The sequence below is a fragment of the Streptomyces sp. NPDC030838 genome (assembly GCF_055572035.1).
Genome location: NZ_JBVIED010000014.1, coordinates 234476 through 290058 on the forward strand (window position 1 = coordinate 234476; position 55583 = coordinate 290058).

At 72.2% G+C, this 55583-nt stretch carries 53 protein-coding genes (2 of these 53 running past the window's edge); 12 read left to right on the forward strand and 41 right to left on the reverse strand.

Features of this window, described 5'->3' with window-relative positions:
- Positions 1-1072: the 5' portion of an aminotransferase-like domain-containing protein gene (locus ACZ42A_RS30720; RefSeq protein WP_468530548.1), read on the reverse strand. It extends 371 nt beyond the left edge of the window; 1072 of the gene's 1443 nt are visible here — the first part of the coding sequence; its start codon is at positions 1070-1072; its stop codon lies off the left edge, out of view.
- Between ACZ42A_RS30720 and ACZ42A_RS30725 the strand changes: the two genes are divergently transcribed.
- Together ACZ42A_RS30725 and ACZ42A_RS30730 are read left to right on the forward strand one after the other, a co-directional pair.
- Entirely contained in the window at positions 1071-1997 is a 927-nt protein-coding gene (locus tag ACZ42A_RS30725; RefSeq protein WP_468530549.1) for a DMT family transporter, read from the forward strand. The genes ACZ42A_RS30720 and ACZ42A_RS30725 overlap by 2 nt on opposite strands.
- An 87-nt stretch (positions 1998-2084) precedes the next feature.
- Positions 2085-2294: a DUF1918 domain-containing protein gene (locus ACZ42A_RS30730; RefSeq protein ID WP_468530550.1), complete on the forward strand. Its 210-nt coding sequence runs from the start codon at positions 2085-2087 to the stop codon at positions 2292-2294.
- Between the two features lies 1 nt (position 2295).
- Here ACZ42A_RS30730 and ACZ42A_RS30735 read toward each other — a convergent pair whose 3' ends face one another.
- Positions 2296-3609: a glycoside hydrolase family 10-like protein gene (locus ACZ42A_RS30735; protein WP_468530551.1), complete on the reverse strand. Its 1314-nt coding sequence runs from the start codon at positions 3607-3609 to the stop codon at positions 2296-2298.
- Between the two features lie 182 nt (positions 3610-3791).
- Between ACZ42A_RS30735 and ACZ42A_RS30740 the strand changes: the two genes are divergently transcribed.
- On the forward strand, positions 3792-4652 hold the full coding sequence (locus ACZ42A_RS30740; protein WP_468530552.1) for a 3-hydroxybutyryl-CoA dehydrogenase: 861 nt from the start codon (positions 3792-3794) through the stop codon (positions 4650-4652).
- A gap of 207 nt (positions 4653-4859) precedes the next feature.
- A complete protein-coding gene (locus tag ACZ42A_RS30745) occupies positions 4860-5117 on the forward strand; it encodes a hypothetical protein (RefSeq protein WP_468530553.1) in 258 nt (85 codons plus the stop codon).
- Here ACZ42A_RS30745 and ACZ42A_RS30750 read toward each other — a convergent pair.
- From ACZ42A_RS30750 to infC, 10 genes are all read right to left on the reverse strand, one after another.
- Positions 5114-5659 carry an NUDIX domain-containing protein gene (locus ACZ42A_RS30750; RefSeq protein WP_468530554.1) on the reverse strand — a complete coding sequence of 182 codons (546 nt, stop codon included), beginning with the start codon at positions 5657-5659 and terminating at the stop codon, positions 5114-5116. The two genes, ACZ42A_RS30745 and ACZ42A_RS30750, sit on opposite strands and share 4 nt — an antisense overlap.
- Positions 5660-5832: 173 nt before the next feature.
- Positions 5833-7173 carry a transcriptional regulator gene (locus tag ACZ42A_RS30755; protein ID WP_468530555.1) on the reverse strand — a complete coding sequence of 447 codons (1341 nt, stop codon included), beginning with the start codon at positions 7171-7173 and terminating at the stop codon, positions 5833-5835.
- A 265-nt stretch (positions 7174-7438) separates the two neighbouring features.
- Positions 7439-8491, reverse strand: a complete 1053-nt coding sequence (locus ACZ42A_RS30760) for a PP2C family protein-serine/threonine phosphatase (RefSeq protein WP_468530556.1) — start codon at positions 8489-8491, stop codon at positions 7439-7441.
- A 225-nt stretch (positions 8492-8716) separates the two neighbouring features.
- Positions 8717-11230 carry a phenylalanine--tRNA ligase subunit beta gene (pheT, locus tag ACZ42A_RS30765; RefSeq protein ID WP_468530557.1) on the reverse strand — a complete coding sequence of 838 codons (2514 nt, stop codon included), beginning with the start codon at positions 11228-11230 and terminating at the stop codon, positions 8717-8719.
- Complete coding sequence (pheS, locus tag ACZ42A_RS30770; protein WP_468530558.1) at positions 11230-12351, reverse strand: phenylalanine--tRNA ligase subunit alpha; 1122 nt, start codon at positions 12349-12351, stop codon at positions 11230-11232. Before pheS ends, pheT begins: the two co-directional genes overlap by 1 nt.
- Positions 12352-12489: 138 nt before the next feature.
- Positions 12490-13632, reverse strand: coding sequence for a sensor histidine kinase (locus ACZ42A_RS30775; RefSeq protein ID WP_468530559.1), 1143 nt, complete (start codon positions 13630-13632; stop codon positions 12490-12492).
- A 53-nt stretch (positions 13633-13685) separates the two neighbouring features.
- Positions 13686-14534 (reverse strand): TrmH family RNA methyltransferase, encoded by an 849-nt coding sequence (locus ACZ42A_RS30780; RefSeq protein ID WP_468530560.1) that lies wholly within the window; start codon positions 14532-14534, stop codon positions 13686-13688.
- A gap of 166 nt (positions 14535-14700) precedes the next feature.
- Complete coding sequence (gene rplT / locus ACZ42A_RS30785; RefSeq protein WP_016642495.1) at positions 14701-15084, reverse strand: 50S ribosomal protein L20; 384 nt, start codon at positions 15082-15084, stop codon at positions 14701-14703.
- Positions 15085-15182: 98 nt separating this feature from the next.
- Positions 15183-15377, reverse strand: coding sequence for a 50S ribosomal protein L35 (rpmI, locus tag ACZ42A_RS30790; protein WP_004933563.1), 195 nt, complete (start codon positions 15375-15377; stop codon positions 15183-15185).
- A 133-nt stretch (positions 15378-15510) separates the two neighbouring features.
- Positions 15511-16149: a translation initiation factor IF-3 gene (gene infC, locus ACZ42A_RS30795; protein ID WP_289936013.1), complete on the reverse strand. Its 639-nt coding sequence runs from the start codon at positions 16147-16149 to the stop codon at positions 15511-15513.
- Positions 16150-16533: 384 nt separating this feature from the next.
- Between infC and ACZ42A_RS30800 the strand changes: the two genes are divergently transcribed.
- Positions 16534-16881, forward strand: coding sequence for a DUF1844 domain-containing protein (locus tag ACZ42A_RS30800; RefSeq protein ID WP_073942415.1), 348 nt, complete (start codon positions 16534-16536; stop codon positions 16879-16881).
- 18 nt (positions 16882-16899) lie between these two features.
- Here the strand turns inward: ACZ42A_RS30800 and ACZ42A_RS30805 are convergent, their stop codons facing one another.
- The 3 genes from ACZ42A_RS30805 to ACZ42A_RS30815 all read right to left on the reverse strand — a co-directional run bounded on the left by ACZ42A_RS30805 (position 16900) and on the right by ACZ42A_RS30815 (position 20627).
- Entirely contained in the window at positions 16900-17631 is a 732-nt protein-coding gene (locus ACZ42A_RS30805; protein WP_468530561.1) for an SseB family protein, read from the reverse strand.
- A gap of 102 nt (positions 17632-17733) precedes the next feature.
- Positions 17734-18906 (reverse strand): type VII secretion-associated serine protease mycosin, encoded by a 1173-nt coding sequence (gene mycP, locus ACZ42A_RS30810; RefSeq protein WP_468530562.1) that lies wholly within the window; start codon positions 18904-18906, stop codon positions 17734-17736.
- Positions 18903-20627, reverse strand: a complete 1725-nt coding sequence (locus ACZ42A_RS30815; protein WP_468530563.1) for a hypothetical protein — start codon at positions 20625-20627, stop codon at positions 18903-18905. The genes mycP and ACZ42A_RS30815 overlap by 4 nt, the downstream gene beginning before the upstream one ends.
- A gap of 268 nt (positions 20628-20895) precedes the next feature.
- Here ACZ42A_RS30815 and ACZ42A_RS30820 point away from each other — a divergent pair, with 268 nt between their 5' ends.
- Positions 20896-22098, forward strand: coding sequence for an amino acid deaminase/aldolase (locus ACZ42A_RS30820; RefSeq protein ID WP_468530564.1), 1203 nt, complete (start codon positions 20896-20898; stop codon positions 22096-22098).
- Positions 22099-22102: 4 nt separating this feature from the next.
- Here the strand turns inward: ACZ42A_RS30820 and ACZ42A_RS30825 are convergent, their stop codons facing one another.
- From ACZ42A_RS30825 to ACZ42A_RS30840, 4 genes are read right to left on the reverse strand one after another with little or no spacing between them, the layout of a single operon-like run.
- Positions 22103-23050, reverse strand: coding sequence for a DUF2510 domain-containing protein (locus ACZ42A_RS30825; RefSeq protein ID WP_468530608.1), 948 nt, complete (start codon positions 23048-23050; stop codon positions 22103-22105).
- Between the two features lie 29 nt (positions 23051-23079).
- Positions 23080-23862, reverse strand: coding sequence for a 3-oxoacyl-ACP reductase (locus ACZ42A_RS30830; protein ID WP_468530565.1), 783 nt, complete (start codon positions 23860-23862; stop codon positions 23080-23082).
- Complete coding sequence (locus ACZ42A_RS30835; RefSeq protein ID WP_468530566.1) at positions 23859-25241, reverse strand: aldehyde dehydrogenase family protein; 1383 nt, start codon at positions 25239-25241, stop codon at positions 23859-23861. The genes ACZ42A_RS30830 and ACZ42A_RS30835 overlap by 4 nt, the downstream gene beginning before the upstream one ends.
- A gap of 8 nt (positions 25242-25249) precedes the next feature.
- Positions 25250-26614 (reverse strand): glutamine synthetase family protein, encoded by a 1365-nt coding sequence (locus tag ACZ42A_RS30840; protein WP_468530567.1) that lies wholly within the window; start codon positions 26612-26614, stop codon positions 25250-25252.
- A gap of 76 nt (positions 26615-26690) precedes the next feature.
- Here ACZ42A_RS30840 and ACZ42A_RS30845 point away from each other — a divergent pair, with 76 nt between their 5' ends.
- Both ACZ42A_RS30845 and ACZ42A_RS30850 read left to right on the forward strand, forming a co-directional pair.
- A complete protein-coding gene (locus ACZ42A_RS30845) occupies positions 26691-27449 on the forward strand; it encodes a FadR/GntR family transcriptional regulator (RefSeq protein ID WP_468530568.1) in 759 nt (252 codons plus the stop codon).
- Positions 27450-27572: 123 nt separating this feature from the next.
- On the forward strand, positions 27573-28280 hold the full coding sequence (locus ACZ42A_RS30850; RefSeq protein ID WP_468530569.1) for a gamma-glutamyl-gamma-aminobutyrate hydrolase family protein: 708 nt from the start codon (positions 27573-27575) through the stop codon (positions 28278-28280).
- Positions 28281-28346: 66 nt separating this feature from the next.
- Here ACZ42A_RS30850 and ACZ42A_RS30855 read toward each other — a convergent pair whose 3' ends face one another.
- Positions 28347-29294: a LysR family transcriptional regulator gene (locus tag ACZ42A_RS30855; protein ID WP_468530570.1), complete on the reverse strand. Its 948-nt coding sequence runs from the start codon at positions 29292-29294 to the stop codon at positions 28347-28349.
- A 70-nt stretch (positions 29295-29364) separates the two neighbouring features.
- Here ACZ42A_RS30855 and ACZ42A_RS30860 point away from each other — a divergent pair, with 70 nt between their 5' ends.
- Positions 29365-30489, forward strand: a complete 1125-nt coding sequence (locus ACZ42A_RS30860; RefSeq protein WP_468530571.1) for a TDT family transporter — start codon at positions 29365-29367, stop codon at positions 30487-30489.
- Here ACZ42A_RS30860 and ACZ42A_RS30865 read toward each other — a convergent pair.
- The 4 genes from ACZ42A_RS30865 to ACZ42A_RS30880 form a co-directional block, all read right to left on the reverse strand.
- Positions 30401-31120 (reverse strand): helical backbone metal receptor, encoded by a 720-nt coding sequence (locus ACZ42A_RS30865; protein ID WP_468530572.1) that lies wholly within the window; start codon positions 31118-31120, stop codon positions 30401-30403. The genes ACZ42A_RS30860 and ACZ42A_RS30865 overlap by 89 nt on opposite strands.
- Positions 31117-31686 (reverse strand): helix-turn-helix domain-containing protein, encoded by a 570-nt coding sequence (locus tag ACZ42A_RS30870; RefSeq protein ID WP_468530573.1) that lies wholly within the window; start codon positions 31684-31686, stop codon positions 31117-31119. Before ACZ42A_RS30870 ends, ACZ42A_RS30865 begins: the two co-directional genes overlap by 4 nt.
- A gap of 398 nt (positions 31687-32084) precedes the next feature.
- Positions 32085-33914 (reverse strand): ABC transporter permease/substrate binding protein, encoded by a 1830-nt coding sequence (locus ACZ42A_RS30875; RefSeq protein ID WP_468530574.1) that lies wholly within the window; start codon positions 33912-33914, stop codon positions 32085-32087.
- Positions 33914-34987, reverse strand: a complete 1074-nt coding sequence (locus ACZ42A_RS30880) for a quaternary amine ABC transporter ATP-binding protein (RefSeq protein WP_468530575.1) — start codon at positions 34985-34987, stop codon at positions 33914-33916. Before ACZ42A_RS30880 ends, ACZ42A_RS30875 begins: the two co-directional genes overlap by 1 nt.
- A 200-nt stretch (positions 34988-35187) precedes the next feature.
- Here ACZ42A_RS30880 and ACZ42A_RS30885 point away from each other — a divergent pair, with 200 nt between their 5' ends.
- The 3 genes from ACZ42A_RS30885 to ACZ42A_RS30895 all read left to right on the forward strand — a co-directional run bounded on the left by ACZ42A_RS30885 (position 35188) and on the right by ACZ42A_RS30895 (position 38212).
- Complete coding sequence (locus ACZ42A_RS30885; protein WP_468530609.1) at positions 35188-36117, forward strand: 5'-3' exonuclease; 930 nt, start codon at positions 35188-35190, stop codon at positions 36115-36117.
- A gap of 197 nt (positions 36118-36314) precedes the next feature.
- The gene (locus tag ACZ42A_RS30890) at positions 36315-37166 is read left to right on the forward strand and encodes a siderophore-interacting protein (protein ID WP_468530576.1); all 852 of its coding nucleotides are present in this window, start codon (positions 36315-36317) and stop codon (positions 37164-37166) included.
- 116 nt (positions 37167-37282) lie between these two features.
- Positions 37283-38212 carry an RluA family pseudouridine synthase gene (locus ACZ42A_RS30895; protein ID WP_468530577.1) on the forward strand — a complete coding sequence of 310 codons (930 nt, stop codon included), beginning with the start codon at positions 37283-37285 and terminating at the stop codon, positions 38210-38212.
- Here ACZ42A_RS30895 and ACZ42A_RS30900 read toward each other — a convergent pair.
- The 17 genes from ACZ42A_RS30900 to ACZ42A_RS30980 form a co-directional block, all read right to left on the reverse strand.
- A complete protein-coding gene (locus ACZ42A_RS30900; protein WP_468530578.1) occupies positions 38206-39666 on the reverse strand; it encodes a cytochrome P450 in 1461 nt (486 codons plus the stop codon). The two genes, ACZ42A_RS30895 and ACZ42A_RS30900, sit on opposite strands and share 7 nt — an antisense overlap.
- Positions 39667-39700: 34 nt before the next feature.
- Positions 39701-40321 (reverse strand): GTP-binding protein, encoded by a 621-nt coding sequence (locus ACZ42A_RS30905; protein ID WP_468530579.1) that lies wholly within the window; start codon positions 40319-40321, stop codon positions 39701-39703.
- Positions 40302-40697, reverse strand: coding sequence for a DUF742 domain-containing protein (locus ACZ42A_RS30910; protein WP_468530580.1), 396 nt, complete (start codon positions 40695-40697; stop codon positions 40302-40304). The genes ACZ42A_RS30905 and ACZ42A_RS30910 overlap by 20 nt, the downstream gene beginning before the upstream one ends.
- The gene (locus ACZ42A_RS30915) at positions 40694-41104 is read right to left on the reverse strand and encodes a roadblock/LC7 domain-containing protein (RefSeq protein WP_468530581.1); all 411 of its coding nucleotides are present in this window, start codon (positions 41102-41104) and stop codon (positions 40694-40696) included. The genes ACZ42A_RS30910 and ACZ42A_RS30915 overlap by 4 nt, the downstream gene beginning before the upstream one ends.
- On the reverse strand, positions 41101-42786 hold the full coding sequence (locus tag ACZ42A_RS30920) for an ATP-binding protein (protein ID WP_468530582.1): 1686 nt from the start codon (positions 42784-42786) through the stop codon (positions 41101-41103). The genes ACZ42A_RS30915 and ACZ42A_RS30920 overlap by 4 nt, the downstream gene beginning before the upstream one ends.
- A gap of 321 nt (positions 42787-43107) precedes the next feature.
- Entirely contained in the window at positions 43108-45960 is a 2853-nt protein-coding gene (locus ACZ42A_RS30925) for a DEAD/DEAH box helicase (protein ID WP_468530583.1), read from the reverse strand.
- Positions 45961-46000: 40 nt separating this feature from the next.
- The gene (locus tag ACZ42A_RS30930; RefSeq protein ID WP_468530584.1) at positions 46001-46891 is read right to left on the reverse strand and encodes a diacylglycerol kinase; all 891 of its coding nucleotides are present in this window, start codon (positions 46889-46891) and stop codon (positions 46001-46003) included.
- A gap of 31 nt (positions 46892-46922) precedes the next feature.
- Positions 46923-47876: a twin-arginine translocase subunit TatC gene (tatC, locus tag ACZ42A_RS30935; RefSeq protein WP_468530585.1), complete on the reverse strand. Its 954-nt coding sequence runs from the start codon at positions 47874-47876 to the stop codon at positions 46923-46925.
- 47 nt (positions 47877-47923) lie between these two features.
- Entirely contained in the window at positions 47924-48208 is a 285-nt protein-coding gene (gene tatA, locus ACZ42A_RS30940) for a Sec-independent protein translocase subunit TatA (protein ID WP_468530586.1), read from the reverse strand.
- 261 nt (positions 48209-48469) lie between these two features.
- Positions 48470-48664 (reverse strand): hypothetical protein, encoded by a 195-nt coding sequence (locus tag ACZ42A_RS30945; protein ID WP_468530587.1) that lies wholly within the window; start codon positions 48662-48664, stop codon positions 48470-48472.
- Positions 48665-48870: 206 nt separating this feature from the next.
- Positions 48871-49161, reverse strand: coding sequence for a hypothetical protein (locus ACZ42A_RS30950; protein ID WP_324935761.1), 291 nt, complete (start codon positions 49159-49161; stop codon positions 48871-48873).
- Positions 49158-50186 carry a helix-turn-helix transcriptional regulator gene (locus tag ACZ42A_RS30955; protein WP_468530588.1) on the reverse strand — a complete coding sequence of 343 codons (1029 nt, stop codon included), beginning with the start codon at positions 50184-50186 and terminating at the stop codon, positions 49158-49160. The genes ACZ42A_RS30950 and ACZ42A_RS30955 overlap by 4 nt, the downstream gene beginning before the upstream one ends.
- A gap of 18 nt (positions 50187-50204) precedes the next feature.
- Entirely contained in the window at positions 50205-51158 is a 954-nt protein-coding gene (locus tag ACZ42A_RS30960) for a helix-turn-helix transcriptional regulator (RefSeq protein WP_468530589.1), read from the reverse strand.
- A 187-nt stretch (positions 51159-51345) separates the two neighbouring features.
- Positions 51346-51717 carry an FKBP-type peptidyl-prolyl cis-trans isomerase gene (locus ACZ42A_RS30965; RefSeq protein ID WP_468530590.1) on the reverse strand — a complete coding sequence of 124 codons (372 nt, stop codon included), beginning with the start codon at positions 51715-51717 and terminating at the stop codon, positions 51346-51348.
- A 108-nt stretch (positions 51718-51825) separates the two neighbouring features.
- A complete protein-coding gene (locus ACZ42A_RS30970) occupies positions 51826-52827 on the reverse strand; it encodes an FKBP-type peptidyl-prolyl cis-trans isomerase (protein WP_468530591.1) in 1002 nt (333 codons plus the stop codon).
- A 131-nt stretch (positions 52828-52958) separates the two neighbouring features.
- Positions 52959-54320 (reverse strand): Pup--protein ligase, encoded by a 1362-nt coding sequence (gene pafA / locus ACZ42A_RS30975; RefSeq protein WP_468530592.1) that lies wholly within the window; start codon positions 54318-54320, stop codon positions 52959-52961.
- 9 nt (positions 54321-54329) lie between these two features.
- Positions 54330-55583: the 3' portion of an MFS transporter gene (locus tag ACZ42A_RS30980; RefSeq protein WP_468530593.1), read on the reverse strand. 6 nt of this gene lie beyond the right edge of the window; the window shows 1254 of its 1260 coding nt (coding positions 7-1260); the start codon falls outside the window, past its right edge; it ends in the stop codon at positions 54330-54332.

Here is a 55583-nt window from a genome sequence, read left to right on the forward strand (position 1 = left end):
GCGGCCGGGGGACGAAGAAGGTGTCGACGACCTGGATGGCGCGCAGCCGCTCCAGCACCGGGCCGCGGGCGGCCAGCGCGCACACCCGGAAGCTCGGCGAGGTGGCCTTGGTGAGCGAGCAGACGTGGACGACGACGCCGTCCGGGTCCTCGGCGGCCAGCGGGCGCGGCAGCGGCGGCGCGTCCTCGTGCACCAGCCGCCGGACGAAGTCGTCCTCCACGACGAACGCCCCGGCCTCGCGGGCGATCCGCAGCACCTCACCCCGCCGCTCGGGGGCGAGGACGGCACCGGTGGGGTTCTGGAACAGCGGCTGGCAGACGAAGACCCGGGCGCCGGTGGCGCGGAACGCGTCGGCGAGCAGCGCCGGGCGGACCCCGTCCGAGTCCACGGGGACCGGCACCGGCCGCAGGCCCGCCGCCCGGGCGATCGCCAGCATGCCGGGGTAGGTCGGCGACTCCACGAGCACCGGCGCTCCGGGCGGGGCGAGCGCGCGCAGGGCGGTGGTCAGCGCGGACTGGCCACCTGAGGTGATCAGCACCTCGGCCGCGGTGACGGTCCCGCCCGGGCCGCCGATGCTGCGCGCGAACCACTCCCGCAGCTCGGGAAGGCCCTCCATGGGCGGCCGTCCCCAGGCGCCGGGGCGGCGCCCCGCGCGGGAGAGCGCCGCGGCCATCGCCCGCTCGGGCTGCAGGGAGGGGTGCAGATAGCCGCCGTTGAACTCGATCACGCCGGGCGGTGGCGCGGCGAGCGAGACCAGGACCCCGGAGGCGTCCACCGAGCGCGGGACCGGTTCGGCGGTGCCGTCCGCGCTGAGGGTCAGTTCCTGCCACGAGGTGTCCCCGGCGGGCGCCGCGGCGGCGGGCGGCTCGGCGCGGAAGGCCCCGGCGCCCGGCCGGGTCACCACCAGGCCCTCCGCGGCGAGCTGCGCCAGCGCCCGGGAGACGGTCACGGGGCTCACGCGGAACCGCTCCACCAGCGCACGACTCGATGGCAGCTTTCCGCCCGGAGAGTAGCGGTCGAGCTCTCTCCGCAGCTGTTCCGCCAGTTCACCCACACTGCTACGCTCTTGCATGAGAGCACAGAGTAGCGCTACCACGCCGACCGCGATAGCGGTCGACAGCCCCTCCCCCGCCCGGTCCCGGATCTCCGGCGGCACCCTTCAGGCCGCCCTCGGCGTCATCGCCTTCTCTCTCACCTTCCCGGCCACCGCGTGGGGACTGGAGGGCTTCGGACCCTGGTCGCTGGTGGCCGTGCGCAGTGTGCTGGCGGCGCTGATCGCGGGCGGCTGTCTGCTCGCTCTGCGGATCCCGCTGCCGGACCGCAGGCACCTGCCTGGGCTGGCCGTGGTCGCCGCCGGAGTGGTCTTCGGCTTCCCGATGCTGACCACCCTCGCGCTCCAGACGTCGACCACCTCGCACGCCGCGGTCGTCGTCGGGCTGCTGCCGCTGACCACCGCCGCGCTGTCCGCCCTGCGCGTCGGCAGCCGCCCGTCCCGCACCTTCTGGATCGCGGCGCTCGCGGGCGCGGCCGCCGTGGGCGTGTTCACGGTGCAGCAGAGCGGCGGCGGGCTGAGCACCGCCGACCTGTATCTCTTCGGCGCCCTGCTGGTGTGCGCTGCCGGTTACACCGAGGGCGGCCGGCTGGCCCGGGTGATGCCGGGCTGGCAGGTGATCGGCTGGGCGCTGGTGCTGTGTCTGCCGCTGAGCGTCCCGGCCGCGGCGATCGCGCTGGCGTACGAGCCGGTGACCCTCACCGCGCACGCCGTGGCCGGTCTGCTGTGGGTCGCGGCGGGGTCGCAGTTCCTCGGCCTGGTCGTCTGGTACCGGGGCATGGCGGCCATCGGCATCCCGAAGGCGAGCCAGTTGCAGTTGGCCCAGCCGCTGCTCACACTGGTGTGGTCGGTGCTGCTGCTGGGCGAGCACCTGACAGTGGCCGCCCCGCTGACGGCCGCGGCCGTGCTCGTCTGCATCGCCGTCACCCAACGGGCGCGGGGCTGAGCGGTGGCACCGCGGGGTTCCGCCCGGTGCTCACCGCCGTAGACTCGAGGCCACGGACCGCTGCTCCCGCAATGGAGGAGGCCCCAGATGCGCGCAAGCGTGGGCGACCAGCTTGTCCAGCACGGCAGGGTGGTCGGACAGCACGACAAGGTCGGCGAGATCGTGGAAGTGCTCGGCCAGGAGGGCAACCCCCCGTACCGCGTCAAGTTCGAGGACGGGCACGAGGGTCTGTGCTCCCCGGGCCCCGACACCGAGATCCGGCACCGGAGGACCCAGCCTCCGATGACCGGGACGTGACTCAGAGCGCGGGGTTCGCCGGCTGCCGATAGTGGTCGGCGATCACCCGCGCCATGGCACCGACCGGGTCCGTCGCCACGTCCTTGGCGGCGAAGAAGACATGTCCCTTCACCTGCGGGTGCCGGCGCGCCAAGGTCAGATGGCGGGACAGCTCGGCCGGGTCCTGCCACGGGGCGGGGTGCGCCGGGTTGCCGGCCCGGTACAGGGCCTCCCCGATGTACAGCCGGGTTCCGCTCCCCCGGGCGACCTCGGCCCACCAGGGGACCAGCTTGGCGTAGTCGGCGGCGGCGAGGCCGATGTGCCAATACAGCTGTGGGCAGATGTAGTCCACCCAGTTCTCCCGCACCCACTTCCGGGTGTCCGCGTACAGATCGTCGTACGCCTGGAGGGCCTGGGTGTCCGAGCCGAGCGGGTCGTTGTCCGCGTTGCGCCACACCCCGAACGGGCTGATCCCGAACCGGGTGCCGGGCCGGGCCTTCTTGATCCGGGCCGCCATGTCCCGCACCAGCCGGTCGATGTTGTCGCGCCGCCAGTCGGCCCGGTTGGTGAAGTCCCCGCCGTGCCGGTCGAAGGCCTCGTCGTCGTCGAACCTGTGGCCCGGGACGGGATACGGGTAGAAGTAGTCGTCGAAGTGGACCGCGTCGATCCGGTACTTGGCGACCGCGTCGATCATCGCGTCCTTCACGAAGGAGCGGACCTCGGGCAGCCCGGGGTTGTAGTAGAGCTTCCCGGCGTAGCTCACCACCCACTCCGGATGCCGGCGGGCGGGGTGACTCGGGACCAGCCTGCTCAGGTCCCCGTGGTTCGCCACGCGCAGCGGGTTGAACCAGGCGTGCAGCTCAAGACCGCGCTCATGGGCCTCCGCGACGGCTGTGCCGAGCGGATCCCAGCCGGGGTCCTTGCCCTGGGTGCCGGTGAGGTACTGCGACCACGGCTCGAACGGCGAGGGCCACAGCGCGTCCGCCGTGGGCCGTACCTGGAAGATCACCGTGTTGAGACGGCTGCGCACCGCCTGGTCGAGGTGGGCGAGCAGTTCGGCGCGCTGCCGGGCGGCGGTGAGTCCCGCCTGGGAGGGCCAGTCGCGGTTGTTGACGGTGGCCAGCCACATCCCGCGCATCTCCCCGGCCGCCGCGGCACCGCCCGGCTGCCCGGCCGACGCGGTCAGCTCCCGCTGCACGCACTCGCCGTCGTCCGGAACGGGATCCTCGTCCCGCAGCGGCTTCCCGGCCCGCCCGGGGACCGCCATGGCGTCCCCCACCATCGCCAGGGTCGACACCACCGCCGCCGCGAACGCCCGGCGTGTCACACGTCTCATCAGCAGAACACCCCCTACACCGCGTTTCCACGCGGTCACGGATCGTCTCCGGGCCCAGGATGCCCGACCCCGGCGATCGATCATCGATACTTGGCGGTAACGTGCACGAACGGAGCAGGCACGAGCAGGCCCCGGGACCCGGCGGACCTGTGCGGGGCCCAGAGATCAGCGAAGGGGACGATGTGACCGACATCGAGCGCGTCGGAGTGGTCGGCTGCGGCCAGATGGGCGCCGGTATCGCGGAGGTGTGCGCCCGCGCCGGCCTGGACGTCAAGGTCGCCGAGACCACCGGCGAGGCCCTGGAGATCGGCCGCACCCGGCTGTTCAACTCCCTGGCCAAGGCCGCCGAGCGCGGCAAGATCAGCGAGGCCGAGCGGGACTCGACGCAGGCACGGCTGAGCTTCACCACCGACCTCGGCGAGTTCGCCGACCGCGATCTGGTGATCGAGGCGGTCGTCGAGAACGAGCAGGTCAAGACCGAGATCTTCCAGGTGCTCGACCAGGTGGTGACCCGCCCGGACGCGATCCTGGCCTCCAACACCTCCTCCATCCCGCTGGTGCGGCTGGCCGTCGCGACCTCGCGGCCGGACCACGTCATCGGCATCCACTTCTTCAACCCGGCCCCGGTGCAGCAGCTCGTCGAGCTGATCCCCGCGCTCACCACCTCCGAGGGCACCCTCAGCCGGGCGCAGCTGTTCACCGAGAAGGTGCTCGGCAAGCACGCCATCCGCGCCCAGGACCGCTCCGGGTTCGTGGTCAACGCGCTGCTGATCCCGTACCTGCTCTCCGCGATCCGGATGTTCGAGTCGGGCATCGCCAGCCGCGAGGACATCGACAACGGCATGGAGATGGGCTGCGCCCACCCGATGGGCCCGCTGAAGCTCTCCGACCTCATCGGCCTGGACACGGTGGCCTCCGTGGCGCACTCGATGTACGAGGAGTACAAGGAGCCGCTGTACGCCGCTCCCCCGCTGCTCCAGCGCATGGTCGACGCGGGACGGCTGGGCCGCAAGACCGGTTCCGGCTTTTACACGTACGGCTGATTACGCCTGTTACCCGCACGGCTGATTACGCAGCGCTAGCTGCATGGGCCCGGCACCTGACGGAGGTGCCGGGCCCACGTCATTCACACACCGTGTGCGGGGCGGGTCCGCATATGCCGTGCGCACACACTCCCCATGCGCCCACCAGGCGAGTTGACTCAGCATGCGCATGCAAGGGATGTGAGGACCACGGAAAGGAGCGGTTTCGTGACCGCCGAATCCCAGCAATCCGTCTCCACGGAGGAACTCGCAGAGTTACGCCGCCGGCTCGACGTGGCGTACGCCCGCGTCGAGGGTGGGCTGGCTCTGCTCTCCCACCGCACCGAGGAGACCGCCAAGGAAGTGGACGAGCTGCACACCCGGCTCGTCACCCTGGAGCACGCCCGTTGGCCGCTGCCCTCGATCACGGCCGTCACCGCCGTCGGGGCCCTTATCGTGGCGATCTGGCAGGCCATCGGTCGCTAGCCAACGGGGTCCTGACCGAGCCTGAGATGGTGCAGTAACAGCAGTGCGGCCGCCATGTTGGCGGCCGGGACCTCGCCGCGGGCGACCAGGTCGGGGACGAGCTTGAGGGGGACCCATTCCCGGCGGTCCGATTCGAAGTCGTCCACGGGGTGCCCGACGTACTCTCCCTCGTCGGCCCAGTAGATGTGGTGCCGGGCGTCGGTGAGCCCGTTGGACGGCTCCACGCTCATCAGGTGGCGCAGCGGTCCCGGCCGCCAGCCGGTCTCCTCCTCCAGCTCCCGGGCCGCCGCCGCCGCGATGTCCTCGCCGTCCTCGACGACGCCGGCCGCGAGTTCCCACCCCCAGCTGTCGGTGATGAAGCGGTGGCGCCACAGGAGCAGCACCTCGTTGGCCTCGTTCACCACCGTGGCCACGGCGACGGGCCGCAGCCGTATCAGGAAGTGGTCGAGGTGCCGGCCGTCCGGCAGCTCGACATCTGCGAGATTGACGCTGAACCAGCGGTTTTCATACACAGTTTGTTCGTTCTGTTTCGTCCACTGCATGGTTCTGCCACCTTCCGCCGAGTAAGTGGCAATATCGCAGCAGGAGCGGGCGGACAGCAGGCGCACGGCAGGCCGCTCGCGGGGCGGCGGCAGGCGCAGTGCGTCGCGCGGTGTCGCAGTGGATCGCGGTGAATCGCGGCGAGCGGCCCTGGTACCCGCTCGGCCGGGGCCGTCTACAGCGGTACGCGCAGCGCCCCGTCGATGAGTTCGGCGGCCTCGGCCGTGCCCGCGCCGCCGCTGCGCATCAGATGCTCGCGCACCGCGCGGAGTCTGTCGCGCAGCCGCTGGGACTCCATTCCCCGGGCCTGCTCCGCCATCCGCACCGCAGTGGCCACGGCCTTGTCCGCGTTGCCCTGGCGCAGCTCGATGGTGCTGAGCATGGCCAGCCGGTGCACCCGGCCCCGGTCGTGGGCGGGCGTGTCCACCGCCGCCTCCGCGTGCTCCCGGGCCGCCGCCAGCTCGCCGAGGCTGAGCAGCGCCTCCGCGACCTGGACGTTGACGAGGCCGGGCTGCACATAGCCGGTCTCGTCGGGCTCGTAGCCGCGCCGGATGCGTTCGGCGGCCTGCTCGGCCCGCCGGATGCAGGACAGCGCGCTGCTGCCGTCTCCGAGGTGCGCGTACGCCTTCGCCTGCATCGCGTACAGGTCGGAGGCGAGGGCGGGCGTGATGTGCTTGCCGGCGGCGCGCAGCGCGGCCTCCGCGAAGGCGACGGCCTGCCGGTACTCCTTCATGAACAGCGACTGGTTCACCAGCAGCGCGATCACATAGGCCCCGAGCCCCCTGTCCCCGCTGGCCTTCGCCAGCCGCAGCGCCTGGTGGAAGTAGCGCTGGGCGAGGCCGTGGGCGTCGGAGTCGTACGCGCAGATGCCCGCGATCGCCACCAGTCCGCCGGTGGCGCGGTGGAGCTGACGGCCCGTGGCGTCGGTGTAGCCGCCGCGCAGCAGCGGCGCGGCCTCCGCGTTGAGGAAGCCGACGATCCGGGTGCGCGTCGCCACCCCGCCGGCCTTGCGGTACATCTGCTCGTAGTGGGTGCGGGCGGCGCGCAGCATCTCGATGTCGGCCGGGGTGACCCGGTGCCGCCCGCCGCGGGAGACGTCGACGTCCTCCGGCGGGTTCTCCCACTCCCACACCGGCATCACGGCGGGTGTGCCGGTGACCGCGGGGGCGCCCAGGATGTGCGGGCGCTGCTGCTCGTCGGACCGCCACAGGGCGGTCGCCCGCTCCACGAAACCGGACAGCGAGGTGCCGTGCCCGTTCGGCTCGCCGCCGGGGACGCCGAGACCGATGTCGTCCAGGGTGACCGGCCGGTGCAGCCGGGCGGCGAGCACTTCGCAGATCAGGTCGGGCACCTGGCCGCGCGGGCGCTGTCCCTTCAGCCAGCGGGCCACGGCCGTGTGTTCGTACCGGAGCGCGAGTCCCCGCGCCCGTCCGGCCTGGTTCACATGTGCGGCCAGCCCGGCGTGCGAGATGCCCGCCTCGTCCAGGATCGCGTCGAGCAGAGTGTTGGGCTGCATAGAGAGGCCCCCCGGTGGTGGCTCGGTGCTGACAGCGTAGTGAATCCGGCTTCACACGGGGTGTGAACGGAGTGCCCGAACCCGGGCTGTGCGCGCGCTGTCGCGGAGGGTTTCCAGCCGGTTGACTGAAATGCCTCGAAAGAGGCCCGGCCGGGCCGTCGGCTCCCCCTCGTACAGTGCGGCGGCCCGTGCTCACGCCGTCCGCCCCGCCGCCTGCCCGACACTCCGTGGCGGGACGGACGGCGTGCGCCGGCTGAGCAGCGAGTTACAGGTGCTTCGTCGGCTGCGGGTGCGCCGCGGTTGCTCGCGCGGTTCCCTGCGCCCCTGAAGGGGCGCGTTTCGGCAGCCGCTCATCGCGAAGCACCAGCAGTGCCACGTCATCGGCCGGGGCGCCCTGCGTATGGCGCAGCAACCGCGTGAATACGGCGCCCAGGAGCGCCTGCGGTGTCCTCGCGCCCGTGCTCAGCGCCTCCGCCAGCACCGCGGTCAGCGGAAAGAACCGGCCATGGGCGTCGCGGGCCTCCTCCGCGCCGTCCGTGTGCAGGAACAGGGCCTCACCGGGGCGGAGGGCGTCACAGCGCACGGCGGGCAGTTCGGGCGGGAGCGGGAACGGGCCCAGCGGGGGCAGGGGTTCGGCGCGGGACAGCGGCTCGACCCGCGCTTCGAGGAGCCGGTACGGCCACGGGTGCCCGCAGTTCAGTGCCCGTACCTCGCCGTCGGGGCCGATCTCCAGCAGCAGGACGGTCACGAACTCCTCGGCGACGGGGCCGTCCGCCTCGCCCCGGGCCCGTTCGCGCAGATGGCGGGCGAGGGCACGGTCCAGCCGGCGCAGCACCCGGCCGAGGTCGGGCTCGTCGTGCACGGCCTCGCGAAAGCTGCCGAGCACGGCGGCGACGGTCCCGATGGCGCCGATCCCGTGCCCGCGTACATCGCCCATCACGGCGCGCACCCCGTGATCGGTCGCGACGACCTCGTACAGATCACCGCCCACCCGGGCGGCCCGGTCGGCGGAGAGCTGGACGGCGGCGACATGCAGCCCGCCGACCCGCGGCGGCAGCGGCCGCAACAGCGCCCCCTGCGCGGCACCGGCGACCTCGCGGGCCTCCTTGAGCTCGCGCACGAGAACCCGTCGGACATGGAGCATCAGCCCGGTGCCGACGGCGAAGAAGACGGCGCTGGTGACGATCCGCGCCCCGAGTCCGTTCTCCTGGGCGAGCGGGCAGCCCAGCTTGTAGCCGATGGCCATGGCACCCCAGACCGTGGGAAGCCCCAGCGCGAGCGTCCGACGGGCGGGCGCCCGTGCCCTGATACGGATCATGCCGATGGCCCCCCATATAGGCCCTGACAGCGCAGACCGACCCCGAAAGGCCGGTCCGATTCTGTCGACCGCATGACCCGCAACAACAGATCACCCAGAAACCTCACCCGATCGAGTGAGGTGACTGGAACTCCCCCCAAGGGGCGCGGGGAACTGCGCGATCAACCAATGACGACGGAAAGCCGCCGACGATCGCACAGCACCCCGCTCAGTAGGCGCTGAAACTCAGCCCCGCAGCACCGCCCCGGTCCGCTCAGCGGCCAGCGCAACTGCCGCGTCCCGCGCAGCCGACGCCTCGTCCACCGTCAGCGTCCGGTCACCGGCCCGGAAGCGGAGCGCGTACGCGAGGGACTTCTTCCCGTCGCCCAGCTGCTCCGCGTTCTCGTAGACGTCGAACAGCCGGATGCCCTCCAGCAGCTCACCGGCGCCCTCACGCAGCGCGGCCTCGACCTCCGCGTGCGGCACCGGCTTCTCCACGACGAGCGCGACGTCCTGCGTGGCCACGGGGAACGTGGAGATGCCCGGCGCCTGCGGCGTGCCGTCCCCGACCCGCTCCAGCGCGTCCAGGTTCAGCTCCATCGCGCAGGTCCGCTCGGGCAGCCCGAGCGCCTTCAGCACGCGGGGGTGCAGCTCGCCCGCGTGGCCGACGACCTGCTCGGCGCCGTCGGCGACGACGACCAGCTCGGCGCACCGGCCCGGGTGCCACGGCCCGTACTGGCCCTTGCGGACGACCAGGTCGGCGCCCGCCTCCCCGGCGACGACCCGCGCGGCCTCGACGGCGTCGGCCCAGTCGGCCGTGCGGCCCTTGCCCCACCAGCCGGCCTGCTCGCGGGCGCCCGCGAGGACGACGGCGACGTGGCGCGGCTGCTCGGGCAGCGCGGCGTTCAGCGCGGCGATCTCCTCGTCGGTGGGACGGCGGTCGACCGGCACGTGCCCGGCGACGCTCCGCTCCTCACGCGGGTGGAAGACCAGGCCCGTCTCGAACAGCGCGAGGTCGTGCGAGCCCCGCCCGTCGTTACGCCGCAGGGCACCGAGCAGGCCCGGCAGCAGCGAGGTGCGCAGCGCGGGCTCCTCGTCGCTGAGCGGGTTGACCAGCTTGACCACGCGGCGGGCGGGGTCGGCGGCGTCCAGGCCGAGCTGGTCGAAGACCTGCTCGCTGACGAACGGGTAGTTCGGCGCCTCGACGTAACCGGCGCCGGCCAGCGCCCGGCCGACCCGGCGGTGCAGCCGCTGCCGGTGGGTCAGACCGCGGCCGGACGGCAGCTTGGGCAGGGTGGAGGGCAGGTTCTCGTAGCCCTCGAGGCGGATGACCTCCTCGGCGAGGTCGTTGGCCTCGAGCAGGTCGGGCCGCCAGGACGGGACGGTGACGATCAGCTCGTCCTGCCCGTACACGTCGCAGCCGATCTCCTGGAGCCGCCGTACGACGGTCTCCCGGCCGTAGGTGACGCCCGCGACCTTGTCGGGGTGGTCGGCCGGCACGGTGATGGTGTGCGGCGCGGACGGGGCGATGACCTCGGTGACCCCGGCGTCCGCGGTGCCGCCCGCGAGCAGCACCAGCAGGTCGACGGTGCGCTGGGCGGCGGCGGAGGCGGCCTGCGGGTCGACGCCGCGCTCGAAGCGGCGGGAGGCCTCGGAGGACAGCTTGTGGCGGCGCGCCGTACGGGCGATGGACACCGCGTCGAAGTGCGCGGCCTCGATGACCACGTCGGTCGTGGCGCCCTCGACGTCCTCGTGGTCGGCGATCTCCGTGTTCGCGCCGCCCATGACGCCCGCGAGCCCGATGGGGCCGCGGTCGTCGGTGATCACCAGGTCCTCGGCGTGCAGCTTCCGCTCGACGCCGTCGAGGGTGACGATCTTCTCGCCCTCCTCGGCCCGGCGCACGCCGATCGCGCCCTGGACCAGCTTGCGGTCGTAGGCGTGCAGCGGCTGGCCCAGCTCCATCATCACGTAGTTGGTGACGTCGACGGCGAGCGAGATCGGGCGCATGCCGACCTTCTGCAGCCGGCGCTGGAGCCAGATCGGCGAGCGGGCCTCGGGGCGCAGCCCCGAGACCGTGCGGGCGGTGAAGCGGTCGCAGCCGAGCGGCTCGGAGATCTTCACCGGGTAGCCGAAGGCGTTCGGGGCGGGGACGTCGAGCAGCGCCGGGTCGCGCAGCGGCAGGCCGTAGGCGATGGCGGTCTCGCGGGCCACGCCGCGGATGGACAGGCAGTCCCCGCGGTTGGCGGTGACGGCGATGTCCAGGACCTCGTCGACCAGTTCCAGCAGCTCGATGGCGTCGCGGCCGACCTCGGTCTCCGGCGGCAGCACGATGATGCCCTTGGTGCCGTCGTCGCCCATGCCCAGCTCGTCGCTGGAGCAGATCATGCCGTGCGACGTCTTGCCGTACGTCTTGCGCGCGGAGATCGAGAAGCCGCCCGGCAGGGTGGCGCCGGGGAGGACCACGACGACCTTGTCGCCGACGGAGAAGTTGCGGGCGCCGCAGACGATCTCCTGGGGCTCGCCGGTGCCGTTGGCCTGGCCGACGTCGACGGTGCAGAAGCGGATCGGCTTCTTGAACTCCGTCAGCTCCTCGATGGTCAGCACCTGGCCGACGACCAGGGGGCCCTTGAGGTCGTGGCCGAGCTGCTCGACCGTCTCGACCTCCAGACCGGCCGAAATGAGCTTGGCCTGGACGTCACGGCCGGTCTCGGTGGCCGGCAGGTCGACGTACTCCCGCAGCCAAGAAAGCGGGACCCGCATCAGATCTCCATCCCGAAGGGCCGGGTGAACCGGATGTCACCCTCGACCATGTCTCGCATGTCTTCGACGTTGTGGCGGAACATCAGCATCCGCTCGATGCCGAACCCGAAGGCGAAGCCGCTGTACTTCTCCGGGTCGACGCCGCAGGCGGTGAGCACCCGCGGGTTGACCATGCCGCAGCCGCCGAGCTCGATCCAGCCCTCGGAGGAGCAGGTACGGCAGGGCCGGTCGGGGTTGCCGACGGACTCGCCGCGGCAGACGTAGCACACCATGTCCATCTCGGCGGACGGCTCGGTGAAGGGGAAGAAGTTCGGCCGCAGCCGGGTCTTCATGCCCTCGCCGAACAGCGACTGGACCATGTGGTCCAGGGTGCCCTTGAGGTCCGCCATGGTCAGGCCCTCGTCCACGGCGAGCAGCTCGACCTGGTGGAAGACCGGGGTGTGGGTGGCGTCCAGCTCGTCCGTGCGGTAGACGCGGCCCGGGCAGATCACGTAGACCGGCAGCTCGCGGTCGAGCAGGGAGCGGATCTGCACGGGCGAGGTGTGCGTCCGCAGTACGACACCGCTGTCACTCCCGCCGTCCGGGCCCTCCACGAAGAAGGTGTCGGCCTCGCCGCGGGCCGGGTGGTCCGGGCCGATGTTGAGGGCGTCGAAGTTGAACCACTCGGCCTCGACCTGCGGACCCTCGGCGACCTCGTAGCCCATGGCCACGAAGACGTCCTCGATGCGCTCGGACAGGGTGGTCAGCGGGTGGCGGGCGCCGGCCGGTACGCGGTCGTACGGCAGCGTGACGTCCACGTCCTCCTCGACGAGCACGCGGGCGTCCCGCTCGGCCTCCAGCTCGGTCTGGCGGGCGGCGAGGGCCTTGTTCACGGCGCCGCGGGCCTGGCCGACGCGCTTGCCGGCCTCGGCCTTGGCGTGCGGGGGCAGGGCGCCGATCTCGCGGTTGGCGAGAGCCAGCGGGGAGGTGGGGCCGGTGTGGGCGACCTTCGCCTCGTGGAGCGCGTCGAGGGAGTCCGCGGCGGCGAAGGCGGCGAGCGCCTCGTCCCGCATGCGCTCGATCTCTTCCGGTTTCAACGCCTCGACCTCGACAGGGTCGTACGACTTATTGGGTGCCGACATCTCTTCCCGTGCTTCCGATTGGCTGGCGGATGGTCCCCGTGACCGGCCGGTGAGCTGGCTCGTCTGGGCCGTGTGCAGGACACAAAGGTGCCAAAGGCCGAGTCTAACGGGGTGAGGGTGTACGAATGCGCCCGTGGGTCACTGGGCGAGATACGCCGGTGCCCCCACGGGCAACGTAAATCGGAACTCGGCGCCGCCCTGCTGGGCGCGGCCGACCGTGATGGTGCCGCCGTGGGCCTCGACGATGCCCTTGACGATGTAGAGCCCGAGGCCGGTGCCGCCGCGCTTGCTGCCCCGCCAGAAGCGGGTGAAGACGCGGTTCATGGACTCCTCCGGGATGCCGGGCCCCTCGTCGCTCACCGTGACCGACGTACCGGCGTCCTCGCCTTCGCGGGGCGACGCCGTGGCCGTGATGTCAATCGTGACGGTTCCCTCGCCGTGCCGCACGGCATTTTCGAGCAGGTTGCTGAGCACCTGGTCGATCTTGTCGGGGTCGGCCCACAGGTCGGGCAGCGGCTGCTCGATGCGCAGCAGGAACCGGTCGGCGGCCTGGCCGGCGGCGACGTACGCCTGGATGTGCCGTCCGACGGCGGCGCCGATGTCGACCGGCTGGCGGCGGACCTCCAGGCGCCCGGAGTCGATCCGGGAGATGTCCAGCAGCTCGGCGATCAGCCGGGTGACCCGGTCGGCGTCCGCGTCGACCGTCTCCAGCATCAGCCGCTTCTGGTCGTCGGTGAACCGCTCCCACTTGGCCAGCAGGGTCGCGGTGAAGCCCTTGACCGAGGTCAGCGGCGAGCGCAGTTCGTGGGCGACGGTGGCGATCAGCTCGGCGTGGCTGCGCTCGGTGCGGCGCCGGGCCTCGGTGTCGCGCAGCGAGACCACGACCCGGCGGACGGGCCCGGTGGGCTCGCCGCGCACGTACCGCGCGGAGACCAGCACCTCCCGGCCGCCCGGCAGCAGCAGATTGCGCTCGGGCTGGCGGACCCGGATGGCGAGGCCGCCGTACGGGTCGGTCAGCTGCCACCAGCGCCGGCCCTCCAGATCCTCTAAGGGCAGGGCCTTCTCCAGCCGCTGCCCGAGGGCGTCGGCGGCGCGCACGGCGGTGATGCGCTCGGCGGCGGCGTTGAAGCAGATGACGTGTCCGCGCTCGTCGGCGACGACGAGGCCGTCGGGCAGGTCGTCGGGATCGATGCCGAGCTCGGCCGCCGGGTCACCGGACCGGGGCGCGGGCGGGTGCCGCACGTCCCGTGCTCCCGGTGCGCTGCTCGTGCCGACGCTCATCCCCGTATCCCACCTCTCGGATGGTTGAGTGGGCCCCCGAGCCCGTCACCCTACTAGCTCTCGGTGACGGATCGGCACCCTCCGGAGGCGCGCTGGGCCCGGGCCGAGGCATACAGACATACGGCGGCGGCGGTGGCGAGGTTCAGGCTCTCGGCCTTGCCGTGGATGGGGACGCGGACCACGGCGTCCGCGAGGGCCCGGGTCTCCTCCGGCAGGCCCCAGGCCTCGTTGCCGAAGATCCAGGCGGTGGGGCCGCCCATGGTGCCCTTGTCCAGCTCGTCGTCGAGGTCGTCGGTACCGGCCCCGTCGGCGGCGAGGATCCGCACCCCGGCGTCCTTCAACCCGGCGACGGCCTGCTCGACGGGCACGCCCACCGCGACGGGCAGATGGAAGAGGGACCCCACGGAGGCGCGTACGGCCTTGGGGTTGTACAGGTCGACGGAGGCGTCGGTGAGCACGACCGCCTCGGCGCCGGCCGCGTCGGCGCAGCGCAGCACGGTCCCGGCGTTGCCGGGGTCGCGCACATGCGCCAGGACGGCGACGAGCTTGGGCCGGGCCGTGAGGATCTCCTCGAACGGCGTGTCCACGAACCGGCAGATCCCGACGAGTCCCTGCGGGGTGACGGTGGTGGAGATGTCGGCGATCACCTGCTCGGAGGCGAGGTGCACCCGGGCGCCGGCGCTTCGGGCCTCGCCGACGATGTCGGCGTACCGCTCCGCGGCCTCGACGGTGGCGAAGAGCTCGACCAGGGTGTCCCCATACGCCGCCGCCTCCCGCACGGCCTGCGGCCCCTCCGCGAGAAACAGCCGCTCCTTCCCCCGGAAGTTCCGCTTGGCCAGCCGCCGGGCGGCGGAGACGCGGGGGGAACGGGGGGAGATCAGCTCGGGGCTGGCGGGGGGCATCTTCAGTTCACCTTCATCAACATCAGCAACTTTGTCCGCCGCAACGGCGATCAGCCACGACGGCGCTCGTCGGCGGTGCCGAACCGCCGGCACCACGCAACGCAACGGACCCGCAGGCATAACCCACGGGTCCGTCCAGTCACGTCGGCTCAAAGCCGGCGCAGCGTCACGCGGCCTTCGGCGCGTTGACGTCCGACGGCAGCGCCTTCTGCGCGACCTCGACGAGCGCGGCGAACGCGTTCGCGTCGTTGACCGCCAGCTCGGCCAGGATCTTGCGGTCGACCTCGATGTTCGCGGCCTTCAGACCCTGGATGAAGCGGTTGTACGTGATGCCGTTCGCGCGGGCAGCGGCGTTGATGCGCTGGATCCACAGCTGGCGGAAGTCACCCTTGCGCTTCTTGCGGTCGTTGTAGTTGTAGACCAGCGAGTGGGTGACCTGCTCCTTGGCCTTGCGGTACAGGCGCGAACGCTGACCGCGGTAGCCGGAGGCCTGCTCGAGGATCGCCCGGCGCTTCTTGTGGGCGTTGACTGCCCGCTTGACGCGTGCCACTTGTTAACTCCTTGTAGCGGGGCCGTGGTTGTCCTCACACGGCCCGGAAACGATTGGGTCCCGGTGTCTCGGTGGGATCAGGCGCTGAGCGCCCGACCTCACTTGCCGAGAAGCTTCTTGATCTTCGCGGCGTCGCCCGGGGCCATCTCGGCGTTGCCGGTGAGGCGACGCGTCACGCGGGACGACTTGTGCTCGAGCAGGTGGCGCTTGCCGGCGCGCTCACGGAGCACCTTGCCGGAGCCGGTGACCTTGAAGCGCTTGCTGGCACCGCTGTGCGACTTGTTCTTCGGCATAGCGCCGTTCTCTCCTCGTCGGTGGCGCTCCGGTGCCCGGTCACGAAAACCGGGCACGGTGGAGCGTCGCTCTTGTTTCGGTTACATCCTGGGACTGCGTCCCGGGTGGGTCCCGGGGCGTTCGTCCCCGGGATCACGCCTCGGCGGGTTCCTCGGCGGCAGCCTCGGCGTCGGCAGGGTTCTGCGAACGACCGGGGTTGGCCTTCGCGGAAGCCTTGCGGGCCTCCTGCGCCTGGCGAGCCTCGGCCATCGCCTCGGTCTTCTTCTTGTGCGGACCGAGGACCATGATCATGTTGCGGCCGTCCTGCTTCGGGTTCGACTCCACGAAGCCGAGGTCCTGGACGTCCTCCGCGAGACGCTGCAGCAGTCGGTAGCCCAGCTCGGGCCGGGACTGCTCGCGACCACGGAACATGATCGTGATCTTGACCTTGTCGCCCTGCTTGAGGAACCGGACGACGTGACCCTTCTTGGTGTCATAGTCGTGCGGGTCGATCTTCGGCCGGAGCTTCATCTCCTTGATGACCGTGTGCGCCTGGTTCTTGCGCGCCTCACGGGCCTTCATGGCCGACTCGTACTTGAACTTCCCGTAGTCCATGAGCTTGCACACGGGCGGACGGGCGTTCGCCGCGACCTCGACCAGGTCGAGGTCGTACTCCTGAGCAAGCTCCAGTGCCTTCGCGAGCGGCACGATGCCGACCTGCTCGCCACTGGGACCGACAAGTCGCACCTCGGGAACGCGAATCCGGTCGTTGATGCGGGGCTCGGCGCTGATGGATCCTCCTCGGTAGCACCACGCGACGGTCTGGCGGACAGCCGCGTAACGTCTGTGTTCGTTAGACCTAACCGCGCCGAAGCACAAAAAATGCCCCGGACGATCACAGGCGGGGCTCCTCGAACTACCGGAACACCGCCGCGATCACCGCGGGGCGTGCACTCGGACGATCGCCGTCTCGGGGACGGGACCGTCTGACCGGTGACCCGCCGCCCCGGAGGGCGGTCAGGTGGGAGTTCGAAAGCCTCCACTTGTAGGTCGGACTCGACAGCCGTGAAGCACACGTGTCCGACCGGTCGTTACACAAGGTTAGCAGCTCCGTCCAGGAAGGGCTAACCGAGACCGACTAGGGCCTGCTCCGTTCCTGCCCCTATGGTGAACGCCATGAGTGAAGAGACGCCCGACTTCAACGCCATGACCCGCGACATCGCGGAGGTCCCCGCGGTCGAGGTGATCGTGACGGTCGCCGTCAACCTGATGAGCGCCGCCGCCGTGAAGCTCGGTCTGACCGAGGAGGGCGACAAGTACAAGGACCTGGACGAGGCCCGCAAGCTGATCCACGCCCTCGCCGGCCTGCTGGACGGCAGCGCGACCGAGATCAGCTCGTTCCACGCGGCGCCGCTGCGCGACGGTCTGAAGTCGCTGCAGCTGGCCTTCCGCGAGGCGTCGGTCGTCCCGGACGAGCCGGGCCAGGGACCGGGCGAGAAGTACACCGGCCCGGTCTACGGCTAGGGTCGGCGCTTCACCACTTCATCCGCGTACGTACAAGGGCTCGCCCGGAGGCGTGGTCCCGGCCGGCAGCAGTGCCAGGTCGAGGCCGCGCACCAGGCGGGCCCTCAGTGTCTCGTCGGCGGCGAGGCGCCGGGCGACCGCGCGGGCGGCCTCGGCGGGGGCCGCGCCCGAATCCAGGACGAGGGCGAGCGTGCCGTCGGCCTGACCGGGGCCGAGGTGGGCGCGCACCACGGCGGGCTCGGCGGCGACGGCGGTGCGCACCGCCTCCAGGACGGCCGGGTCGGCCAGCGGATCGGTCGTCGTACGGCCCTCCGCCAGCGCCAGCAGCGCGGGCCCGGTCAGCTCGAACGGCACCGGCCCGGCCAGGTCCAGCACGACCGTGTCCGCCTTCTCGTGGGCGGCGGCCTCGAGCGCCTGGTGCAGCGGTACGGCCACGGGGCGGGCCTGCGGGTCCCAGCGGGCCAGCGCGTCGGTGGAGGTGAAGGCCGGGAGGGCGGTGCGGTTGCCCGCCTTGAGGGTGGGGACGGCCATGTCGCTGGTCTTCTCGCGGCGCAGCCCGTTCTCGTCCTCCTCGACCTCGCCGAGCACGGCGACGACGGGGACCAGCAGCCGGGCGCCCTTGAGGGCCTGGAGCACGGGCGCCAGGGCGGTGCGGTCCTCGGCCCAGGCCGCGAGCGCCGCGCTCAGCCGGGGATCGGCGGAGCCGTCGTCGTCGGAGAAGCCGGGGTCGGGAATGTTCTTGTTCGCCACGGTCACCGACCCTATAGGGGGGATGCAGGGGGGATGCCGCCGGGCTTGGACGGGCCAGGTGACCCCGCCGTGCTGTGGGGGTGGAGGGACAGCCCCGCGCCTCTAGCGAAGTGTCCTACGGCCTCTCCACAGGACCACCGCCGCCACCAGCAGGACTCCGCCCACGCTTCCCGCCAGCGGGCCCGCCCAGCCCGTGCCGTCGGGCTCCGGTTCGGCGGTGTCGGGGCCGGGGCCGAAGTACTTGTCGGCGTAGGCGGTCGAGTGCAGGCCCTTCGGTTTGAGGCGGCCCGCCTCTTCGATGGCGGCGGCGGGGTCGATGAAGCCGAAGCCGCGGGAGTCGTCCCGGCCGTCGGCCGGGGCGTTGCGGGCGGTCTCCTCCAGGAGGCGCTTGATCTGGGCCGGGGTCAGGCCGGGGTGGGCGGCCTTGACGAGGGCGACGGCGCCGGAGACGAAGGCAGCGGCGGCGCTGGTGCCCCAGCCCTCGTAGTACTTGCGGTCGGGGTCGGCGATGACGACGTCGACGCCGGGGGCGCTGACCGTGGCGTACCAGCGGCGGGTGGAGAAGGAGGCGCGGGTGCCGAACTTGTCGACGGCGGTCGCGGCGATCACGCCCGGGTAGGCGGCCGGATAGGAGATGTGGTCGCCCTTCTCGCCGCCGTTGCCGGCCGAGGCGACGACCACGGAACCCTTCTTCAGGGCGTACTGGACGGCCTCGTCCTCGGCGGGCTCCGGGTGGGCGGAGGCGGAGTCGTCGCCGAGCGAGAGGTTGATGACGTCGGCGCCCTGGTCGGCGGCCCAGCGAATGCCCTCGGCGAGGGCGTTGCCGCGGGTCTTGCGGGCCTTGGAGCGGGCGGGGTCGCCGTCCTCCAGGATCACCCGGACGGGGAGGATCTTCGCCTCGGGCGCGATGCCCATGACGCCGTCGGTGCCGCCGTAGCCGTGTCCGTGGCCGGCGATGATCCCGGCCATGGCGGTGCCGTGCCGGGCCCAGGCGCGGTCGCCCCGCTTCGCGCCGAAGCCGACCATGTCCTCGCCCTTGAGGACGTTTCCGGCGAGGTCGGGGTGGGAGGCGTCGACGCCGGTGTCGAGGACGGCGACGGTGATGCCCGCGCCCTTGGTGGTCTGCCAGGCCTCCCCGGTGTGCAGGGCGTCCAGGGCCCACTGCTGGGCGCGGATGCCGTCGGCGTGTGCGGCGGTGGGCGGTACGAGGGCGAGGGAGGCGGCCAGGAGGGCGCTGAGCAGGGCGGCCCGGTGGGTCGTACGGCGGCGGGTCATGAGGGCTGCTCCGTGGCGGCGACGACGGACTTGCGCAGGCCGCGCTCGACACGGTCGGCGAGGCCCTTCGCCTCGTGGCCGAGGCCCGCCTGGGCGGGGGCGGTGGTGGCGTCGGAGGCCATCGCGTCCGCGGCGGGCTGCGGGTCGTCCACGGCGCGGCCGTCGGCCCAGCCGGAGACCGCGTAGACGACGACGGGGGCGTCGGTGAGCACGGAGACGGTCCAGGAGGCGCGCTGGGCGTCGCCGAAGGCGGCGGCGACGGTGCCCTTCGCGGCGTAGGGGCGGGGCATCAGGTCGGTACGGCGGTACAGGCCCTCGTCCTTGAACCGCGTCTCCAGGGAGCGCATGCCGGCGGCGTCGGCCTTGGTGAAGAGCAGGCCGACGGTGGTGACGTGGCTCTGGGTGGCGTCGGTGTAGGTGGCGCGCAGCAGGCGCTCGCAGCCGGCGGGGGCCAGGGCCTTGCGCAGCAGCGGATCGAAGGCGTCGGCGCAGCCGCCGTCCGGGGCGACGGCGATCCGGGTCCAGGTGCGGTCGGCGCCGCCGGGGCCGGCGCCGCGGCCCGCCACGGTGGGCGGGAAGAGGCGGTCGACGGGCACGTTGTGCCAGAGCCCGGCGGCCGTGGCGAACGCGCCGCGCTCGCCGGCCTCGGCGGAGTCGCCGACGAGCCAGCTGCCGGTGACCGCCCCGCCGATCAGCCCGAGCCCGAGCACGACACAGGCGGCGGCAGCGATGGTCTGCCGCCGCACCCGACCGCCGAGCCGACGGGGTTCGCCGAAGGCGTGGGGCATCGCGAGTCCGGGTGCCGGTGGGGCGCTCCAGGAGTGCAGGGGGTCCGGCGACGCCGGGGCCTGCGCCGGGGGACGGCTCGGGAGCCGCACGGAGTCCTCGCCGCGCGGGCGGTCGGCGTGCGACGGGGCGGGATGTACGGCCCGTTCGGGGCGCGGGCGCGCGTCCTGGGCAGTTGGGCGGCGCAGGGGATCGGCCGGTGCGGGCACCTGGGCAGACCGCTGTCGGGCGGATTCGGCCGGTGCGGGCCGCTCGGTGGCCGGGTGGCGTACCGATTCAGCCGGTACGGCGGCGTCGGGTGCGGAGGACGGCTCCGGCGGGACTGGCCGCAGCCGAGTGGTCCGCTCGGTGGCGCTCTCGGCGGGGGCGTCCGCGGAGCGGGGCGGCACGGGGCCGCGCGGCGGCGGGGGCGGCGCGTCCGGGAAGCGGGCCGAGGCGGGCGGCGGGGGCGGGGCGTGCTCCGGACGGCGCGGCGCAGCCTGGGGACGGGGCGGGCGTCCGCCCCCGGCATCCTCGGCGCGGGCCACGCCGCTCGTCCGCTCGTCCGCGGAGGCGTCGGTGGTGCCGGGCGCGGAAAGGCCCGCGGAACGGGGAGCACTGAGGCGGGCAGAGCCGTCGGCGACGGACGTCAAGCCGCTCGGCTGCCCGCCCGGGGCCGAACCGGAGACGCCGGACGAGGAAAGGCCCGCGGAACGCTGGGCGCTGAGGCGCGCGGAGCCGTCCCCGGCGGACCCCGTGCCGCTCGGCCGCCCCGCCGGGGCCGAACCGGAGGTGCCGGGCGCGGGAAGGCCCGCGGAGCGCTGGGAGCTGAGGCGGGCGGGTCCGTCCGCTGTGGAGGTCGTGTTGTGCGGCTGGTCGGACGAGTTGGGGGTGCCGTGTGGGGGAGGGGTGGTGGGGCGCGGAGGGATGGGGGCGTGGCGCGCGTCCGTGCTCATGCACCCCCCGTTTCCTCGTGCCCGGGCCCGTCTCCTCGTCCGCGGGCCGCCCGTCTCCTCGTACGCGGGCCGCCCGTTCTCACGTCGCACGCATACCCGCACGGACGGACCGCCATCCGGCGCGGACACCCGCCCGGGGCCGTTCCGCCGTGCGTGCGCGTCACTTTACGGGTTGCCCGCGCCGATGCGGGAACCAGTCCACGACGGCGGGGCATCTGCCCGGAACATCCCCCTACCCTGCGGTAATCCTGTCTGGCAGGCTTCGGGCATGACTGCGCGCGCCGCCGACCGGGCCCGTTACGACCGGGCCACCGCCCATCTCGACGCCCCGCTGGCGATCGTGGACCTGGACGCCTTCGACGCCAACGCGGACGACCTGGTCCGCCGGGCCGGCGGGAAGCCGGTCCGGGTGGCCAGCAAGTCCGTGCGCTGCCGGGCGCTGCTCGAACGCGTCCTGGCGAAGGACGGGTTCGCGGGCGTCATGTCCTTCACGCTCGCCGAGTCGCTGTGGCTGGCCCGGTCCGGGTTCGAGGACGTCCTGCTCGCCTATCCGTCCGCCGACCGGGCCGGTTTCGCGGAGCTGACCAGCGATCCCAAGCTCGCCGCCGCCGTCACCGTGATGATCGACGACCCCGCCCAGCTCACCCTCATCGACCGGGCGCGGGACGGCGGGCGCGAAGTGGTGCGGGTCTGCCTGGAGTTGGACACCTCGCTGAGGCTGCTCGGGGGGCGGGTGCGGGTCGGGGCCCGGCGTTCTCCGCTGCACTCCCCCGCCGAGGTCGCCGAGCTGGCGCGGTCGGTGGCGCGGCGGCCGGGCTTCGAGGTCGTCGGGATCATGGCGTACGAGGGGCATGTCGCCGGCGTCGGGGACGCGGTCGCGGGTCGGCCGGTGCGCTCGCGTGCCGTGCGGCTGATGCAGGCCGCCGCGCGCCGGGAACTGGCCGAGCGGCGGGCGGCGGTGGTGCGCGCCGTGCGGGCGGTGGTGCCGGGTCTCGAGTTCGTCAACGGCGGCGGCACGGGCAGTGTGCAGCACACCGCCGCGGAGGACGCGGTGACCGAGGTAGCGGCCGGGTCCGGGCTGTATCTGCCGCGACTGTTCGACAACTACACGTCGTTCAGCGGGCGTCCCGCCGCGCTGTTCGCGCAGCCCGTCGTACGGCGGCCGGGGGTCGGGGTCGTGACGGTGCTCGGCGGGGGCTATCCGGCCTCCGGGGCTGCGGGGCGGGACCGGCTGCCGGTGCCGTATCTGCCCGAGGGGCTGCGCTACGACCCCCAGGAGGGCGCCGGCGAGGTGCAGACGCCGCTGCTCGGCTCCCCCGCCGACGATCTGCTGATCGGCGACAGGGTGTGGTTCCGGCACGCCAAGGCCGGTGAGCTGTGCGAGCGGTTCGACGCGCTGCATCTGGTGGAGGGCGACCGGGTGACGGCCACCGTCCCGACGTATCGGGGCGAGGGACGCACGTTCCTCTAGGGGATCACTCGGGGCCGACGCTGCTGCCCACGCCGCCGCCCGGGTCGGTGTCGCCGACCACGCGGATGCCCTTGGTGATGCGGTCCATGTCGTCGAGGGGCGGCCCGTCCTCGCCCGCGTCGAAGACGTAGCGCACGATGACCGGCGACTCGGTGCCGACGCTGGACTGGAAGGCGAGGGACTGGACGTAGCCGCCGGGGCCGTCGGCCGTCCTGACCCGCCAGCGCACGAAGTACCCGGCGCGACCCGCCACCGCGACCGGCCCCGAGTCGACGAGCTGATGCGACTCGATGCCGCCGTAGAGGCGCCGGCCGAGCGCGTCGCGGTCGTAGGCCTCGTCGGCGGCGTCGGCGATGTCGCCCTCGGCGAGGGCCTTCGGGGAGGTCTCGTCGGTCGCGGTGGCCGTCCGGGAGAAGACCAGGCCGTGCCGGCAGAAGCCGATGCCGCTCGGGCAGTCGTAGGTGCCGTCGGTGGTCATCACGACGTTGTCCTGGCTGACGTGGCGGGGGCGGACCCAGCCGTCGAGCAGCGGGAACGTGATGCCGTTGAGCTGGTCCTCGACGACGGCCGGGTCGTCGGCGGAGGGCTCGGAGGTCGAAGGCGACGGGGACGGGGACGGGGCGGGCGGCTCGGTCGTGGTCGGCGCGAGCGTCGGTGTGGGGCTCGCCACCGGAGCGGCGGCCTCCTCCCCCTCGCCCTTCAGGAAGACCGCGCCGGTGACGACCGCCGCGACCAGGACGGCCCCGGCGACCGTGAGGGCGACCGCCCTCGACCGCGCGGCGCCGCCGCCCCCGGCGGGGGGAGACGGCGGCCCGGGGACCGGCGGCGGCCCCGGCACCGGGTGCCCGGCGGGTTCCGGGGCGCGCCGGTGCTCGGTCCAGGCCGTGCCGTCCCACCAGCGCTCGGCGTGCGGGGCCGTGGGGTCGCGGTACCAGCCGGGCGGCGGTGTCATGCTCATATCCCGGCACTGTAGGCCCAGCGCTACAGCGGTGTGACGTACGCCCCCGAGATCCCGCCGTCCACCAGGAAGTCGGTGGCGTTCACGAAGGAGGAGTCGTCGCTGGCGAGGAAGGCGACCGCGGCGGCGATCTCCTCGGCCTGGGCGAACCGGCCCAGCGGGATGTGGACCAGGCGGCGCGCGGCCCGCTCCGGGTCCTTGGCGAACAGCTCCTGGAGGAGCGGGGTGTTGACCGGTCCCGGGCACAGGGCGTTGACCCGGATGCCCTCCCGCGCGAACTGCACGCCCAGCTCCCGGGACATGGCCAGCACACCGCCCTTGGAGGCCGTGTACGAGATCTGCGAGGTCGCCGCGCCCATCCGGGCCACGAAGGACGCGGTGTTGATGATCGAGCCCTTGCCCTGGCGCAGCATGTAGGGGATGGCGGCCTTGCAGCAGAGGTAGACGGAGGTGAGGTTGACCTCCTGGACGCGCTTCCAGGCCTCCAGCCCGGTCTCCAGGATGGAGTCGTCGTCGGGCGGGGAGATCCCGGCGTTGTTGAAGGCGATGTCGACGCTGCCGTAGGTGTCGTACGCCGCCTTGAAGAGCGCCTCCACCTGGTCGGGGTCGGTGACGTCCACCTTGACGAAGATGCCGCCGGTCTCCTCGGCCGCCGCCTTGCCGCGGGCCTCGTCGACGTCGCCGCAGACCACGTGCGCGCCCTCGGAGGCGAGGCGGCGGGCACTGGCGAGGCCGATGCCGCTGCCGGCTCCGGTGACGACGGCGGTACGGCCGACGAGACGGCGGCAGATGTTCTCTTCGGTCACTGTGCGGGGCCCTCCGTGCTGATGAAGACGTTCTTGGTCTCGGTGAAGGCGGTCAGGGCGTCGGGGCCGAGTTCGCGGCCGATGCCGGACTGCTTGAAGCCGCCGAACGGGGTCCAGTAGCGGACGCTGGAGTGGGAGTTGACGGACAGGTTGCCGGCCCGGACCGCCTGGGAGACGCGCAGGGCGCGGCCGACGTCGCGGGTCCAGATGGAGCCGGACAGGCCGTAGTCGGTGGCGTTGGCCAGCGTCACGGCCTCCGCCTCGTCCTCGAAGGGGAGGACGACGGCGACCGGGCCGAAGACCTCCTCGACCGCCACGCGCGCGCGTGGGTCGACGCCGGTCAGGACGGTGGGCGGGAACCAGAAGCCGGGGCCCTCGGGGGCCTTGCCGCGGATGCCGGGGGCATCCGGGTCGACGTAGGACCGCACCCGCTCCAGCTGGGTCCGGGAGATCAGCGGGCCCATGTCGGTGGTCTCGTCGGCCGGGTCGCCGACCGTCACGCCCTCGATCGCGGGGGCCAACAGCTCCAGGAAGCGGTCGTACGCGGAGCGCTGGACGAGGATGCGGGTGCGGGCGCAGCAGTCCTGGCCGGAGTTGTCGAGGAAGGACATGGGGGCGGCGGCCGCGGCGGCTTCCAGGTCGGCGTCGGCGAAGACGATGTTGGGGCTCTTGCCGCCGAGTTCGAGGGTGACGCGCTTGAGGTGGGCGGAGCCCTTCGCCAACACCTGTTTGCCTACGGCTGTCGACCCGGTGAAGACGATCTTCGCCACGCCGGGGTGCTCGACCAGCGCGTCGCCCGCGACGGGGCCGTGGCCGGGCAGCACCTGGAAGAGGTGGTCCGGAAGGCCCGCTTCCAGGGCGAGTTCGGCGAGGCGCAGCGCGGTGAGCGGGGTCGTCTCGGCGGGCTTGAGGATGACCGCGTTGCCCGCGGCGAGGGCCGGGGCGGTGCCCCAGGCGGCGATCGGCATCGGGAAGTTCCAGGGCGCGATCACGCCGACGACGCCCAGCGGTTCGAGGATCGTGACGTCGAGCCCGCCGGGAACCGGGATCTGGCGACCGGTCAGCCGCTCCACTCCCCCGGCGGCGTAGTCGAGCAGATCGCGGACGTTGCCGGCCTCCCAGCGGGCGTTGCCGATGACATGGCCGGCCTCGCGGACTTCCAGCCGCGCCAGTTCCTCGAGGTGTTCGTCCACGGTGACGGCGAACCGGCGCAGCAGCCGGGCCCGGTCGCCCGGCGCCAGCGTGGCCCAGGTCGCCTGGGCCTTCGTCGCTCGTACGACCGCCTGGTCCACGTCCTCGGCGGTGGCGGCCGGGACGGTGGCGACGACCTCCTCGGTCGCGGGGTTGAGCACCTCGAGGGTGTCGAGGGTGGGGGTCACGGCGTGCCTCACATCCGTTCGAAGGAGCGGCGCAGCTCCCAGTCGGTCACCGCGGCGTCGAAGGCGGCGAGTTCGACGCGCGCCATGTTGCGGTAGTGGTCGACCACCTCGGCGCCGAACGCGGCCTTGGCGACGGGGCTGTTCTCCCACAGCTCGGCGGCCTCGCGCAGGGTGGTCGGCACCTGCTCGTACCCGGCGGTGTAGGCGTTGCCCGGGCAGGCCTCGGGCAGCTCCAGCTCGTGCTCGACGCCGTACAGGCCGGCGGCCACCATCCCGGCGACCGCGAGGTGCGGGTTGACGTCGCCGCCGGGGAGCCGGTTCTCGAAGCGCAGGGAGCGGCCGTGGCCGACGACGCGCAGCGCGCAGGTGCGGTTGTCATGGCCCCAGGCGACGGCGGTCGGGGCGAAGGAGCCGGGCTGGAACCGCTTGTAGGAGTTGATGTTCGGGGCGTAGAGGAGGGAGAAGTCGCGCAGGGCGGCCAGTTGTCCGGCCAGGAAGTGGCGCATGAGCGGGGACATGCCGTGCGGGCCGTCGCCGGCGAAGGCGGGCCGGCCGTCGGCGTCCGTGACGGACAGGTGGATGTGGCAGGAGTTGCCCTCGCGCTCGTTGTACTTCGCCATGAAGGTGAGGGACATGCCCTCCTGCGCGGCGATCTCCTTGGCGCCGGTCTTGTAGACGGCGTGCTGGTCGCAGGTGACCAGGGCCTCGTCGTAGCGGAAGGCGATCTCGTGCTGGCCCGGGTTGCACTCGCCCTTGGCGGACTCGACGGTCATCCCGGCGCCGGCCATCTCGTTGCGGATGCGGCGCAGCAGGGGCTCGATGCGGCCGGTGCCGAGCACCGAGTAGTCGATGTTGTACTGGTTGGCCGGGGTGAGGCCGCGGTAGTTCGCGTCCCAGGCCTGTTCGTAGGTGTCCTTGAAGACGATGAACTCCAGCTCGGTGCCGACCTGGGCGGTGAGGCCGAGTTCGGCGAGCCGGTCGAGCTGGCGGCGCAGGATCTGGCGGGGCGCGGCCACCACCGGGGAGCCGTCCTCCCAGGCGAGGTCGGCGACGACGAGGGCGGTGCCCGCGTTCCAGGGGACGCGGCGCAGGGTGCTCAGGTCCGGGTGCATCGCGAAGTCGCCGTAGCCGCGGTCCCAGGAGGACATCGCGTAGCCGTCGACGGTGTTCATCTCGGCGTCGACGGCGAGCAGGTAGTTGCAGCCCTCGGTGCCGTGTCTCATCACTTCGTCGAGGAAGAAGCGCGCGGCGAACCGCTTGCCCTGGAGGCGTCCCTGCATGTCCGGGAAGGCGAGGACGACGGTGTCGATCTCACCGCCCGCGACGAGGGCGTGCAGCTCCTCGACGCTCAGCGGGGGTGTGCGGTCTGCCACGGGGAGGTCTCCTTCGGTCAGCCGGGAGCCCTAAGGTATGAGGGACGACCATTACTTGGGAAGGGGGCACGGCCACATGGCACTGGATCCGGTGGAACCCGCCGGCGCCGACGCTGTCGCGGGGGCCGGGGACCGGCTGGCCCCGGTCCTGCGCCCCGTCCGCGCGGGCAACGGTTTCGAGGAGGCGCTGGAGCAGATCCTCCAGGTCGTCCGGCTCGGCCTGGTGCCCGGCGGCGAGCGGCTGCCGGCCGAGCGGGAGCTGGCCGAGCGGCTGGGGATCAGCCGGGTGACGCTGCGCGAGGTGCTGAAGGTGCTCCAGGACCAGGGTCTGGTGGAGTCGCGGCGCGGCCGGTACGGCGGAACGTTCGTGCTGGAGCGCGCGGACCCTGTCGGCGAGGACGAGCTGCGGCGCCGGGTCGCCGGGGTCGACCTGGAGGACGTCCTGCGCTTCCGCGAGGTGCTGGAGACCGGCGCGGCCGGGCTGTGCGCCGCGCACGGGCTGACGGACGCGCAGGCGGGGCGGCTGCGCGAGGCGCTGGCCGGCACCCGGGACGCCCCGCTCGCCGACTACCGCCGCCGGGACACCCTGCTGCACCTCACCCTCGCCGAACTGTCCGGCTCCCCCACGCTGACCGCGCAGTACGCGGCGGTCCGGGCCACGGTGAACGACCTGCTCGACTGCATCCCGCTGCTGGTGCGCAACCTCGAGCACTCCCAGCACCAGCACACCGCGCTGGTGGAGGCGGTGCTCGACGGGGACGCGGACGGGGCGCGGGAGATCATGCGGGAGCACTGCGCGGGGACGGCGGCGCTGCTGCGCGGGTTCCTGGGCTGAGCCTCTCGCCGCGCGGCCCGCGCACTCGCCGTGCGGCCCGCATACTCGCCGCGCGGCCCGCACACTTGCCGGGCGGCCCGCACCTCGGCAAAGGTATGGGGTGAGTCCATTACGGGAGGTCGGATGACGGACAGGCGGCCGCTGATCGGCATCAGCACCTACCTGGAGACCGAGGCGCGCTGGGGCGTCTGGAGGCTGGACGCGGCCCTGCTGCCCGCCGGATACCCACGGCTGGTGCGGCGCGCGGGCGGCCTGGCCGCGATGCTGCCGCCGGACGCGCCCGAGCACGCGGCGGCGACCGTGGCCCGCCTCGACGGCCTGGTGATCGCGGGCGGCCCCGACGTCGACCCGGCCTGCTACGGCGCCGAGCGCGACCCCCGCACCGGCCCGCCGGCCCGCGAACGGGACGCCTGGGAACTCGCCCTGATCGAGGCGGCGCTGGCGGCCAGGGTGCCGCTGCTCGGCATCTGCCGGGGCATGCAGCTGCTGAACGTGGCCCTCGGCGGCACCCTCGTCCAGCACCTCGACGGCCACGCCGAGGTGGTCGGCGTCTTCGGCCGCCACCCGGTCAAGCCGGTCCCGGGCACGCGGTACGCCGCGATCGTCCCCGAGGAGACCTCCGTACCGACGTACCACCACCAGGCCGTGGACCGCCTCGGCACCGGCCTGATCCCCAGCGCCCACGCCGCCGACGGGACGGTCGAGGCGCTCGAACCGCCGGACGCCGGCGCCTGGACGCTGGGCGTCCAGTGGCACCCGGAGATGGGCGAGGACATCCGCGTGATGCGCGCCCTCGTCGAGGCCGCCACGACAGCCCGGCCCGCGTCCTGAGCCAGGCCGGCGCGGCGTCGCCCGACGGCACGGCAACCCACCCCTGGGCGCCCGGCCGGCGCCGCCCTACCGCCGCGTCAGCGACAGCAGGTCCCGTGCCGGGCCCGCCGGGCGGTGGCCTGTGCGCCAGACGGCGCGCAGGTCGCGGCGGAGGCTGACCTGGTCCAGGGGGACGCTGACCAGGCGGCGGGTGGACAGCTCCTCGCGGACGGAGAGTTCGCTCAGGACGGCCGGGCCCGCACCGGCGACGGCGGAGGCCTTCACGGCGGTGGTGGAGGACAGTTCGATCAGCGGGCGGGCCAGGCCGCCCAGGGCGGCGTCGAGGACCTGGCGGGTGCCGGAGCCCTTCTCGCGCAGCACGAGGGGTGTCGAGGCGAGTTCCCCGGCGGAGAGGGGGCGGCGACGGCGGGCCCAGGGGTGGCCGGGGGCCGTGACCACGATCAGCTGGTCGTGCGCGACGACCGCCGAGTCCAGCCCGGCCGGCACCGACAACCCCTCCACGAAGCCCAGGTCGGCCTCGTCCGCCAGCAGCCGCTCCGCCACCGCCGCCGAGTTGCCGGCGAGCAGTGACACCGCCGTGTCGGGCCGCTGGGCGCGCAGTGCGAGCAGCCAGCCCGGCAGCAGATACTCGGCGATGGTCATGCTGGCCGCGACCCGCAGCCGCGAGTCCCGCCGGTCCCGCAGCGCCTGCGCGCCCGCGTCGAAGGCCTCCGCCGCCTCGACGACCCGCCGGGCCCAGTCGGTCACCAGCGCACCCGCGTCGGTGAGCCGGGAGCCGCGCGGCGAGCGGTCGACCAGCGCCACGCCCAGCTGGCGTTCCATGGAGCGGATCCGGCTGCTGGCCGCGGGCTGGGTGATGCCGACCTCCCGGGCGGCGGCGCCGAGGCTGCCGAGCCGCGCGACGGCCAGCAGCAGCTCCAGGGCCCCCAGGTCCGGCACCCGGTGCGCCAGCGATCCGGCCGGCGCGGACTCCTCCGTTCGGTCGGGGCCGCTTGTGTCACTCGTCCTGCTCATAAGGCCAGTTTATGCCCTCATAGAGACATCATCCCTGGTGGCAGCCGCCCGCGGGCGAGACGGTGAGCACATGGTCACCGCAGTCCGCCACCTCGGCCCCAACTGGTACGCCTCCGTGATGGGAACCGCCGTCGTCGGCACGGCGGGCGCCGCGCTCCCGCTGCCCGTCCCGGGGCTGCGCACCGCCTGCACCGCCGTCTGGGCCCTCGCGCTCGCCCTCCTGGTGACCCTGCTCGCCGCCCGCGCCCTGCACTGGACCCACCACCGCGACCAGGCCCGCGCCCACCTCCGCGACCCCGCGACGGCCCCCTTCTACGGCTGCCTGGCGATGGCCCTGGTGGCGGTGGGCGGCGGTGCTTTGACGCTGGGCCGGGACTGGCTCGGCGAGCCGGTGGCGGTCGGACTCGGCGCGGTGCTGTTCGTCGCCGGTACGGCCGTGGCGCTGTCGGCCGCCGTCGCCGTCCCATACCTGATGGCCGTACGCCACCGCGTGCGGCCGGACCAGGCGACTCCTGTCTGGCTGCTGCCGCTGGTCGCGCCGATGGTGTCGGCCGCGGTCGGGCCCCTGCTGGTGCCGCACCTGCCGCCCGGGCAGGCCCGGGAGACCCTGCTGTTCGCCTGTGTCGGGCTGTTCGGGCTGAGCCTGCTCGGCACGCTGCTCATGCTGCCGCTGGTCTTCGCCCGGCTGGTCACGGCCGGTCCGCTGCCGCTCGCGCTGACCCCGACCCTCTTCCTGGTGCTGGGCCCGCTGGGCCAGTCCACCACCGCGGCCGGCATGTTCGCGGACGTCGCGCCGCTCGCCGTACCGCACGCCCACGACGCCTGGTTCGCGCTGCCCGCCGTGCTGTACGGGGTGCCCGTGATGGGGTTCGCGCTGCTGTGGCTGGGACTCGCCACCGCCCATGTGGTGCGGGCCCGGCGGCAGGGCATGGGCTTCGCGCTGACCTGGTGGGCGTTCACCTTCCCGGTCGGCACCTGTGTCACCGGCGCCGCGTCGCTGGCCCGGCACACCGGGCTGGCGGTCTTCGACGGGCTCGCGATCCTGCTGTACGGCGTGCTGGTCGCCGCCTGGGCCACGGCCGCCGCGCACACCGCGCGCGGCCTGGTCAGCGGCCGGCTGCTCGCAGCGCCGCGCCCAGCACCCGCGGCGCCTCGGCCAGCGACGGCCCGTACCACGTCAGGTGCCGTCCGCTGACCAGCGCGCAGGGCAGCCCGGGGAAGGCCTCGGGGCCGTCGTCGGCGGTGAAGCGGTACGGCTCGTCGGGCAGCACCACCAGCTCCGGTCCGGCGGCGTTCAGCTCGTCGAGCGGGATGCGCGGGTAGCGGTCGGCGTGGTCCGCGTACAGCTGGTCGACGCCGAGCCGGGCGAGGACGTCGCCCGCGAAGGTGTCCCGGCCCAGCACCATCCAGGGCCGCCGCCAGATCGGCACCACGGCGGTCGTACGCCGCTCCGGTACCGGCGGGGACGACCAGGCCGCCTCGGCCTCGTCCAGCCAGCGCGGCCGGGAGCGCGCCCCGCACGCGGCCAGCACCCGGTCCAGCTCGCGGAAGGCCTGCGGCACGTTCCGCACCTCGGTGACCAGCACCTCGACACCCGCCACGCGCAGGGCGTCCAGGTCGGGGGCGCGGTTCTCCTCCTCGTTGGCGATCACCAGGTCGGGGGCGAGCGCGAGGATCCGGTCGGTCTTCGGGTTCTTGGTGCCACCGACGCGGGTGACGTCCAGGTCCGCCGGATGGCTGCACCAGTCGGTGGCACCGGCCAGCACGCCGGGCAGGGTCACGGCCACCGCCTCGGTGAGCGACGGCACCAGCGAGACGACCTTCACTGACGGTGCCGGTCCTGGACGGCCTCGATGTGTTCCGCCACGGCCACGACCAGCACCCGGGTCTCCGGCACGGTGGCCCGCCAGCGGTGGCGGACGCCGCCGGTGAGGTACAGGGTGTCGCCGCGGCCCAGGCGGTAGGCCCGGCCCTCGGCCTCGATCTCGACCTGGCCGTCCGCGACGTACATCAACTGGTCGTTGCGGTGCTGGAACTCGCGGCCCGCGTCATGGTCGCCGGTGAACTCCGAGGCGTGCATCTGGTGGTGGCCGCGGACCAGGGACCGCACCTGCGGTTGGGGCGCCGGCTCGGTCTCCTCGGAGCGCACCACGTCGACGCTGCACGCCGGGTCGGCGGCGGCGAGGAGCTCGACGGCGGTGGTGCGCAGGGCGTCGGCGACCTTCTCCAGGGAGCTGCGGCTGGGCCGCGCCCGGTCGTTCTCGACCTGGCTCAGGAAGGGCACCGACAGGCCGCTGCGCTCGGCCACGACGGCGAGGGTGAGCTCCAGGGCCCGGCGCCGCCGCCGGACGGCCGCGCCCACCCGAAGGGGCTGCTCTTTGTGGTCGCCCATCGCTCCGGCTCCCTCCTTCGCTCGCCGTGCTGCTGCCGATGAGTAGTTCTCTGCACCCTACGCATGTTCGGCAAACCGTTTCATGGGCCCGTCACATCGACGACACACTGCGTGGGGTGAGACCTCACAGTTCGCGCCAGTGGATCACCTCTCCCCGCTCCCCGGGAGTGCGGCCCCGAGCCGGCACCGGCCCTCGAACCGTACGAGTGTTCGCTCATTCTTTTCAATGCGGGCGCGGTCCGCGATGTTCCTGGCCGCTGCCGGACCCTCGCTCGGGGATGGGCGTAGCGCTGTGTGGTTGTCCGGATCCTTTTCGTACGTCCGCCGTACAACGCGAGGGGCGGGCCACACCACACCGGTGCGGCCCGCCCCTCGCTCAGGCGGCCGGGTCCGTCAGGTCACCCCGCCGCCTGGCTCTCGGAGTCCCGGCCGTCGACCGGGGCCCACTGGTCCACCAGGCCGGGGTTCTGCTTCAGCCAGGTGCGGACGGCGTCCTGCTCCTTGCCCTTGCCGGACTTCTGGATCTGCGCCTCCAGGCTCGTCAGCTGCTTCTCGGTCATCGAGAAGTCCTTGAGCCAGCGGCCCACCTCGGGGTTCTCCTCGGCGAAGCCCTTGCGGGACAGGGTGTGCACCCCGTCGCCCTCGCCCCAGGCGCCCTTGGGGTCCTTGAGCTTCTTCAGTTCGTATTCGCTGTACGCCCAATGCGGTGACCAGAGCGTGACGGCGATGGGCTGCTTCTTGGCGTACGCGCGCTTCAGCTCGGCGAGCATCGCGGGCGTGGAGCCGTCGACGACGTCGTACGCGCCCTCCAGGCCGTACTCCTTCATCACCTTGCTCTTGAGCAGGCCCATCATCCCGGCGCTCGGCTCGATGCCGACGATCTTGCCGCCGAGGTCACCGGCGTGCTTCTTCAGGTCGTCGAGGGTGTTGACGTCCTTCATGTACGCCGGGACGGTCAGCTCCAGCGAGGTCGGTCCGTACCACTTGCCGAGGTCGTCGAGCTGCTTGCCGTACTTCGCCCAGTACTCGGCGTGGGTGGTGGGCAGCCAGGCGTCGGTCTGGAAGTCGACCTGGCCGGTGGCGAGACCGGTGTAGAGCGGTCCGGCCGCGTACTGGGTGGTCGTGACGTCGAAGCCGCGCCGCTCCAGGATCTCCTTCCAGAGATACGTCGAGGCGATGCCCTCGTCCCACGGGATGTACCCGATGGTGATCTCCTTGCCCTTGCCGACGTTCGAGGCGGAGGCCTCGGCGGTGCCGGCGGAGGAGCCGAAGACGCCCATGCCGCCCGCGACGAGCGCGAGGACGGCCACGCCGACGAGCGGGACGACCGGGCGGGGGCGGTGGGCCCAGACGGCCTTCACGCCGCTCGCGACCCGGGCCTTGGCGGCGGCGCGGCGGCCGAGCGGGGAGATCTGCGTGCCGAGCGCGCTGGTCATCCGGTCCAGGTAGATGGCGAGGACGACGATCGCGACGCCCGCCTCGAAGCCGTAGCCGATCTCCAGCTGGCCGATGGCCTCGTTGACGGCTCCACCGAGGCCGCCGGTGCCGGCCATGCCGGCGATGACGACCATCGACAGACCCAGCATGATCACCTGGTTGACGCCCGCCATGATCGTCGGCAGGGCGAGCGGCAGCTGGACCCGCAGCAGGGTGTCCCGGGGTGTGGTGCCGAACGCCTCGGCGGCCTCCACCAGTTCCTTGTCGACCTGGCGGATGCCCAGCTCGGTCATCCGGACGCCGGGGGCGATCGCGAAGATCAGCGTGGCGATGACACCGGCGGCGGTGCCGAGACCGAAGAAGAGGATGGCCGGGATCAGCAGCACCATCGACGGCATGGTCTGGAGCAGGTCCAGGACCGGCCGCACGGTCGCGCTGACCCGCCGGGAGCGGGCCGCCCAGATGCCCAGCGGGACGGCGATCACCAGGGCGATCACGGTCGCGACGAGCACCAGGGAGAGGGTCGACATGGCCCGTTCCCACAGGTCGAGCGAGTCGACCAGGGCGAACCCGGCGAAGGCGAGCACGCCCGCGACCAGGCCGCGCAGCCACCAGGCCAGCACCGCGAGGATGCCAGCGAGCAGCAGCGGCTCGGGTGCGGTGAGGACGGCGTTGATGCCGTCGTACATGCCCTCGACGACCGTCTTGACGGCGTCGAAGAGCCAGGAGAGGTGGTTCAGCAGCCAGTCGACACCGGAGTCGACCCAGTCACCGAGCTGAAGCCTGGGCATCAGGCGGTCACCGTCCCTTCGCGCGGGTTGTCACAGGGCACGGGTCCGCGCTCCTCGTCGCCGAGGAAGCCGACGAGGCGCTGCCGCGGGACGACGCCGACGACCTTCCGCCCGGCGTCCAGGACGGTGACCGGGTGCGGCACGCGCGCGCTGATCGCGCACAGCTCGGCGAACGGGGTGTCCGGCGTCGCGGTCTCGCAGCCGCAGGTCCCCTCGTCGCCGTGCAGCGCGGTGTCCATCACGGCGGCGGCGGTCAGCACCCGGGAGCGGTCGACGTCCTGGATGAAGGAGGCGACGTAGTCGTTCGACGGGCGCAGCAGGATGTCCTCGGCCGTGCCGGTCTGCACGATCCGGCCGTCGCGCATCACGGCGATACGGTCGCCGAGGCGCATGGCCTCGTTGAGGTCGTGGGTGATGAAGACGATCGTCTTCTTCAGCGTCTGCTGGAGGGTGAGCAGCTGGTCCTGCATGTCGCGGCGGATCAGCGGGTCCAGGGCGCTGAAGGACTCGTCCATCAACAGCAGGTCGGCGTCGGTGGCGAGCGCCCGGGCCAGGCCGACGCGCTGCTGCATACCGCCGGACAGCTCGTCCGGCCAGGACTTCTCCCAGCCCGCCAGACCGCACAGGGCCAGCGCCTCGCCGGCGCGCCGCTCGCGCTCGGCGCGGGGCACGCCCTGCACGGCCAGGCCGTAGGCCGCGTTCTCCAGCACGCTGCGGTGCGGGAACAACGCGAAGTGCTGGAACACCATGCTGATCTTCCGGGCCCGCACCTCGCGCAGCTCGCGGTCGCCGAGCGCGGTCAGGTCCTGCCCGTCGAAGCGGACCGTTCCGACGGTCGGCTCCAGCAGCCCGTTGAGCATGCGCAGCAGGGTGGACTTACCGGATCCGGACAGGCCCATGACGACGAAGATCTGACCGGGTTCCACGGTGAAGGAGGCGTCGATCACGGCCGCCGTGGTGCCGTCCGCGCGCAGCTCCTCGCGGTCGGCACCGGCGCGGAGCCGGTCGACTGCCTCGTCCGGTCGTCTGCCGAACACCTTGTACAGATGGTCGGCCTCAAGCCTGGATGACACACGTACCTCTCGTCATGGACGGCAACAAAAAACAGAGCGATGGGGGCGCAGGAATCAGTTCAATGCGCAACCGGCATCGCTCCGAGGCGGCGCCTGCCCGAGTCCATTCAGGCCAAACGCACAAGTGGGACAGCTCACGGGACAGGCGCACTGCGCAACGCGTTCCCCGTGCCGGGAAGCTGTCAGTGGCGTACGGCATGATGCGAGGCGTGACCGGACGACTGATGCTCCTCGACACCGCCTCGCTCTACTTCCGCGCCTACTTCGGCGTCCCGGAGTCCGTGAAGGCCCCGGACGGCACGCCGGTGAACGCCGTGCGCGGACTGCTGGACTTCATCGACCGCCTGGTCAAGGACCACCGCCCGGAACACCTGGTGGCCTGCATGGACGCCGACTGGCGCCCGAAGTGGCGGGTCGACCTGATCCCCTCCTACAAGGCGCACCGCGTCGCCGAGGAGCACCCGGTGGGTCCGGACGAGGAGGTGGTGCCGGACACCCTGTCGCCGCAGGTGCCGGTCATCGAGGCGGTGCTCGACGCGCTCGGCATCGCCCGCGTGGGGGTCGAGGGGTACGAGGCGGACGACGTCATCGGCACCTTCACCGCCCGCGCCGCGGGCCCGGTCGACATCGTCACCGGCGACCGCGACCTGTACCAGCTGGTGGACGACGTGCGCGGGGTGCGGGTGCTGTACCCGCTCAAGGGCGTCGGCAGCCTCCAGGTGGCCGACGAGACGTGGCTGCGCGAGAAGTACGGCGTCGACGGCAGCGGGTACGCGGACCTGGCGCTGCTGCGCGGCGACCCGAGCGACGGCCTGCCGGGCGTGCCCGGCATCGGCGAGAAGACCGCCGCCAAGCTGCTCGCCGAGTTCGGCGACCTGGCCGGCATCCAGGCGGCCGTCGACGACCCGCGCGCCAGGCTCACGCCCACTCAGCGCAGGCGGCTGACCGAGGCGCGCCCGTATCTCGCGGTGGCTCCGAAGGTGGTGCGCGTGGCGGACGACGTTCCGCTTCCGGACGTCGACACCACGCTGCCGCGCGCCCCGCGCGACCGCTCGGAGCTCGAGGCTCTCGCGGCGCGATGGGGGCTGGGTGGCTCCCTGCAGCGGCTGCTGGTGACGCTGGAGGCGTGAGGGTACCCGGTCGACCGCGGGGCCGGACGGGGCGGCGCCCGGCGCCTGTCCGGGCGGCGCTCGTGCGGCGCTGCGCCCGCGCTCGACGTGCGACGAAATCGCGACACGCACACGAAACTCTGGATGGAGAGGTGTGAGCCGAGTGGGGGGAGATGCTAACTTAGGTAAGCCTAAGTTCAGGGAGCAGGGAGGCCGTCATGGCAGAACGTCCGGCCAGGAAGCCGCGGAGGGCCCACTCGGCGCAGGTCGTCCGCACCGAACGGCTCACCCCGCACATGCAGCGCGTGGTGTTCGGCGGCGAGGGCCTCGCCCACTTCACCGCGGGCACGCACACCGACCACTACGTGAAGCTGCTGTTCCCGCCGTCCGAGGGCATCACCTACCCCGAGCCGTTCGACATGGAACGGATCCGTGAGGAACTCCCCCGCGACCAGTGGCCGGTGACCCGGACCTACACGGTACGGGCCTGGGATCCCGAGGTGCGCCAGCTGACCCTGGACTTCGTGCTGCACGGCGACGAGGGCCTGGCCGGCCCGTGGGCGATGCGCGCCCGGCCGGGCGACACCATCCGCTTCCTGGGCCCCGGCGGCGCCTACGCCCCGGACCCCGACGCCGACTGGCATCTGCTCGCCGGTGACGAGAGCGCGCTGCCCGCCATCGCGGCCGCCCTGGAGGCACTGCCCGACGGCGCCGACGTCCGGGCCTTCGTGGAGGTCGCCGGCCCAGAGGAGGAGCAGAAGATCGACTCCGATGTGGAGGTCGTCTGGCTGCACCGCGGCGACCGTCCCGTCGGCCAGGCCCTGGTCGAGGCCGTCCGCGCGCTGCCCTTCCCCGAGGGCCGGGTGCACGCCTTCGTGCACGGCGAGGCCGCCGGTGTGAAGGAGCTGCGCCGGCTGCTGCGCGTCGAGCACCAGGTCCCGCGCGAGGACCTGTCCATCTCCGGCTACTGGCGCCTCGGCCACAACGAGGACGGCTGGCAGGCGGCCAAGCGGGAGTGGAACGCGCGGATCGAGCAGGAGCAGGAGGGCGCGACCCCGTCGGCCGCGTAGCCGACCGGAGGCCGTACATCGTCAGCGGGAAGGCCGTACGACGCCGACCGGAGGCCGTGCGAGGCCGACGGAGCGCGCGCAAGCCGTCCCGGTGCGAGCGCTTACGCTGGACGGCGATGAGACGCAGGACCCGCATACCGCCCGCCCCGCTCCCCCAGCGCCATGGGGTCGACCCGGTGCGGGTGCGGCTGCCCGCCGAGGGGCCGTGGGCCACCGTCCGGGACCATCTGGTGGAGCGACTGTCGGGCGCGGGGCCCGGGGTCGTCGACGGGATGTTCGATGCCGGCCGGATCGTCGGCGCGGACGGCACGGCGGTGGCGGCGGACGCGCCGTTCGTGCCGGGAATGTTCGTGTGGTTCCACCGGGAGCTGCCCGAGGAGGTGCCGGTGCCGTTCCCGCTGCGGATCGTGCACCGCGACGAGCACATCGTCGTCGTCGACAAACCGCACTTCCTCGCCACCACGCCGCGCGGCAGCCATGTCGCCGAGACGGCGCTCGCCCGGCTCCGCCGCGAGCTGGGCGTGCCCACGCTCGGCGCCGCGCACCGGCTGGACCGGCTCACCGCCGGGCTGGTGCTGTTCACCGTGCGGCCCGAGGAGCGGGGCGCGTACCAGACGCTGTTCCGGGACCGGCTGGTGCGCAAGGAGTACGAGGCGGTCGCGCCGTACGATCCCGCGCTCACCCTGCCCCGGACCGTGCGCAGCCGGATCGTCAAGGAGCGCGGGTCGCTGACCGCCGTGGAGGTGGCGGGCGAGCCGAACGCGGTCAGCCGGATCGAGCTGATCGAGCACCGGGACGGTCTGGCCCGGTACCGGCTGGTGCCGGGTACCGGGCAGACCCATCAGCTGCGGGTGCACATGAACGCGCTGGGCGTGCCGATCCTCGGTGACCCGCTCTATCCGGTGGTGACCGACCCCGTCCCGGCCGGCGACTTCCGCAGCCCGCTGCAACTGCTCGCGCGGGAGCTGGAGTTCACCGATCCGGTGACGGGGGCGGCGCACCGCTTCCGCAGCGACCGGACGCTCGCCGCCTGGACCGGTCAGTAACCGCGCCACCAGCGCAGGAAGCGCTGCCAGGCGCCCGGCTTGCGGACCGGTTCCGGCTCCGGCTCGGGCTCGGGTGCGGGAGCCGGAGCGGCGGGGGCCGGCTCCGCCAGGGGCAGCTCCCAGGACGGGGCCTTCGGCGGGTTCGGCGTATGGCTCGGCATCTGCTCGACGTCCTGCTGGGGCCTCGGCGCGAACTGCACCGGGAGCTCCACCAGATGACGGGAGGCGATGGACTCCCGCCAGGTCAGCTCGTCCTCCTCGCAGTCGAGCTGTACATCCGGCAGCCGCCGCAGCAGCGCGTCGACACCGACGTCGGCGATGATGCGGCCGATGTCCTGGCCGGGGCACTCGTGCGGGCCGCCGCCGAAGGACAGGTGGGAGCGGTTGCCCATCATGCTGGCCTTCAGGTCGGGACGCACCCGCGGGTCGACGTTGCCGGGCGCGGGGGCGAAGAGCAGCCCGTCGCCCTTGCGGATCTGCCGGCCGCCGAGTTCGGTGTCCTGCTTGGCGAAGTAGGCGAAGACCGTACTGAACGGCGGCTCGTCCCACAGGGACTGCTCGACCGCCTGGCCGACGGTCATCTGCCCGCCGTTCAGCTGGGCCCGGAACCCCGGGTGGGTGAGCACCATGCGCAGCGCGTTGGCGAGCAGGTTGGCCGTGGCCTCGTAGGCGGCGATCAGCACCACCCGCAGGTGTTCCCTGACCTCGTCGTCGGTCAGGTTGGCCTCGTGGGAGACGAGCAGTCCGGCGATGTCCTCGTCGGGCTCGGCCCGCCGGCGCGCGGTGAGCCGGGCGAGGGCCTCCATGATGTACGCGTTGCTGGCGATCGCGGTCTCGGTGCCCTTGAGCATGTCGCGGGCGGAGTGCACGATCCGGTCGTTGTACTCCTTCGGCATGCCCAGCAGGTCGCACATCACCGCCATCGGCAGATGCTCGGAGTACTGGTTGACCAGGTCGGCCTCGCCCCGCTCGCAGAACCTGTTGACCAGGGCCTGGGCATGCCGGTAGATGTGCCGGCGCAGGATGCGGTAGTTGATGGGCTTCATGGCGTGGGTGACCGCCCCGCGCAGCCGCCGGTGCTCGTCGCCCTCCGCGTGGGAGCAGATGGGCTGCCAGGCGATGTGCGGCATCAGCGGATGGTCGGGCTTGACCCGGCCCTCCACGAGCGGGGTCCAGATCCGGCTGTCCCGGCTGAACACCGCCGGTGTGCCCACCAGCCGCAGATTCTCCGCGTGGCCGAGGACCACCCAGATCGGCACGTCGTCGTGGAGCAGCACGGGCGCCACCGGGCCGTGCTCCTCGCGCAGCTCCTCGTACAGGGAGCGCAGATCCAGGGGCTGAGGGCCGTAGAGCCGCTTCGGTGTGCCGCTGCCGAGGCCGTGCGCGGGGCAGCCGGGGGGCGGGGCGGGGGTGAGGTCGTCCGTACCGGTGGTGGTGGGGATGTCAGACGTCACGGTGGGTCGCTTTCCAGGCGTCTTGGGCCGGTCGTCACTTGAGCCGGCCGGTCAGGGCGAGGTTGTGCAGGAAGCGCATCAGGGTCATGAGGACGTCCCGGCTGGAGGCCCGGCGGCGGGCGTCGCACTCGATGATGGGGATCTCGGGCTCCAGGTCGAGGGCGGTGCGCAGTTCATCGATGGGGTAACGGGGCGCGTCGGGGAAGGTGTTGACGGCGACCACGAAGGGCACACCGCGTTCTTCCAGCCGCCCCATCACATCGAAGCTGACCTCCAGGCGGCGGGTGTCGACGAGGACGACCGCGCCCAGCGCGCCTTCGAACAGTCCGTTCCACAGGAACCAGAACCGCTCCTGGCCGGGGGTTCCGAACAGGTACAGCACCAGCTTGTCGGAGATGCTGATCCGGCCGAAGTCCATCGCCACGGTGGTGGCGGTCTTGGTGTCGGAGCCGAAGTTGTCGTCGACCCCGATGCCGGCCTGGGTCATGGTCTCCTCGGTGGTCAGCGGACGGATCTCGCTGACCGCACCGACCATGGTGGTCTTGCCGACCCCGAACCCGCCCACGATCACGATCTTCACCGCGGCCTGTGCCGTGTGCGGCAACTGGTCCTCGGCGCGTGGGCCGGGAATGGTGTCAGAGCTTTTGAAGTCCATGCATCACCGCTTCGAGGAGGGAACGGTCAGGGAGCGCCTGGCGGACGATCGGGGCGCGCGCCTGCACCAGTCCGCCCGCCAGCAGCTCGGTGAGCAGCACGGACACCACGCTGAACGGCAGTTCGAGGTAGGCGGACAGCTCGGCCGCGGAGAGCGGAGCCTCGCACAGCCGGAGCACCGCGGACTGCTCCGGCGGCAGGGAGCCGGAGTGCTCGGGGCGCGCCACGAATAACGTGACCAGGTCGATGTCGGCGGGACCGCCGTTCCCCTCGCCGATCAGATACAGCCGTTCGGGGTTCTTGCCCTCCCCCTCCTTCGGGGGTGCCGGATCCGGTTCTCGCTTGGGGTGGCGCCTCTGGCGTTGCGGAGGAGTCATACGCTCTTCCCGTTCCGCCGGGGCGGACTGGTGAGGTGCATGCCGAGGCGCACGATGAGGTCCCGCATCCGGCCGCTCATCAGCCCGGGTTCGGTGCGGATGTCGGAGAGCACGGCGAGGTAGGCGTTGTCGCCGGCGTTCATCAGGTAGAAGTAGCCGCCGTCGACCTCCATCAGGAGGAGGCGCATCTCGCCCTTCTCGCTGGCCTCGATCTCGTCGGTGATGGCGTGGGCCAGGCTCTGCATTCCGGCGCAGGCCGCGGCGACCCGGTCGGCGGCGTCGGGGTCACCGCCGTAGCGGGCGATCCGCAGTCCGTCGGCCGACAGCACCACGATCATCTCGATGCCGATGGTTCCGTCGACGAGGTCGCGGAGCATCCAGTCGATGTTGCCTCGCTGCTGAATCACGTGAAGTCCCCCTCGTCGTCGACCTCGTCACGGGCCGGTTCGTCCTTGTTGACCTGGTTTTCCTTGAGCAGGTGGGCATAGGCGGCCGGGTTGCGGGTGAACCCGGTCGGGTCGCCCGGGTTGTCCTTCTTCAGCCCCTCGTAAAAGGACTCGACCCACAGACCCGGCAGGGGCTGTTCCTTCTTCTCCGGCTCCGGCTCGGGCTCGGGCTCCGGCTCGACGGGGGCCCACGGGTTGGCCTCCCTGGCCTTCCTGGCGGCCGCGTGCTCGGCCGCCTCCTTCACCGCCTGGTCCCAGGCCGCCTCTTCGGCGATCCGCTGGCTGAGGGGGGTCTTCACCCGGCTGCGGCGCTGCGGCAGCCCGCCCTCCGTCCACTCGGTGACCACGGGGACCTCGTCCTCCATGGACACCGTGGCGGGGATGCGCGGGTTGGTGGGGCGGCGGATCTTGGGCTTGCGCTTGGGGCCTTCGAGGGCGTCGGGCCCACGCGAGGCCACGGACTGGGCGCCGATGCCGTGCGGGACGAAGCCGAGCACGCCGGGCTCGTCGGTCATCATGATCCGCGGCACCACGAGCACCGCCCGCAGACCGCCGTACGCCGAGGAGCGCAGGGCGATCTGCATGTCGTACGTCTTGCACAGACGGCCGACGACGGCGAAGCCGAGCCTCGGGACGTCCTCGATGACCTCGAGGTCGGTGCCGTCCATGGCCTGCTGCAGCAGCTCCTCGAGGCGCTCGCGGGACTCCTCGTTGAGGCTGGGGCCGCAGTCCTCGATCTCGATGGCGACGCCGTACTGCACCTCGTGCGCGGTGACGTGCACCTGGGTCTGCGGCGGCGAGTAGCGGGTGGCGTTGTCGAGGATCTCGGCGCAGGCGTGGATGATCGGCTCGACCGCGGTGCCCTTGATGTTGACCTTGGCGATGGACTTCAGCTCGATGCGCTTGTACTCGAGGATCCGGGACATGGCGCCGCGCAGCACGCTGTAGAGAGCCACGGGCTGCGGCCACTGGCGTCCGGGGCGGCCGCCGCCGAGGACGGAGACCGAGTCGGCGAGCCGGCCGATCAGCGCGTTGCCGTGGTCGATGCGCAGCAGGTCCTGGAAGACCTCGTGGTTGCGGCCGTGGTCCTCCTCCATCTCGCGGAGTTCCTTGGCCTGCTGGTGGACGATGGCCTGGACGCGCTGGGCGACGTGGACGAAGGACTGCTGGGCACCCTCGCGCTGGACGACCTCGCTCTCCACCGCCTTCAGGACCGCCTTCAGCAGGTCGGCGTGGGGTTTGCGCAGTTCACGGAAGCCCGGCTCGTGCTGCTCCAGGCGGTAGATCACCTCGCGGGTCGGCAGTCCGCGGCGCAGCCACTGGACCGCGCGGGGCAGCACCTCGTGGGTGAACCGGCCGAGCAGCTGGTCCTGTTCGGCGAGGCGCTGCTCCAGGTACGCGCTGCGCCGGGCGTGTTCGGCCTGCTGGCCGCGGAGCGCCCGGCCGCGCCGGGCCGCCTCGACCGCGGTCAGGAGGACCAGCAGCGTGGCGATGCCGCCGCACAGGCCGACCGCGAGCCGGGCCGAGTGCGCCACCACGGCGACGGCGGCTCCGGTCGCCGCGGCCATCACTATGGCCGGCGGCAACAGCACGCGGGCGTACGGCAGTTCACGGCGTCCGGGCGGGTTTTGAACACTCACCATGTGGGCCCTCTGAAACGAATCGGCTGGGTGTCGGGCGAGTTTGCGTGGGGAAGAGTCATGGAAATGTCTGGGTATTCACGACGATTGGGAACAGACGCACGAATTCAACGCAACTCGGTGCGCTGCGGGCGAGCTTAGTCCGACCGGATCATCGCCGTGTCATATTCGGCAACCACCTGAAACGGTCTGTGGTCACGGGGTACGCTCGACTCCATTTACACGCACGGAGATCATTCGCACACGGCCCGTCACGGCGAACGGGCATGCGAAAGCCGTTCACCACAACGGGTGAACGGCTTCACTCACGGGTCCGGGGAGTGACTACCCCACAGACGAGTAGGCGACCACGCCCCGCAGCAATCCCTCAACCGCCTTGCGCGCGGCCTTCGGCACGGTGGAGCCCTCCGCAGGAGCCGCCGCCTGGATCTGCCCCAGCACATCGATCACCTGCTTGCACCACCGCACGAAGTCCCCCGCAGGCATCTCCGCCTCGCGCAGCACCTCGTCGAGCCCCTTCCCGGAGGCCCACATGTACGCGGCCCAGGCGAACCCGAGATCGGGCTCGCGCTGCCCGACACCCTCGGTCTGATTGATGCGGTACTCCTCCTCCAGGGCGTCCAGCCGCCCCCAGATCCGCACCATCTCACCGAGCGAGGCCTTCGCCTTGCCGGACGGCAGCTTGGGCGCCAGCGCGTCGTCGCCGACCCGCGCCTCGTACACCAACGCGGAGACACACGCGGCCAGTTCGGCGGGACCGAGGCCTTCCCAGACCCCCTCCCGCAGGCACTCGCTGGCCAGCAGGTCCAGCTCGCCATAGAGCCGGGCGAGCCGCTTGCCGTGCTCGGTGACCTCGTCGTCGCGCAGATAGTCCAGCTCGGTCAGCAGCGCCACGATCCGGTCGAAGGTCCGCGCGATGGTGTTCGTACGGCCCTCGATACGGCGCTCCAGCTGCCTGGTGTCCCGCAGCAGCCGGTGATACCGCTCGGCCCACCGGGCGTGGTCCTCACGGTCGTTGCAGCCGTGGCACGGGTGCGCCCGCAGGGCCGCCCGCAGCCGGGCGATCTCGCGGTCGTCGGCGGCCTGCGAACGCCGCTTGCGGTGCCGCTCGGGCGTGATGTGCCCGGCCTTGGTGCGCAGCGCGGACGCCAGGTCCCGGCGGGACTGCGGCGAGCGCGGGTTGAAGGACTTCGGGATCCGCATCCGCTCCAGCGGCTCGACCGGCACCGGGAAGTCGATCGACGCCAGCCGTTTGACCTGCCGCTCCGCGGTGAGCACCAGCGGGCGCGGCCCGTCGTGCTGCTCGAAGCCCCGGTGCCCGTTGGAACGTCCGGCGGGCAGGCCCGGGTCGAGCACCAGCGCGAGACCGGCGTACTTGCCGGTCGGGACGTGGATGACGTCACCGGGCTTGAGCCGCTCCAGCGCGACGGCGGCCTCGGCGCGCCGCTGCGCCGCGCCCTGCCGGGCCAGCTCGGTCTCGCGGTCCTTCAGCTCCCGGCGCAGCCGCGCGTACTCCTCGAAGTCGCCGAGGTGGCAGGTCATGGAGGCCTTGTAGCCCTCCAGACCCTCCTCGTTGCGCTGCACCTGCCGGGAGATGCCGACGACCGACTTGTCGGCCTGGAACTGGGCGAACGAGGTCTCCAGCAGCTCGCGCGAGCGGTGCCGCCCGAACTGCTCGACCAGGTTGACCGCCATGTTGTACGACGGCTTGAAGCTGGACCGCAGCGGATACGTCCGGGTGCCCGCGAGGCCCGCCAGGTGCTCGGGGCTCATCCCGCGCTGCCACAGCACGACCGCGTGCCCCTCGACGTCGATGCCCCGGCGTCCGGCCCGGCCGGTCAGCTGGGTGTACTCGCCGGGGGTGATGTCGGCGTGCTGCTCGCCGTTCCACTTGACCAGCTTCTCCAGCACCACCGACCGGGCGGGCATGTTGATGCCCAGCGCCAGCGTCTCGGTGGCGAACACCGCCTTGACCAGGCCGCGGACGAACAGCTCCTCGACGACCTCCTTGAACGTCGGCAGCATGCCCGCGTGGTGGGCGGCGATACCGCGCTCCAGGCCCTCCAGCCACTCGTAGTACCCGAGGACGTGCAGGTCCTCGCGCGGGATCGACGCGGTGCGCTCCTCGACGAGCGCCCGCACCCGGTGGCGGGCCTCCTCGTCGTTGAGCCGCAGCCCGGCGTACAGGCACTGCTGGACGGCGGCCTCGCAGGCGGCGCGGCTGAAGATGAAGGTGATGGCCGGCAGCAGTCCTTCGGTGTCCAGCCGCTCGATCACCTCGGGGCGGCTCGGCGTCCACACGCGCGAGCGCTGGCGGCGCTCCCGCTCCCGGTCGGCCTCGCGCATCGCCCGCCCGCGCCGGCGGTCCTGGAACGACGGCCGGGTGGCCTCCATGCGCGCCATGCGGGTGAGGTCGGGGTTGACGGCCTTCTTGTGGCCCTCGCCCTCCTCGAACAGGTCGTACATCCGCCGCCCGGCGAGGACGTGCTGGAACAGCGGCACGGGCCGGTGCTCGGCGACGATCACCTCGGTGTCGCCGCGGACGGTGTCCAGCCAGTCGCCGAACTCCTCGGCGTTGGACACGGTCGCCGACAGTGAGACCAGCGTCACGGACTCGGGGAGGTGGATGATCACCTCTTCCCAGACCGCGCCGCGGAAGCGGTCGGAGAGGTAGTGCACCTCGTCCATGACCACATAGCCCAGGCCGAGGAGGGTCTGCGAGCCGGCGTAGAGCATGTTCCGCAGCACCTCGGTGGTCATCACGACCACGGGGGCGTCGGAGTTGACGCTGTTGTCGCCGGTGAGCAGGCCGACCTTCGCCGTGCCGTAGCGGCGGCACAGGTCGTTGTACTTCTGGTTCGACAGCGCCTTGATGGGTGTCGTGTAGAAGCACTTCTTGCCCTGCTGCAGGGCGAGGTGGACGGCGAACTCGCCCACGATCGTCTTGCCCGAGCCGGTGGGAGCGGCCACCAGCACGCCCTTCCCCGCCTCGAGGGCCTGGCAGGCCTCGATCTGGAAGGGGTCGAGGCCGAAGTCGTACATCTCGCGGAAGGACGCGAGCGCGGTGGCCTGCTCGGCTGCCCGCCTGCGGGCTGCCGCGTACCGCTCGGCCGGTGAGAGGTCCTGTGTCATCGTGCTTTCGAGCGTACCGGGCCGCACTGACAACAGGACGATCATTATGCGGATCCGATCCTGTGAATCCGGCGATAGCCGCAGCTCAGGGGCCCACGACCCGGATCGCCCCGGGGACGCAGCGCGCGGTCAGCGGCAGCGGTCCGAGCGGTTCGCCGTCCGCGTATCCGGTGATCCCCTCGGCCGCGATCTCGATCCTCGCCGCCCGGTGCACGGTGACCCGGGGATGATCGACGTGCCCGCCCCGGTACACCGTCGGGAACACCCGCAGCAGCGTCCGCCGGGAGCAGTCCCCGACCACGGTGATGTCGAACAGCCCGTCGGTGGGATCCGCGCCGGGGCAGATCCGCATCCCGCCGCCGTACGACGCCCCGTTCCCGACCGCCACCAGCGTCGCCTCGATCTCCCGTACGGCGCCGTCGTCGAGGGTGATCCGGTACGGGAACGGCCGGAACGCGGCCAGCTCGGCGAGCATGGCGAGGTCGTACTTGAGGCGGCCGGCGGGCCGGCGCATCCGGTTGCCCCGGTCGTTGACCCGGGAGTCGAAGCCGGAGGCCAGCACGGTGCCGAACCAGCGGTCCCCGACCCGGCCCAGGTCGATGTCGCGCAGCCGGCCGTCCTTGAGGGCGTCGGCGATCAGCCGGCCCGCGGCGGCCGGGTCCCGCACGGGCAGGCCGAGGGTGCGGGCGAAGTCGTTGCCGGTGCCGACGGCGACCAGGCCGAGCGGGACGCGGGTGCCGGCGACGGCCTGGAGCGCCAGGTTGACCATGCCGTCCCCGCCGACGGCGATCAGGGCGCCGGTGCCGTCCGCGACGGCGGCACGCGCGCGGGTGAGGGCGTCCCCGGCGTCCGCGCCGAGGACCGTCCGCACCGAGAAACCGGCCGCCCGCAACGCGGAAGCGGCCGGCTGCGCCGCGTGGGCGCCCCGGCCGCGGCCCGCGGTGGGGTTGACGAAGAGGGTGATCTCGCTGGTCACGCCAGTGACCCTACGAGGTGCCTCGCGGTCCTCAGGTCACGTCGTCATAACCGTTGACCCGGTCCCTGGTGGCCTGCTCGGGGAGCGCGGGGGCGGCGCTGACGGTCTCGATCTCGCCGATGTCCTCGGGCGTCAGGTCCAGCTCGGAGGCCTCGTCGTCGGCGGGGCCCAGGGCCTCGCGGCGGCGCTGACGGCGGTCGTTGAGGAGCGCGATGGCGACGGCGCCGAAGTACAGGATCCAGATCGGCCCGGCGAGCGCCAGCATGGTCAGCGGGTCGGTGCTGGGCGTGGCGATGGCCGCGAAGACCGTGATGCCCATGATCATGCCGCGCCACCAGCCGGCCATCCGCTTGCCGGAGATGGCGCCGGTGAAGTTCAGCATGACCAGCAGCAGCGGCAGCTCGAAGGAGAGGCCGAAGACGATGACCATGCGGGTCACGAGGTCGAGCAGATCGTCCAGCGGCAGCAGGTTGTCGACGCCGAACGGCGTGAACTCGATCAGCACCTTCGCCGTGGTGGGCAGCACCTTGTAGGCGAAGAAGGCGCCGAGGAGGAAGAGCGGGAATCCCGTGCCGACGAACGCGTAGGCGTACTTCTTCTCGTGCTTGTGCAGGCCGGGCGCGATGAACGCCCACAGCTGGTAGAGCCAGACCGGCGCGGCCAGGACGACACCGGCCATGAGCGACACCTTCAGCGCCAGTGTGAAGGGCGTCAGCAGACCGTTGATGGTGATCTGCGCGCACGGCTCCTTGGCGTCCTCGGGCAGCTTCGCCAGCTGCTCGAAGGTCTGGTCGCAGCCGACCGACGTCAAGATCGGCTCGGTGAAGAAGTTGATGATGTCGTTGTAGAAGAAGGCGGCGACGACCGTGACGGCGACGATCGCCAGCAGCGCCTTCGCGAGCCGGTTGCGTAGCTCACGAAGGTGTTCCGCGAGGGGCATCCGCCCCTCGGGATCCCTCTCCTTTTTGCGGGCAGACTTCAGCAACCCACGTTCCCATCTCGTGCGGCGGGCCGGAGGTCACCGGCCCTGCGTCAGCGCTTGGTCGTGTCCGTCGGCTCGGTGACCGGGCGGGAGCTGGTCACGTCGCCGGGGGCGGCCTGGATGACGCGCTGCGCGGGCTGCTCGTCGGTGGTGTGCGGGGGGTCGGCCGGAGCGGAGGACTTGCCGTCCTCCTTCATGGCCTTGGCCTCGCTCTTGAGGATGCGCGCGGACTTGCCGAGCGAGCGGGCCATGTCCGGAAGCTTCTTCGCGCCGAACAGCAGGATGATGACGACGAGGATGAGGATGATCTCGGGGGCTCCGAGCTTCCCGAACATAGGCTTTTACCTTCTCACCGAGGCGGGTGGGTGGGTGGCTGTCCGACCGGTCGGACAGATGTCCGAACGACCGTGCTGGCAGCGATCGTAACGCTCAGGGGTAAACGTCCGGCAATCCCCGTGCGTACTCCCGTTCCGCGGTCCGGGCCTCGTTCTCCGGGCCGCGACCAGCAGCGTACCTGCCGGGTGGGGCAAGTTGACAGGGCGAAGCGGTCCAAAGCACATGAACCCGCCGGACTCACAGGGGCCGCACAGCGCCCCTCAGAGCGCGTCCGCGGAGCGGGCCGCGCTGACGGCGGCACGTTCCAGGTCCTCGGCGGCCCGGTTGATCCGGCCCGCGGACTCCGCCACTTGGCGGCCGAGGCGCCGGGCCTCCACGAACACCCGCACGGCGAGCACACCGAGAACGGCGAGACCCAGAAAACCCACAGCAACCGCGAACATCGGCCAGAACATGACGCCGAGCCTAGGACCTCTCTTCCGGATCATGCCAGCGTCGCGGGGTCTGGCACGCACATCTGCCGCGTTGTCGTCACTCGCCGACGCTCCGCGTCGACTCCCTCCTCCGCCTTGCAGCTGCACGCACCAGACCCCGCTCAAGTCGGCCAAGACGCGCCGCGCCTCACAGCTGGCCTGATCCGGAAGACAGGCCCTAGACCGTCCTAGACAGTGGAGTGGAGCCGCAGGGTCCGCACGCCGCCGCCGGTGAGCAGTTCGACGATCCGCTCGCCCGCGGGCTTGCGGACGGCCGCGCCGCACTCGGGGCAGGTGAAGGAGTAGAACGTGGTACGGCTGCTGGCACCGATGGCCAGCCGCAGGGCGCTCGCGGCGAGTTCGAAGCGGCCCCGGCAGTCCGGGCAGCCCGCCTTGAACACCACAGGGGTCACACTGCGCATCCCGGCGAACGCCGAGGCCACCGACACACCCCGCCCACCGGACGCCGACTCGCTCACAGTCCCTGCTCCTGCCTGTCGAACAGCTCGTCGTGAACGTGGTCCTCGACGTCGTACGCCGCCAGCGCCTCGCGGGCGGCCCGGCGAGCGCTGTCGGCCAGCTCGGCCGGGGCGACGATCCGGCCGTCGGCGCCCAGGCGCAGCGCGAGGCGGCGCAGCGAGGCCGGGTCGGGGGTGCGCAGGGTGATGCGCAGACCGCCGTCGGGCAGCTCCTCGGCGCTGTCGTGCGGGTAGTACTCGGCGACCCAGCGGCCACCCGGGCCGACCTCGACGACGACCTCGGGGTCCTCGGCCGCGGGCTGCACCAGCGCCTCCGACAGGTCCCGCAGCTCGATCTCGGGCGGCGCGGACGGCTCGTCGAGGATCTTGATCTCGGCGACCCGGTCGAGCCGGAAGGTGCGGCGCGCCTCGGAGCGGCGGCACCACGCCTCGACGTAGGTGTGCCCGACGCTGACCAGCCGGATCGGGTCGATCTCGCGCTCGGTGACCTCGTCGCGGGCCGGCGAGTAGTAGCGGATCCACAGGCGGCGGCGTTCGGAGATCGCCCGGTCGACGTCGGCGAAGACCCCGCCCTCGGACTCGAAGGTGACCGACAACCGGGAGCTGGCGCCGGCCACCTCGCCCGCCGCGGTCTCCACCTTGGCGGTGGCCCGCAGCAGCGCCTGCCGGTCGCTCTCGCGCAGGCCGGGCAGGGTGGCCACGGCACGGGCGGCCACCAGCAGCGCGGTCGCCTCGTCGGCGGCGAGCCGCAGCGGCTCGGCCGCCTCCGCGCCGAGCGCGGCGGGGTTGTGCCACCAGATGCGCTCGCCGTCGGTGTCGATGTCGAGCAGATCGCCGCCGCGGAAGCTGGTGCCGCACATGGGCAGCACGTCGAGGTCGGAGACCAGCTCCTCCTCGGTGATGCCGAAGGCGCGGGCGACGTCCTCGATCCGGGCGCCGGGGCGCTCCTTGAGATACGTCACCAGGGAGAGCATCCGCCGGGTCTGGTCGATGGCGTTCACGGGCCTGACCGGTTTGCCTGCCATTGTCTGTCCCGCTTCCCCTCAGCCCTTGGCGACGGCGCGCAGCCGGTCCACCACGTCGGCGCGCAGCTCGGCGGGCTCCAGGACCACCACGTCCGGCCCGAACTCCACCAGCCAGGCATCCAGTCCGTGCCCGTACGGAATCTCCAACTCGTCCCAGCCGTCCCCGAGTTCGCGCACCGAGGTGGCCTTCGCCCGCAGGGGGTATCCGGCGCCGGTGCGCAGCCGGATGCGCGCGCTGCGGTCGGCGGTCTCGCCGGCCCAGCCGGCGACGGTCTCGCGGACGGTGACGACATCGGGGACCGGGGCGGTGAAGCGGGCGCCGCGCGAGCGCACCTTGCCGGTGATCCGCGACAGCCGGAACACCCGCTCGGCGCCCCGGTCACGGTCCCAGCCCGCCAGATACCAGTGGCCGCGCCAGCACTCCAGCGCCCACGGCTCGACCTGCCGGGTCTCGGGCTGGGCGGCGTTGGCCTTGCGGTACTCGAAGACGACGGGGCGGCGGTCGCGGCAGGCGAGCATCAGCGGTTCGAAGGCGGCCTCGTGCACGGGGATGCGCGGCTCCAGGGCGCCGTGCGCCTCGTACGGGTCCACGTCCTCCGGCAGCCCCGCGGCGCGCAGCTTCTGCAGGGCACCGCTGGCGGCGCCGGCCAGCCGGGCCTGCTGCCACACCTTGGCGGCCAGGCCGAGGGCGGCGGCCTCCTCGGCGTCGAGGGTGATGGGCGGGAGGCGGTTGCTGTCGCGGCGGGCCAGGTAGCCGACCTCGCCGTCCAGGTTCTCGACGGTCTCGATGACCAGGCCCAGCTCGCGCAGGTCGTCCTTGTCCCGCTCGAACATGCGGTTGAACGAGTCCTCGCTGCCGGCCTCCAGGTAGGCCTCGATGGACTCGCGCAGCTCACGCTTGCTGAGCGGCCGCCGCGTCCCCAGCAGACACAGCGCCAGGTTCATCAGCCGCTCGGCCTTGGCAATGGCCATCGACGCCCTTCGCCTCCCTATGGTGCTCCCGACCGATGACCGTACCGCTCCGCGGTGCCGTGGCAAAAGCCGAGGGCCCATGCCCGGACAGGCATGGGCCCCAGATGATCGGAACCGATCGGATCCCGCACGTGGCCCGTACGAAGATCGGAACGTCTCCTGATCGTTCGCGACTCCCGTACGACGATCAGACGCCGAGCAGGTCGACGACGAAGATCAGGGTCTCGCCGGGCTTGATCGCCGGGGTCGGGCTCTGGTTGCCGTAGGCGAGGTGGGCCGGGATGGTCAGCTGGCGGCGGCCGCCGACCTTCATGCCCTGCACGCCCAGGTCCCAGCCCTTGATGACCCGGCCGGCGCCCAGCGGGAAGCGGAACGGGGTGCCCCGGTTCCAGCTCGCGTCGAACTCCTCACCGGTGCTGAAGGCGACGCCCACGTAGTGCACGGTGACGGTCTGCCCGGCCTGCGCCTCGGGACCGTCGCCCTCCCAGATGTCCTTGATCTCGAGGTCCGCCGGGGGCTCGCCGCCCGGGAAGTCGATCTCGGGCTTGTCGATGCTCACGTCTCTGGCTCCTGCATGTCTACGACACGTAACGCGACCAGTCTTTCATCCCACCCGGCGCGGCCGTGACCAGCCACTCCAGCGCACGGTCGATCAGACCGCGGTGGCTCACATCTTGGCGAGGATGTCCACCGAGAACACCAGCGTCGCGCCCTTGGCGATACCGCTGCCGCTCGGCGGGTTGTCGCCGTAGCCCAGGTCCGGCGGGATGACGATCAGGACGCGGCTGCCGACCTTCTTGCCGGTCAGGCCCTGGGACCAGCCCTTGACGACCTGCTGGAGGGAGAAGGAGGTCAGGGCCTTGCGGCCGTACGTCGAGTCGAACTCCTTGCCGCCCGCCCACTGCACGCCCTTGTACTGCACGAGCACGCTGTCCTGGGCGCCGACCGTGGCGCCGTCGCCCTCGAGGACGTAGTTCGCGACGAGCTTCTTCGGCGCGGCCGTCTTCGGGACCTCGATGGACGGGGCCTTGCCGTCCGTGTTGGTGCCGACCTTCGGCAGATCCACGTTGTCCTGCGCGACCTCCGTGCCCTTCGCGGAGCTCTTGGCGTTGAAGGTGCCCTGGAGGTCCACGACGAAGACCAGCGTGTCGGTGCCCTTGATGCCCGCCTGGGACTGGCCCTGCTCGCCATACCCCCAGGTCGGCGGCACCGAGAACTGGACCCGGCTGCCCAGCTTCCGGCCGGTCAGCGCATACCGCCAGCCGTCGATGATGCTGCCCTGGGCGAGCTGGATCACCAGCGGCGTCTTGCGGTCGTAGGAGTTGTCGAAGACCTTCGCGGTGTCCCAGATCTGGCCCAGATAGTTCGCCTGGATGTAGTCACCCTCCGCGACGGTCTGGCCGCCGCCCGCGATGACCGTCTTCACCGCGAGGTCCTTCGACGGCTGCCCGCTGCCCTTGGCGATCGTCGGCTTCTCGTCGAACTTCGTGCCCGCGGTGATCGCCGGCAGCGGACCGTCGACGATCTTCGGCGACGGCGCGGCGGACGTGGCCGGCGCGGTCGGCGAGGCGGTGTCGCTGGCCTTGCCCGAATCGGCCTTGTCGTCGCCGCATCCGGCGAGCGTGACCAGTCCAGCGGGAACGGCAATCATGAGTGAGCGTCGGCGCACGATGGGGGCCTCGTAATCGGTCGATCTTGTGGATGGCGTGCGCGCAACTCTACGGCGTGAGAAGGGCGCCGTACGGGTAACGTACGGCGCCCGTGTGGCGTTCCGGCATGTCGTCCGGAAAAAGCCCTCGCTCACATTCCGGCGATCAGTTTCTCCACCCGGTCGTCCACCGAACGGAACGGGTCCTTGCACAACACGGTGCGCTGTGCCTGGTCGTTGAGCTTCAGATGCACCCAGTCGACGGTGAAGTCCCGGCGCTGTTCCTGCGCCCGCCGGATGAAGTCACCGCGCAGCCGCGCCCGAGTGGTCTGCGGCGGTACCGACTTGCCCTCGAAGATCTTCAAGTCGTTGCAGATCCGGGCGGCTTGGCCCTTCTTCTCCAGCAGGTAGTACAGGCCACGACGGCGGTGGATGTCGTGGTAGGCGAGGTCTATCTGGGCGACCCGCGGATGCGACATGGTCATGTTGTGCTTGGCCCGGTACCGCTCGATGAGCTTGTACTTCATGACCCAGTCGATCTCGGTGTCGATCCGGTCCAGGTCCTCGGTCTCGATCGCCTCCAGCGTACGGCCCCACAGCTCGAGAACCTGTTCGACCGTGCCGGTGCGGATGCCGCGCCGCTCGCAGAAGTCCAGTGCCTTCTCGTAGTACTCGCGCTGCACCTCCAGTGCCGAGGCCTCCCGGCCGCTGGCCAGGCGCACCTTGCGGCGGCCGGTGATGTCGTGGCTGACCTCGCGGATCGCCCGGATCGGGTTCTCCAGGGTGAGATCGCGCATCACCGTGCCCGCCTCGATCATGCGCAGCACCAGGTCGGTGGCGCCGACCTTGAGCAGCATGGTCGTCTCGGACATGTTGGAGTCGCCCACGATGACGTGCAGCCGCCGGTAGCGCTCGGCGTCCGCGTGCGGCTCGTCGCGGGTGTTGATGATGGGCCGGGAGCGGGTCGTCGCCGAGGAGACGCCCTCCCAGATGTGCTCGGCCCGCTGGCTCACGCAGTACACCGCACCGCGCGGTGTCTGCAGCACCTTCCCGGCGCCGCACAGCAGCTGCCGGGTGACGAGGAACGGGATGAGGATGTCCGCGAGCCGCGAGAACTCCCCGTGCCGGGCCACCAGATAGTTCTCGTGGCAGCCGTAGGAGTTGCCCGCCGAGTCGGTGTTGTTCTTGAAGAGGTAGACGTCGCCCGCGATTCCCTCCTCGTGCAGGCGTCGTTCCGCGTCCACCAGGAGTCCTTCGAGAATGCGCTCGCCGGCCTTGTCGTGGGTGACCAGTTCGATCACGTTGTCACATTCGGGTGTCGCGTATTCCGGATGTGAGCCCACGTCGAGATAGAGGCGGGCGCCGTTCCGCAGAAAGACATTGCTGCTGCGGCCCCATGACACGACACGGCGGAAGAGGTACCGCGCCACCTCGTCAGGCGACAGACGGCGCTGTCCCCTGAACGTGCACGTGACGCCGTACTCGTTCTCCAGCCCGAAAATGCGGCGGTCCATGAGTGAACATTACGCCCGATCCCCTGAACTGAAACGGGGTTCGACAGCACGATTTGGATCATTTTCCGATGAAGACGCAACGACCGCGGTCCGCGCGGGAGCTGCGAGTACCCGTCCGGTGGCGAGCAGAACCAGCAGCGACACCCCGCCGGCGGCGCTCGGCACGGCGAAGCCCCACAGCGCCCCGCCCCACTCGATGACCGGTCCCGCCAGGCCCGTTCCCACCGAGGCACCCACGGTGAACGTCGTCACGAGCCAGGAGAACGCCTCGGTGACCGTGCCGCTCGGCGCGTGCCGGTCGACGATGACGAAGGCGCAGGCGATGGCGGGCGCCAGGAACACCCCGGAGAGCGCGGCGAGCGCCGTCATGGCGACCGGGCCCGGCATCAGCATCAGCGGCAGATAACAGACCGCCAGAAGCGCCACCAGGACACGCAGTCGCCGCTCCGGGGCGCCGGCCCACTGCCGCGCCCCGTAGACGGCGCCGCCGACGAGCGCGCCCAGACCCAGGGCCGCCATCAGCCAGCCGTAGACCGCGTCGCCGCCGTGGTCGTCGGCGTACGACACCGCGGCGACCGTGATCGAGCCGAGCGCCACCCCGACGAACAGGAACGCGGCGAGCAGGGCGATCAGCCCCGGCGAGCGCAGCGCGCCGAGCCAGTGGGCCTCGCGCGGAGCCGACCGCCACGCGCGCGAGGGCGGCGACACGACCACGGAGAGGGCACCGAGGACACCGATCACGTTCAGCACCAGCAGCGCGGCCTGGGCCGACCACAGGGCGGTGCAGAGGGTGACCAGCAACGGGCCGACCGTGAACATCACTTCCTGGGCCACCGCGTCCATCGCGTACGCGGTGTGCACCTGCTCCTCCTTGCGCAGGACGGACGGCCACAGGGCGCGCAGCCCGCCCTCCAGAGGCGGGGTGAACAGTCCCGCAGCCGCCACGGCGGCGTACGCCGGCGCCGCCGGCTCGGTGCCGGAGAAGGCGAAGACCGCCATCGCCAGGGCCGACAGCACGGCCGCGGGCAGCTGGACCCGCGGCTGGCCGTGCAGGTCCACCAGACGGCCGAGCAGCGGCTGCCCGACGGCGTTGGCGACACCGTAGACGGCGGCCAGCGCGCCGGCGAGGCTGTACGAACCGCCCTCCGCGCGGACGAACAGCACGATCGCGATCGCTGCGGTGGCGTTCGGCAGCCGTCCCACCAGCGTGCCCACCAGCAGCCGGGCGGCGTGCCTCGCCCTGAGGATCTCCAGGTATCCCGC

What these genes read in the sequence shown, in the direction of transcription:
- pheT (WP_468530557.1), bottom strand. Translation starts at nt 11,230, where the DNA reads ATGCGGGTCCCGCTTTCTTGGCTGCGGGAGTACGTCGACCTGCCGGCC.
- ACZ42A_RS30735 (WP_468530551.1), bottom strand. Translation starts at nt 3,609, where the DNA reads ATGAGACGTGTGACACGCCGGGCGTTCGCGGCGGCGGTGGTGTCGACC.
- ACZ42A_RS30815 (WP_468530563.1), bottom strand. Translation starts at nt 20,627, where the DNA reads ATGAGCACGGACGCGCGCCACGCCCCCATCCCTCCGCGCCCCACCACC.
- pafA (WP_468530592.1), bottom strand. Translation starts at nt 54,320, where the DNA reads ATGGACCGCCGCATTTTCGGGCTGGAGAACGAGTACGGCGTCACGTGC.
- ACZ42A_RS30855 (WP_468530570.1), bottom strand. Translation starts at nt 29,294, where the DNA reads ATGAGCAGGACGAGTGACACAAGCGGCCCCGACCGAACGGAGGAGTCC.
- ACZ42A_RS30875 (WP_468530574.1), bottom strand. Translation starts at nt 33,914, where the DNA reads ATGCCCAGGCTTCAGCTCGGTGACTGGGTCGACTCCGGTGTCGACTGG.
- ACZ42A_RS30960 (WP_468530589.1), bottom strand. Translation starts at nt 51,158, where the DNA reads ATGGCCATTGCCAAGGCCGAGCGGCTGATGAACCTGGCGCTGTGTCTG.
- ACZ42A_RS30870 (WP_468530573.1), bottom strand. Translation starts at nt 31,686, where the DNA reads ATGGGCGACCACAAAGAGCAGCCCCTTCGGGTGGGCGCGGCCGTCCGG.
- ACZ42A_RS30760 (WP_468530556.1), bottom strand. Translation starts at nt 8,491, where the DNA reads ATGATCCGTATCAGGGCACGGGCGCCCGCCCGTCGGACGCTCGCGCTG.
- tatA (WP_468530586.1), bottom strand. Translation starts at nt 48,208, where the DNA reads ATGTTCGGGAAGCTCGGAGCCCCCGAGATCATCCTCATCCTCGTCGTC.
- ACZ42A_RS30860 (WP_468530571.1), top strand. Translation starts at nt 29,365, where the DNA reads ATGGTCACCGCAGTCCGCCACCTCGGCCCCAACTGGTACGCCTCCGTG.
- ACZ42A_RS30750 (WP_468530554.1), bottom strand. Translation starts at nt 5,659, where the DNA reads ATGCAGTGGACGAAACAGAACGAACAAACTGTGTATGAAAACCGCTGG.
- ACZ42A_RS30945 (WP_468530587.1), bottom strand. Translation starts at nt 48,664, where the DNA reads ATGTTCTGGCCGATGTTCGCGGTTGCTGTGGGTTTTCTGGGTCTCGCC.
- pheS (WP_468530558.1), bottom strand. Translation starts at nt 12,351, where the DNA reads ATGTCGGCACCCAATAAGTCGTACGACCCTGTCGAGGTCGAGGCGTTG.
- ACZ42A_RS30925 (WP_468530583.1), bottom strand. Translation starts at nt 45,960, where the DNA reads ATGATCGTCCTGTTGTCAGTGCGGCCCGGTACGCTCGAAAGCACGATG.
- ACZ42A_RS30920 (WP_468530582.1), bottom strand. Translation starts at nt 42,786, where the DNA reads ATGGTGAGTGTTCAAAACCCGCCCGGACGCCGTGAACTGCCGTACGCC.
- mycP (WP_468530562.1), bottom strand. Translation starts at nt 18,906, where the DNA reads ATGACCCGCCGCCGTACGACCCACCGGGCCGCCCTGCTCAGCGCCCTC.
- ACZ42A_RS30730 (WP_468530550.1), top strand. Translation starts at nt 2,085, where the DNA reads ATGCGCGCAAGCGTGGGCGACCAGCTTGTCCAGCACGGCAGGGTGGTC.
- ACZ42A_RS30895 (WP_468530577.1), top strand. Translation starts at nt 37,283, where the DNA reads ATGAGACGCAGGACCCGCATACCGCCCGCCCCGCTCCCCCAGCGCCAT.
- ACZ42A_RS30820 (WP_468530564.1), top strand. Translation starts at nt 20,896, where the DNA reads ATGACTGCGCGCGCCGCCGACCGGGCCCGTTACGACCGGGCCACCGCC.
- ACZ42A_RS30755 (WP_468530555.1), bottom strand. Translation starts at nt 7,173, where the DNA reads ATGCAGCCCAACACTCTGCTCGACGCGATCCTGGACGAGGCGGGCATC.
- ACZ42A_RS30955 (WP_468530588.1), bottom strand. Translation starts at nt 50,186, where the DNA reads ATGGCAGGCAAACCGGTCAGGCCCGTGAACGCCATCGACCAGACCCGG.
- ACZ42A_RS30890 (WP_468530576.1), top strand. Translation starts at nt 36,315, where the DNA reads ATGGCAGAACGTCCGGCCAGGAAGCCGCGGAGGGCCCACTCGGCGCAG.
- ACZ42A_RS30725 (WP_468530549.1), top strand. Translation starts at nt 1,071, where the DNA reads ATGAGAGCACAGAGTAGCGCTACCACGCCGACCGCGATAGCGGTCGAC.
- ACZ42A_RS30825 (WP_468530608.1), bottom strand. Translation starts at nt 23,050, where the DNA reads ATGACACCGCCGCCCGGCTGGTACCGCGACCCCACGGCCCCGCACGCC.
- ACZ42A_RS30800 (WP_073942415.1), top strand. Translation starts at nt 16,534, where the DNA reads ATGAGTGAAGAGACGCCCGACTTCAACGCCATGACCCGCGACATCGCG.
- ACZ42A_RS30850 (WP_468530569.1), top strand. Translation starts at nt 27,573, where the DNA reads ATGACGGACAGGCGGCCGCTGATCGGCATCAGCACCTACCTGGAGACC.
- ACZ42A_RS30845 (WP_468530568.1), top strand. Translation starts at nt 26,691, where the DNA reads ATGGCACTGGATCCGGTGGAACCCGCCGGCGCCGACGCTGTCGCGGGG.
- ACZ42A_RS30775 (WP_468530559.1), bottom strand. Translation starts at nt 13,632, where the DNA reads ATGAGCGTCGGCACGAGCAGCGCACCGGGAGCACGGGACGTGCGGCAC.
- ACZ42A_RS30905 (WP_468530579.1), bottom strand. Translation starts at nt 40,321, where the DNA reads ATGGACTTCAAAAGCTCTGACACCATTCCCGGCCCACGCGCCGAGGAC.
- ACZ42A_RS30910 (WP_468530580.1), bottom strand. Translation starts at nt 40,697, where the DNA reads ATGACTCCTCCGCAACGCCAGAGGCGCCACCCCAAGCGAGAACCGGAT.
- ACZ42A_RS30780 (WP_468530560.1), bottom strand. Translation starts at nt 14,534, where the DNA reads ATGCCCCCCGCCAGCCCCGAGCTGATCTCCCCCCGTTCCCCCCGCGTC.
- rpmI (WP_004933563.1), bottom strand. Translation starts at nt 15,377, where the DNA reads ATGCCGAAGAACAAGTCGCACAGCGGTGCCAGCAAGCGCTTCAAGGTC.
- ACZ42A_RS30885 (WP_468530609.1), top strand. Translation starts at nt 35,188, where the DNA reads ATGCGAGGCGTGACCGGACGACTGATGCTCCTCGACACCGCCTCGCTC.